Source organism: Caballeronia sp. LZ008, assembly GCF_031451435.1.
GTDB classification, from domain to species: domain Bacteria; phylum Pseudomonadota; class Gammaproteobacteria; order Burkholderiales; family Burkholderiaceae; genus Caballeronia; species Caballeronia zhejiangensis.
The window spans coordinates 2,688,648-2,746,318 of record NZ_JARUXK010000001.1 but is presented as its reverse complement, the minus strand read 5'-3'; the positions used below and the strand labels follow the sequence as shown (position 1 = coordinate 2,746,318).

The following is a 57,671-nucleotide window of genomic DNA, read 5'->3' as shown; positions in this document are numbered from 1 at the left end:
CACGACGCGGCCGTCGACAATGGGCGCACGCTTGAGATGGAAAAGGACTTCGTCCGCCTCTATAGGCAGGAACATCGCGTTCGCATTGCGGAGGTGAATCAGCTTCTCAAAGTAGTCGATATCCAACAATGCGCGTGCGTCTCTGAGAGCTCGTAGTATTTCGAAGATGCCCACCACAGGGGCGGTGCCAAAACGCGGATATCCCGTGACAAATCGGTCATCGCAGCAAAACACCGCGTTGCTATCAGGCTGACATCGAAGGAACTCAAGCAGCCCGCGAATCTGCATGGGATAGCTAGCGAACGTCGACCCGTCTTGCTCGACATGTCCCTCGCGTCCTCGTGGAGTCTCGTAGCTCCCGTGCAAAAGCTGGTCTGCTACGTGTGCTCGGAGGTCGTTCACCACTCTCAGCACATCTCGTCGCTCCTGCGCGAAACGCACGCTTTGGGCCAGAACGCTCGCAAACTCGTCGTCCACTAGCACCACAAAGGTCTTCAGAATTATCTTTAGCGAGCACTTGAGCGCGAGTATCCCAAGCGTGTCCGCTTGGAAATGCAGTCGGGCGCCTGGCGGCGGGACCGCTAGGCCTGTCCCAACGGGTCCTAGGTCAGAGACTGCGTTGTCGAATTCCGACTGGCTCATTTGGCCGCATCGCCGAAGTCCCTCCACGACGCCTAAGAGCGTGGCGCGGAGCTCGCCGTTCTGCACAGGTTCCGTGTCGGTCGCAGTTACTGTCCACGAGCCAGAAGTTGCATCGGGAGGCAGCAACGAGATGCCATTTTCCTCCGACTGGGTCCGAACGCTGATAGACCCGGTTCGCAGCGCGTCGGCAATGGCCGACTCCACCTCAAATCTTTTGGGCTGCGGGTGTTCTAGCGAGTCGGCAAAGGTCAAGAGCTGAGTCGGAAGACACTGCGGGACAATTACCGCGGCAACCACGGATTCAATGGTCTCCAAGATACCTAGCTGTTTGGCCAGCAACAGAGAGGAGACGTCGATGTACAGGCGCCAGTCTCTAAGTGCTATTCCCGTACCGAAATCTAGAGCCCGAGCGCCATGCCGAATCATCAACGGTGTTCGTTCTTCGGAGCGTTGCCAGTCCGGAGGGCTGATGTAGTAAAGCGCGCTGAAATCAATGCCGGCCTGCTGCGCCACCACATGCAACGGTGTGGCGCCGTCCAAATACGAGTTCCATAGATTGATGCGAGTCTGAGTCCGAGTTGCTTGTACTTGTTGAAACTCCTCGAAGGACATCATCCTAAACCGACCGTCATTCGGTTTTGCCATCAGCGTTGCAATTGCAGACTCGAAGACGACGGCCTGCCTGTCCAATCCAAGTCGAATCGCCTGGGCGTGAGCCTCGAAAGCGAACTCTTCGGGTAGGCCTTTCGTCCCCGCATGTTTTAAGAGCGTGCTGGCTAGCTCTCGGTCTTCAAGCGCTATAAGGCGGGCCCAACGGAGAGCATCACCGGGCGGCAGCTCGTTCTTTGAGATTTCGTTCCGAATTAGGGGAAGCGCGCCGCGGATGTCACCGAGTCTCAAACGGATATCGGCTGGCAACATCCGCTCGCGCAGCCCGTCGAATTCCATTGACAACTTTTCTGCCGCCTCCAGGGCCTGTCGGTGTTCACCTTGCTCGACGAGCGAATAAGCTTCGATGGCGGCCAGATTTCGCGGAAACTTTCCATGAGGGAAAGCTTTTTGATTCGACTTCAGTACCTTCAGCGCCAACGCGGCGTTTCCGGTGTTAAACGCAGCGTGTGCCGCAATTTCTATGGCTGATGCTGTCTCAAATTTGGTGAGCAGCTGGACGTAACGACCGAGAAATTCCCAGCGGCTGGCAGCAGCGAGGCGGGACGCCGCTGCAAGCAATGCGACCGAACGGGCATCTCGGCTCGCCAGACTAGCAAATAGAGATTCGAGCTCCTCCCACGCCAACCCGTCCGATACGTCGCTCACCATCGCAAAGATTTGGCGTTCCACGCTGACGCTGTCCCGGATAGATGAAACGCCTGAATCGACCGAAGACGGTTCGAGAAATCCTACGCGCGCTTCGTAAGCTGCCCGTTGCGCGTCATTCTTGAATAGCTTGCGGTTTGCCAGCAACACATCCTTCGCGTCAACGTCCTTCGAATCCAGTGTGAGGAGCCAACTGTAGGCCAGCACATGTGCAGCGTCTTTGTCAGGCCCCTCCGCCGCGACACGTAATGCCTCGCGACTCCGTCCTTCGTCGAATTTCAGGCCGCGCGTGAGAGCCCAGCTGATGATTTCAGGACTTGCTGGGTTAGCGCCGAGGAGGCGGTCGCAACGTTCTTGCGCCAAGGGTAAGCCATCAACGAGATTGCATTCACAGGCCAATGCCCACAACTCATCGTAGAAACCAGCAGGCGACTTCTCGCGCTCGGTTGCGAGACTGTCAAACGTCGCCAAAGACTCGCTGAGGAGCGCTTGGCTCGCATCGTCCTGGCGAACAAGTTCGGTCGCGATGGGTGAAGGGTTTGCGAAGTGCTCCTCCCCGACGACTTTAGACAACGCGTTCGCGTAGCGAATGACCGCACCGGCGCGTCTCACGACGAACCAGCGAGGCGCACGCGCTTCCGCTCGCCGTATTTCGGCCAGCGCCGCGATGCGTTTCCCACGGAAAAGCAATAGAAACGCACGAAGCCTCGACGCTTCAATTGTGGGCATTCCGTCGACAGGTGGGAGTCGGTCGAGAACTCGCTCTGCATCATCGAGGCGCCCGCTTTGGAGTAGCAACGCAGCTATAATCTCTTGAGCGTCAGGCTCAGACATGTGCTCGAGAAGCTGGAGCGCTTGGTCATGTTCCCCGCGGTGGGCCATCAAAAGCGCCTTGAAAGTCTCCGCGCCATCGGTGGAAATAGCGTCGGCCTCGCTCGCGAACGCCGTGGCGGCCTCGACATCTCCCTCTTGGAGCTTCGCAGATGCTAAATATCGGAGGCATTTGCTCCTCACGTTTCCCGCGACGTTCGACCAGTGGGTACTGGACATCACCCTCTGAAGCTCGAGAGCGATATTGCGGGGATGTTCTTCGCGAAGCCGGGCTTTGAGCGAGTCGAGTTTGCTGTCCACCTCCATGTTCAACGCTGTGACGAGCGGTGCCACCGTCGTAGTGAGAGCGTCGAGGACTGCGCTTTGGTCAGTTGCCACCCCGCTCGCGCCGACCGGAACGTCACCGCAAATGACGTTGGCCCAGTAGCCGCCGAGGAACTGCGTCACAACGCCGCGTTGGAATCGAAGCTTCTCTTGGAATTGTCGCGGCCCCCAAACCTCGTACTCCATTCCCATCGCGTGGAAGAGCTTCTTCTGCTGGAAAACCGTGTCCGAGGTGCTGCGCCCATGGACCGGTGACGCAACCGCAAGAATGAAACGACGGACATTGCGTTCTTTCCAAAACGAGTCAAGATGCTTGATGAAGTCATCTGACCATTCCGCAATCTGGCTCGCGTTGATTTTTCCGTAGCATTTCGATGACGCGACCGCTATCGCGAATTCACCTCGAAGGTCGCCGTACGAGTCGGCTCCAAACTGCTTCTCGCCGTCCGCGTGAAACAAATCTGCGCTCTTGACGTCTGGCTCATGGCCCAGTACGGCACACGTCAACTCTTCAAACTGCTTCGACTCCATCTTTGAGAAGTCTGGCGGGTCTCCGCAGTTCGTGCTCGGGGCAATGGCGGGTCGGGAGGATTGTTCGGTCATTCTGGCGGCAAGGGGCGTTTCATTTCTCGTCGGAGGAATAGTAAACGATGGACGCATCCTCTTGTGGCCGTGCGAGTGTCCGAGGCGGCTCCGTCGCACGCTCAACGCTTTCGATTAAATCCCCGGTCCCTCCTTGCCTTGAAACCCGGAGCGCCAACTGAGCGTGAACGCCAGGCGGTCTCTCTCGGCCTGAGTCCACGTTATCGACATCGCATCGTTTGCACCCGAGCCCGACACCGTGAGCGAATGCAACAGGTCGAGCGGCACGATGTAGCAGTCGCCGTTGGGCGTGTCGAAGTCGAAGACTGGTGAATCATCGACGAACGAGAACTCACCTCCACCTGCGCCGTCTCGAATCGTAACCGACTCAGGAGGTTCTGTTTGCCAAGCGGACGAACCCCAACGTTCCGCGCGCAAGTACGTCCCGGCGGCAGACCGTCCGACCAAGACAATTGGCTCTTCGCCTTCCCGGCGCATTTCCGCGCAGCGCTTTGCTACCGCGATGATTAACGCGCATCGTTGCTCAATAGATGCATCCCAATCGTCGCGCAACGCGGTGCTATTCAGGGGCTTCCACTTAAGGCGGTCGACTGCTTCCGCAAAGCTCCACGCTACTACGCATTGACGTACTTCCTTCCCTATCTGTCCGGCAAAGTCAGCATCAGCGCCGAGCCCAAAATCCTTTACGAAATACTTGGAATGGTAGTTGAACCGGTAGCTGAACCCTTTAAGGGAGAGGCCGGGTAGGAATGCGAGGCCATCGACGGGTGCATTCAGCGCTGCGCCATCGAACGCAACGGCGGCGACCTGCATGCCAAAAGCGTGGACCTTATCTGCATCGGTACCAAAGGAGTCCATCACGAGCCGTCGCTCCCGCTGCGCAACAGCGCTGAGTTGCTTGAGCGCCCGTGCAACGCCTAGACGCGCTGTGCGGGTTCGGAGTGGAAGCGCGAGGCGGCTCTTGAGAACTACCGTCGCAGGAGCCAGCTCATTGAACGATTTGGAAAGTACGACTCGCCGCAGGTCTCGCAGAAATCGGGCAACTTGCTCGAGCTTTTCAATGTCATTCCACCAGCGTTCAATCAGCCGTGTCGAACGCAGGACCTGAGGCTTTGCTGTTGTGGCAAGGGAGACCAGCATCACGGCCTGACTTTGCCCCATAAACTCCAAGCCATCGGGGGACCTCGACCAGCTGTACGACCAGCCCGTGACAACCGGAGCATCTTCGTCCCACCTCAGACGCTCGACAAAGTGGTCCAGTCGTCCAATTGAAGTACCAACGCTGAACAGCTCTCGGAGCAATGAATGAAGAAACTCGTCTATGGAGGCAAGCGGTTGGACTTCAACCCTTCCGCCTCGGTCTTGAGCGTCCCCATTTACCAAAGCGGCCGACAACCGCAACTCCCGGCTGTCGTGGGTCGGGGCCGTGCCTGCGTTCTCGACGAGAAGAAGAGCGACGAGCAGGCGCATACTTTCCCAATATCGACGAATCGATAAATTGAGCGCGTCTCTCCCGTCCTCCAACGAGGCAGGCGAACTTCCGTCCCAAAGCACCTCTTTCGCCTCCGCCCAGCTTTTAGATGCTAGACCGATGGTCACGTTCCGTGTTCGATAGTCGACCAATCCTTCTCGATGGCGAAGCTCGTATTGTCGATTTCCCCACCACTTCAGGAACGTTTCGAACAGCCAGGTCGACGCTGTTTCGTCACCCCTTGAGACTGATTTGAGAAGGAGTTCTGCCGTGTTCTCAATGTGAACCGCATAAACTAATGCGCCCGAGGCGTGCCGCAGCCACTCATCTGAGTCGCTGAGCCGAGGGTTGTTATCAACTCGAACGCGGACAGCGTCCCAGTGCCCGACGAAAGAAATAATCGCATTCTCATACACCTTCCGCGAAGGCAGGGGCAAGGTCCCGCTAAATGCACCACCACTTGCTGCCAAGGTTTCGTCGGCCTTGCGCAACCACCACGCGGCTAACAAATACGCGAGATGTTTTCCGACAATTTGTGCATCAATCAGAAGCTTCTCAGGTCGCGGTGGAATCCGGTTGCTTATATTTGCCGGGACATATGAAAGCAATCTGAACAATCGAGCGTCAGTATCAAAATGATTCACTGCGAGCCGACTGATGTCGCGATACGGTTGAAGCCACTCCATGTCGAAACTGCTGTCTCCCCACGAGTACGCCGAACTGCCAATCGTGGCGGCATTGCCCGCCACCTCTTCGGCATCAGCTACGCTAGCAAGGAGAAGGGTCTTGTGGAGATTCAATACCTCCCGAAGTCGGTCTTCTGCCACGCTGAAGCGCCCTTGCTCGACGGCAGACTCCGCCTCGCTCGCGAGCTCGTCGAGCATTTCTCGTGTGGAAAGCGACAGCGACGCGTTCTTCGAAGACCGGTACACAAAAGCTGACCTGACTAGCGCTCGCTCAAGGCGATTGAGAGGCGGGCCATGTTCAATCGTGCATAGAACAGCTTCCCCAGACGCCTCAGCGCCAATCCGGGGTGCGAAGGTGAGCGTCGGCGTTTCATTTTGGCGTGGGCTACCGGCTGCTGCCGCCCTTCGGTGCCAGCGTCGTGCCACAAAGGCGAGAAGATGAAGATGCACGTCGTGCAGGTACTTGCTGCCTTTCAGGTCGCGCGACACAGAGGGTATGCCGCGGCCCATGGCAACGTTCAGCACTTGGGGGGCCTGGGCATCGCGCGCTCCTCTATAGGCAGGAAAGTTCCAGTCAGTTTGAGGTGAGTTGACAAAGAGGTGTTGCTTCACCGAAGAGATGAGTTCGGAGCGCAGCGCGATATCTACGGCAACTCGTGTGAACACATGGCGTTGTTCGTCATCTTGGATAAAACCCACTGTTCGGGTCAGAAAGAAGCCTGTGAGCAGTAGATTGAAGAACAACCAGCACCCATTTGCCGTCAGGAACGCTCCCATATACTTCGCGAGGAATCCGTGCGAACTGTAGGGTGCCGCGAAGTATTCCGCGCCCATCGCCACAAGTAGTCCAACGGAACTGGCGCCGGCCGGGATGACGGCGCAGTCCAAGACGTAGGCTCTCATGGCCGCGGTTGAGTTCGCGCGACGCTGAAGCATCAGCGCAATGAAAGAGAGAACGATTGGATAGACCAGCGCGACGAGTGTCGCTTGGACACTCCACGGGACGCCCGTGTACGAGGCAACGTCAAAATCCGGCTTTAAAGCAGGAGGCGGCAACGCAACAAGCCTGCCCCATGTCCGGATTGCGGCGCAGTAAGATACGCATGACGCGACGGCACCTAGCAAAAGCGCAAATAAAAAAGGGCGGTCAGAGCCCCAGAACAAAATTCGACGAGCCCATCCGTAGCGCAGCGTGCGAAGCGTCGCATTGTTCTTCGTCCATATCCTTACCTGTCTGCGCGCGCGAGGTTCGATTCGGCCGGTAAAACGGGCGGGGAGCAATGCTAGTAGTTGGGCCAACAAGGGGAGCTTCTCCTTAGAACTTCAAAAACCAACTGCCAGCACTGCGAGAGCTGACCTCCGTTCAACCGGGACATCGGTGAGCGTCGCTGAGATTGCGCAATACGGTTGTTCGCAGCGCCGGACTCCTGCCCTCGGTCTAAACGCGAAGGCCATCGACGAGGGCCTGTACTCGGAATACGAGATGAAGTCTCCTACGGGCAGTAGGTTACAGCCTGACCGGTTCGGACGATAGCTGTGTGGAGTATGTCCGCAGGACGTTACGGCCATCGGGACAGCGAGCCGCCTAGGCGATTCATCTCCATGGCAACTCACTGGAGAACCCTTCTTGGTACGACAGCGTTCCGCATCCTACAATGAAGGTCATCGTGACAACGCCAGGCAATTTTGAGATGACACTATCCGCTCGGGCCGATTGGCGAGTGCAGGCCGAGTTGCTGACCTTCCTCGTCATTTCCCACCTTGCGACCAGATTCGCGACTGGTAGATGGATGTCAACAGAGAATACCGTCGAGTCTTCCGCCTACTGGTCGAAGGCAATGCAGCGCGACGAAGATGTCGTAGCTCGGGTTATGTTGGCAAGTCGCGCGCTGTCGATTGCGAAGGTCATCGAAGCTGAGACTGGCCTCACGCTGAGCGGCAGCGCGTTAGCTTCGATTTTTGACAGCAATTTGCGGCTGGATTTCTCGTCTACCACGACGCGCGATATCTACGACCGATGCCAGAGATATCTCCTGACTATCAAGTAGATTCGAGACGATTCCACAGCCTGCCTGGCGCTCGGACTAAGCGCTGGTATTCGGAGAAGCTTCCGCAGGACATGCGCGCTTCGATGACATCGCTCAAAGAAGAGCGCAACGGGCTGCGGGGCTGCATTGATGACAGCGAAACTGCCAGGTAGTGACCGACTTACATGACCTTCCTCATGCAAGCGGCGCTTGCGGGGCACAGATTACTGAACTGTGCGCTTCCCTGGACGTCTCGTGGCGCCGTGCTTCGGTCAGCATCCGTATATCCGTAGCGCTGGAATAGCCCAGCTGCTGTCGTTGTAAGCAGCCACAATTCGCGAATGCCCGACGCTTGCGCCGTTAATTCGGCGCGAGCCAGAAGCGTCGAACTAAGTCGCCGGTTGCGAGCTGACGGCGCGACAACTAGCGACCTTACTAGCGCGGAGTGACCAAATCGCTCGAGTCCAATGCTTCCAACAATCTTTCCAACCTCGTTTTCCGCGACCAGGAAGTCTTCAAGCAACGTCGTGTCGACGTCCGAGGCCGGAAGCCCACTTTCCGTAAGCAATGTCTTGATTGCATCTAAGTCGCTCCCTTGCGCCGCTCGGATTTTCATGGTCGATTGCTGTCGTTGGGTTACCAAATCGCATTAGGTTAAGGTCACCGCTGCGTGCCGGCTCGCGCGAACAGCGACTAAGAATGCTATGGCCGACAATATCGAAACCAGAAACACCGTCCATTCGACAGCTGCGTAACCGTGAGTGAAATCCCAGATACCTGCTGCGGCAATCGGCGCTATCCCCTTGGCAATATTGGACGGAAACGAAAGCATCCCGCTGACTGCTCCGTAGCCCTCGGTCCACATAAGGTCTTGCACGATGGTGCCGCGCAGAATCGTCATCATCCCGTTGGCGGCACCATAGCAAAGCGCGAAGAACCAGAGAAGTGTGGCGGAGTGGCCTGCCGTTATCAGAATAATCGTCGACAACGGGAAAAGAGTCACGACGATAATGCCAATAGTGCTCACGTGAATTGTTCGACCGAACGTAAACCACACCGCTCGCGCGGCGACCTGTGCTGGACCAATCAGCGCCATCGTTGTGACCAATACGGCGTTCGATACACCGCGTTCGACCATGAGTGGGACGAGATGGAATGTAAGCGCCGCGAACGTCGCGTAGTAAGCCGTGAAACAGACAGCGAGTGCCCAGAAAATTGGTGTCCGCAGGGCTCGGCGTGTTGCCGCATCGTTAGCCAGCTTCACGCTCCGACTTTCCGGCAGTGAATCCGCATCGCGACGCGATGAGCGAATGGCCAAGACATGGATGGGAAGGCAGACAACAAGGTTCAAGGCCGCGAGCACGACAAGCGATGTACGCCATCCGACTGAGCCGACGAGAATCTGCGTCAGCGGGATGAAGACGGTGCTGGCGAATCCCGCGACAAGCGTAATCAAGGTGATTTTGGTCCGGAAGCTTCGCGGATACCGGTGTGTGATGACGGCGAACACAGGGTCGTAGAACGTGGCAGCCATCGAAATTCCGAGGCCTATCCACGCCACGAAGAGTAATGTCAGCGACTGAGCGCCGGCCCAAAGCAGTAGCATCGCCGCTGCGATGATAGAGCCGACAGCCATGACACGCCGTCCAAGCCCGTGGTCAATCCAGCGACCAATGGGATACGCTGCAAAGCCTGAGACAAGCAATCCGACAGACAACGCTGCATTCGTCGATGTCCTGCTCCAGCCCATGGTCTGTTCCATCGGCACCACGAGCAGTGAGAACGAGTAGTACACCGAGCCCCACGAAACCAGCTGCGCCAGAGCCAGCGCCCACGTGATTAGCTTGTCTTCGCTGTCCGCAGGCGCTGTGTTGCCGCTGGCGCTCTCACGTCGATTCGACATCGTGCTCAACTTAGTGTCCCTTGGTATTGGCTCGAGCCATGAGGACCGCCGCCTCCAATCCGAAATGCGTCGCAGCAAAAGAATGTTGCTGAAGCCAGCCGGTGGGCAATGACGGCTGCGATTCGCTCGTGGAACAGACTCGTGCGAGGCGCGATGGCCCGACGCGGCAGAATGTCGACCATACCGAGGAAGCCGATTCCGTCACGATTGCAGAGTCGCTCAACTCGTTGTGCAACCAAGCGTGCGCGCAGTCGATGTAGTGCCGCAAGAATTCCTTTTCCCTTCGGCGATGTAGTCAGCGCGACGAAGAATTTCGAACCCTCGTCGGCGAAATGGTTGCGAACTCGCAGGAGCGGAGTCATCCAGTCGCACGGGGAAAGCAAACGCCCTAGCACTTCCTCGTCCATCAGAAGGACCGCTGCGGAGGAGCCGCCCTGTGCGAGCAAACGTGCGAGCGCGAGGCTGTCGTCAGGGGCCGCCTTCAGGGCGACGGCTGAACTCGCATATCCGGTCTCAAGCTGAAACTGGCGTGCAATGTTGGCTGCCAGCGCTGAAGAGCCTGTTTTCATAGCCATACGCTCTTCAGTAGGGGTTCCCCGTGAACCGCTAACCGGCGAACGCGCCGTCAGGGCAAAGAGCGCCTGCGCCGCGCTGCAACGCCATCCGCCCGGTACTGATAGCGGCTCGTCGTTCAAAGCTTGGTCATCGAGACTCATGGCAACCTCGTATCGATTTCACATTTCCAGAATACCGGAAATATAGTAGAATGCAAGCAATGGGTGATGCAGCCAGTTTTCAGGTGGCGATTCGACCGGGAAGGCAGCAAATATCTCTATAGAATTGGAAATATGAAATCGCAGGAACACACGATGACAGTGCACGAAATCAACGACGACGACCGCTTCCCGGCGGCCAAACCAAAGTTCTTCGATACAGACATCGCTGTTCGGTTGGGCATGGAAGGACAACCACCGGCCAGGATTCTCTTGCTTTACGGCTCTCTTCGCGAGCGGTCGTATTCGCGCCTGCTTGTCGAGGAAGCTGCGCGACTGCTGGAGCTGTTTGGAGCGGAGGCTCGCATCTTCGACCCGCGAGGTCTTCCACATGCCGACGACGTCGACTCCAAGAACCACCCGAAAGTGAAGGAGCTACTGCAACTGTCCATGTGGTCGGAAGGACACGTATGGTGCAGTCCGGAACGCCACGGCACGATTACCGGCCTGATAAAAACTCAGATTGACCACCTGCCGCTTGTCAGCGGTGGTATCCGGCCGACGCAGGGACGCACCCTTGCGGTGATGCAGGTGAGCGGGGGTTCGCAGTCGTTCAACTCTGTCAATCAGTTGCGCCAGTTGGGGCGGTGGATGCGCATGTTCACCATCCCGAATCAGAGTTCGGTCGCGAAGGCCTTCGAGGAGTTTGACGAAGCCGGCCGGATGAAGCCTTCGTCCTACTACGACCGGGTCGTCGATGTGATGGAAGAGCTGGTCAAGTTCACCCTGCTGCTTCGTGGCCGCGCCGAGTATCTCGTCGACAGGTATAGCGAACGCGTCGAGGAAGGTCGCCCGCTCGACCCCGCAACCGACCTTGCTTCCCAGGCAATCGCGGAACACCCTGTCGAGAAAGCGAAGGCGAGTAACCAGTAAAGGACTGTGATGGCAACCTTGGACTCAAAGCTAGCAGTTAAGGCCCTGGCAGCCTTGGCACATGAAACGCGACTCGCGGTTTTTCGCCTGCTGGTTACAGCGGGGCACTCGGGAATGAGTCCGGGGTCTATCGCCGAGAAGCTGTCGTTGCCCGCGCCAACACTGTCCTTTCACCTCAAAGAGCTCGCGAACGCTGGACTCATCGAAGGCAAGAATCAGGGTCGGTTTATCTTCTATTGCGCCAGCTACGACCACATGCAGACGCTCATGGATTTCCTGATGGAAAACTGCTGCGCAGCAGAGCAAGCCGAACAATGCGGCTGTGCAACCAACGAAACGGAGGCGTAAATGAAGCGGTTCCACGTTCACATTGTTGTCCCGAAACTCGACGAAAGTGTGCGGTTCTACAGCAGCATGCTTGGCGCCGAGCCATCGGTGTTGAAAGACGATTACGCGAAGTGGATGCTCGAGGACCCACGCGTGAACTTTGCCATTTCAGCCCGCGGCGGGGAAACAGGGGTTAATCACCTGGGATTTCAGGTCGACAGCGACGCGGAATTGACAGCTCTCCGCGGGCAGGTCGTCGCCGGCCAGGTCGCGGTTCAGGACCAACCTGGTGCCCAGTGTTGTTACGCGAGTTCGAACAAGTATTGGACTCAAGACCCGGCGGGCGTGCCCTGGGAAACGTATCACACGCTAGGCGGAATCCCCATCTTCGGAGCAGACAGCCGAGCATCGGCCGCTCCCGAGGCGGGCGGAGCCTGCTGTGCCCCGGCCACCTCGATTCCAGCTGTGATTGAGAAAAAGGTCGGCTGCTGCTAATTCACGGCGACAGAAACAATCGGCCGCAAAGGTTCGAGGCGGCCGTTACGATGCAAGTGGTCCTAGGCGACCCTACCGCACGAAGCGCCCGCTCACGCGGTCACAGGCTTGCACTTCACTTTCCTGGCTGGCTTGCATGCGGCCGAGTCCACGCCCTGGCAGCAGTTCTCAGTCAGAAAGCCAACCAGGTCATTCATATGTTCGATTTCGGGCCCATAGTACACAAACCGTCCTTCCTGGCGGGACGTCACCAAGCCAGCGTGCGTCAGCTCCTTAAGATGGAAGGAGAGTGTCGCGCTAGCTAGGTCCAAGTGTTCTTGGATGACACCGACGTTCAGACCCTCAGGTCCGGCCGTGACGAGCAGACGAAAAATAGCCAGGCGCGTCGGCTGTGCGAGCGCGGCCAAAGCTTTGATGGCGTCTTTTTCCTTCATAAGGCTTTGTCTTAAAAATTATTTGCCGATTCTAACGCGACGCCGCGGACGCCGGGCGGAACTGCAGCCCACGGGCGTCAAGGCTGCTTGTCCCGAACGCAGGTCGCGCCCGAGCTTGCTGCGTCACTTCATTTCCATTATATTGGAGATATAGATTTAATTGTGAGCTGCGACCAATCGTCGTTAGGAGAAGTCTGTGACAGACCACCGGAAGTACAACGTCTTATTCCTCTGCACCCACAACTCGGCGCGTTCCATCCTTGCGGAGGCGGCGCTGAACCAACTCGCCGGCGACCGTTTCACCGGCTACAGTGCAGGAAGCCATCCCGGAACGACTCCGAACCCTCACGCAATCGCCTTGCTTCGCTCGCAGGGAATCGAGACGGAAGGGCTGCGAAGCAAAAGCTGGGATGAATTCGCAGTGGACGGCGCGCCACAGATGGACTTCATCTTCACGGTCTGCGACGATGCAGCGGGCGAGGTTTGCCCCATTTGGCCGGGTCACCCTGCGAAGGCGCATTGGGGCGTCGCTGACCCATCGAAGGTTGAAGGTTCCGATGAAGAGAAGCGCCGAGCGTTTCTTCAAACTTTCGTGCAGATGAAGAAGCGTATTGAACTGTTCACGAACCTTCCGTTGCAAAAGCTCGACCGCATGGCCGTCCAGCAGGAAATGCAAACTATCGGGACATCGCTGCGCGAGAAAGGAGAGTGATGATGGCTGGCAGTGAGACGGTTGCCAAAGCGGCTCGGCGCACGCCAAGCAGCATCGGTTTTTTCGAGCGGTATCTCTCCGTATGGGTCGCGTTGTGCATCGTGGTCGGGATTGTGCTGGGAAAGTTACTGCCCGGCGCGGTGCACGCGGTGTCCACGCTCGAAGTGGCTCACGTCAACATCCCGGTGGGAGTTCTGATTTGGGTCATGATTATCCCGATGCTGTTGCGCATCGATTTCGCATCGCTGGGAAAGGTCCGCTCTCAGATTAGAGGCATTGGTGTGACGCTGGTCATCAACTGGGCCGTGAAGCCGTTCACCATGGCCTTCCTGGCATGGGTGTTTGTGCGTCACGCGTTCGCGTCTCTCCTGCCGGCCGACCAACTAGACAGCTATGTCGCGGGGCTCATTCTCCTAGCGGCGGCGCCATGCACAGCGATGGTGTTTGTCTGGAGTCAGTTGACCAAAGGTGACCCGTATTTCACCCTTTCTCAGGTGGCCTTAAACGACTTGATTATGGTGTTCGCGTTCGCTCCAGTCGTGGGGCTGCTGCTTGGCATCTCGAACATCGCGGTACCCTGGGATACGCTGCTGACGTCGGTGGTACTCTACATCGTCATCCCGGTCATCATTGCCCAAATCATCCGCAAAGCGCTTCTGCGTCGTGGGGAACAGAGGTTCCAGCGCGCGCTGTCGACGATTGGCCCGTTTTCCATCGCTGCCCTGTTGCTAACGCTCGTGCTTCTGTTCGCGTTCCAAGGCGAGCAAATCATCGAGCAGCCTGTCATTATCGTGCTTCTCGCTGTGCCAATTCTGATTCAGGTAGTTGTCAACGCGTCACTCGCCTATCTAGCGAATCGGCAGCTCGGCGTCTCCCATGATGTTGCTGCGCCATCATGTCTGATTGGCGCTTCGAACTTCTTCGAGCTGGCAGTCGCGACCGCAATAAGCCTGTTCGGCCTCAAATCGGGGGCGGCGCTGGCAACGGTTGTAGGCGTGCTTATCGAAGTGCCGGTAATGCTAGCCGTGGTGAAAGTGGTCAACTCATCTCGGCGCTGGTACCAAGGAGAAAACTGACAGTTTCTCAAATGGCCCGCGCCGGGGAACCATCGATTTGCCGATGTCACAATGCGCCTTCGGCATCAGTCGGCTGCGTTGCAATTTTGTGCAGCAACCTGCACGAATCTTCACCTTAGACGCGGCGGCCTTCATTCGTTTGATGGGCGCCGCGCGGGGTGCGTCACGTAACGACTGCTCGTTTCCCCGTGTGACCGACTGGGCCGCGGTCGATAGACATTCGCTCACCCCAGCTTATCCTGTCTTCTCCGGGAGCTTATTCAATCTACTTTCGCAGCAGCCGCAAGCCGTTTCCAACGACGAGCAGGCTCGCGCCAACGTCAGCGACTACGGCCATCCACATCGTTCCGAGTCCGCCGATTGTCAGCGCGAGGAATATCGCTTTGATGCCAAGGGCTAACGTGATGTTCTGGACTAAAACCGTGTGGGTCGCCTTCGAAAGACGGATGAACGCGGGAATCTTGCGCAAGTCGTCATCCATCAGGGCGACATCGGCCGTTTCGATGGCGGTATCCGTGCCCATCGCACCCATGGCGAAACCGATGTCGGCACGTGCGAGTGCTGTCGCATCATTGATGCCGTCACCGACCATGCCGACCATCGCGTGGTCTCGCGACAGACTCTCGACGACGCGCAGTTTATCTTCGGGAAGCCGGTCACCCTCGGCGCGGTCAATGCCAACTTCCTTGGCAATCGCGGCCGCAGTGTGCGCGTTATCGCCCGTGAGCATCGCGGTGCGTACGCCGAGCGCGTGAAGCTCGGAGATTGCCTCGCGGCTCGATTCCTTTACCGTGTCCGCAACAACGAACAAACCAAGCACTCGTTTGCTATCAGCAAGCATGACCACAGTCTTGCCCCCTCGCTCGTAACTTTGCAGTCGGGCCTCGAGTTCCGCCGAACAGTGGCCAAGCTCTTCGACGAGCCTGTGGTTACCGAGCCAGTAATGGCGACCATCCACGCGTCCGGCGATACCTCGTCCGGAAATTGCCTCAAACTCCTCGACGGAAAGTCGCGCCACGCCATCGGCACCAGCAGCGCGCGTGATGGCGTTCGAGACTGGATGGTCGGAGCGACTTGACAGGCTGGCCGCAATAGAGCGCACGAACATGCTTTCAATGTCGGTCGCGTAAAGTTCGAACGTGCCTTGCACCGGCTTACCGTGGGTGATAGTGCCCGTCTTGTCCAGCGCAAGCCAACGAAGCTTCCGACCTTGCTCGAGGAACGTGCCGCCTTTTACCAGAATGCCTTTGCGGGCAGCGGTGGCAAGACCGCTAACTATCGAAACCGGCGTAGAAATCACAAGTGCGCAAGGGCATGCAATGACGAGTAGCACAAGCGCCTTGTAGACCCAGCTAAACCACGCGCCGGCAAAAAGTAGCGGAGGGATGATGGCAATGCCAAGCGCAATCAGGAAGACAATCGGAGTGTAGACCTTGGCGAACTGGTCGACGAACCGCTGCGTCGGAGCTCTGGTGCCTTGAGTTTCCTCGACCGCGTGGATGATGCGCGCAAGCGTCGAGTTGTTCGCCGCAGCGGTAACTTGAAACTCGAACGAACCCGATTCGTTGATGGTGCCTGCGAAGACGTTGTCGCCGGGACCTTTGTCAACCGGCATGCTCTCGCCGGTAATCGGTGCCTGATTGACCGTGGAACGCCCCTCAATGACAGCCCCGTCAAGGGCGATGCGCTCTCCAGGACGTACCCGGACAATTGCGCCCAACTCGACGCGTGCCGCCTCAACCTCGAGCCAGGAACCATCGGCCTGCTTGGCCGTCGCGGTTTCGGGTGCGAGCCTCATCAGGCCTTCGATTGCATTGCGAGCTCGGTCGAGCGATTTCGCCTCGATGAGCTCCGAAACTGTGAACAGCACCATCACCATCGCAGCCTCGGGCCATTGCCCTAAGGCCAACGCGCCTGTAACTGCGATGCTCATCAGCGCGTTGATGTTCAGATTGAGGTTCTTGATGGCGACCCAGCCCTTCTTGTAGGTCCCAACTCCGGAACACGCAACGGCCACCAAGGCAAGCCCTGCGACGACCCAGACGGACGCGCCGAGCAAATCGGCTGCCTCGGCACCCAGGGCGGCGCAACCGGCAATGGCCAGCGGCCACCAGGAGTTCTTGACTTGCGCCGGAGCGCGGCTGATTGCGACCGCCTCTTCGTCCAGTTGGGGCGTGAATCCGATGGTCGAGAGCGCCTTGATTACCGCCTGAAGTCCGTCGGGACGATGAACTACCGTAAGGACTCGCTGCATGAGATTGAATTGCATCTCGGAGACTTCCGTCATTCCGCCGAGCTTCTTGCGAATGAGCGCTTCCTCCGTCGGGCAGTCCATCTGCAATATCCGCATTTGAGTGCGGACCAAGCCTCCGACCGCAACAGACTGGTTCAGCGGGGCAAGAGCGGGCTGCGCTTCGATAGTCCCACCTTGCGATGTACGGTCGGGCCCGTGGAAGTCGCAGCACTTCGCGTCCTGGCGATGTTCAGGCTGCTGTTGATGGACCGGTCCACAGGTCGACTGCCCAGCGTCGTCGTCCAACCGTCCTGTCGCATCTGCACCGGGTATATCTGTGCACGCGCTTCCAACGCAACACCCGTCCTGCGTCTCGAGCTTTCCTTTTGCCGGTTTCGACGCGATGTCCGACGTTTTCTTGCCGCAACAATCTTCCATGTCTGCTTTCCGCTTGATATATGCTGACAGTAAACACCTTGGAGGAACTCCAAGGTCAAGCGTATTTTGAGGGGCAGAGCATGAGAATTGGCGAATTGGCAAAGGCTGCCAACTGCACAACAGACACGGTTCGTTTTTATGAAAAGGAAGGCCTACTCCCGCCGGCCGAGCGGACAGCCGCAAACTATCGTAGCTACACCCACGCCCATGTCGAACGTCTACGCTTTGTACGGAACTGTCGCGCGCTCGACATGACGCATGATGAAGTTCGAGCCCTGCTGTCCGCGTCGGACAAGCCGGGCGTCGGGTGCGGCACCATTAACTCGTTGTTGGATGAGCACATAGCGCATGTCGACGAACGAATCGCGGAACTTGTGCACTTGCGGGAACAACTGGGTCGCCTGCGAGCCAGCTGCTCGGGCGGGGCAGCAGTCAACGAATGCCGAATCATGCAAGGTTTGACCGCGATGGAAACTGCGCTTGAGAATCATCGAGGAACCCATCTGGGCTAGGTGCAGCGTTTTAGCGCGGGCACAGTGATGAAGATGTTGGATTCTCGTCGCGAACCCGGACGCATTTCAAATGTCCGCCGACGTTGGAACGGACGCAGGAACGGACTGAATTTCTCCGCGTTGCTGCCCTCCTTCGGAGCAATCAAGGCGCAGCTTGACCGTTCGCGGTCAGGCTGCGCCTGACGAGTCGTCAACTCTTCAAGACTGCTTTTCCATTTTCACGATGGTCATCGCACCATTGACGTTTTCGACGCGGACCTTGACCCGGTCGCCTTCGTGCACTCGTTTAAGCATGTCAGCGTCCTTCGCTTTGAACGCCATGGTCATGGGCGGCATGCCGACGTTCTCCAGCGCACCGTGCTTCAAGGTGACCATGCCGGTCGCGGCGTCCACCTTTTTGACCTCCGCATCCGTTAGCGCGTTGTTCGACGTCGCCTTCGTGGCCGACGGCTTGGCGGACATGTTCATGCCCGCCATATCGTCTCCAGCAAACGCCGGGACAGCGACAACACTCGCAAGGGCAGTGACAGCAACAATCAGGTTCTTCATTGGGTTTCTCCGGTTTGAACAGAAGGCACTTTAGTGCCGGAAGGGACTACATAAGGAAATCGCGCGTGCTTCCTGAGGTGGCGACGCTGTAACAGGAACCATGCGGCGGGAATGACAAACATCGAGAGAATCGGCGCGGTGACCATGCCGCCAACCATCGGGGCGGCGATGCGCTGCATGACTTCCGAGCCGGCACCATGGCCAACCATGCTGGGAATTAGCCCGGCAAGGACGACGGCAACCGTCATCGCCTTGGGGCGTACGCGCAGCACGGCACCTTCGCGGATGGCCTCGATTAGCGTGCCTTCGGTCAACGGTTCTCCCAGCTCTAGCCGTCGGTTGAGTGCCCCCTTCAGGTACAACAGCATCACTACGCCGAACTCGGCCGCGACGCCTGCCAGCGCGATGAAGCCGACCGAGGTCGCGACGGACACCGCATGACCCAGTATCCAGATGAGCCAGAAGCCGCCGACCAGCGCGAAAGGCACCGTCGACATGAGCAGCAGCGCGTCAGCCGCCGAATTGAATGTGAGAAACAGCAGCACGAAGATGACGACCAGCGTCACGGGAATGACGGTGCGCAACTTCTCCGCTGCGCGTTCCAGATATTCGAACTGTCCTGACCACGCGATTGAATAGCCGGGCGGCAACTGGACCTTCTCGGCAACCGCGTGCTGCATCGCCTGGACTGCCGATTGCAAGTCCACGTTCCGAATATCAACGTAGACATAACCAGACAGCCGAGCGTTTTCGCTGCGAATCATGGGCGGACCGTCAGCGACGCGGATGTCAGAAACATCACCCAACCGGATTTGAGCACCACGGTCAGTCAGTACCGGCAGGTCGCGCAGGTTTTCAAGCGAGTCGCGCACTTCGCGTGGATAGCGGATGTTGATAGGAAAGCGCTCGCGGCCCGCAATCACTTCGCCAACGTTATCCCCGCCGACGGCGGTAGAGACGACCGACTGAATGTCGCCAACGGACAGCCCATATCGTGCTGCCGCCTGCCGGTTGATGTCGACGTCAATGTACCGGCCGCCGTTGAGCCGCTCGGCCAGTGCTGACGTCACGCCGGGAACATCTTTCACCGCCGCTTCGACCTGTGTGGCAATGCGGTCAATCTGCGAGAGGTCGGCTCCAGAAATCTTTACCCCCACTGGAGTCTTGATGCCGGTAGACAGCATGTCCAGACGGTTGCGGATAGGTGGCACCCAGACGTTCGACAGGCCGGGCACCTTCACGGTCCGGTCCAGTTCGTCAATCAGCTTTTCGGGCGTCATACCGGGTCGCCACTGACTTTTTGGCTTGAACTGAATAGTCGTCTCGAACATCTCCAGCGGTGCCGGGTCTGTGGCTGTGTCGGCACGACCTGACTTGCCAAAGACCGACGCAACCTCGGGTACCGTCTTGATGAGCCGGTCGGTCTGCTGCAGCAACTCGGACGCCTTCTCTGCCGAGATTCCGGGAAGAGCTGTCGGCATGTAAAGCAGGTCGCCTTCGTCGAGCGGCGGCAGGAATTCTCCACCGAGCCGTGACACGGGAATCGCGGTCAGCGCCAACGCAAGCACGGCAATGGCGATGATGAACCACGGACGCCGCAATGTCGCTTCGAGCAACGGCCTGTAAAGCCGCACTAGCACACGGTTGATGGGGTTCGAGGCTTCGTGGGGAATGCGCCCGCGAATCAAGTAGCCCATCAGAACCGGCACCAACGTCACGGACAGGCCGGCTGCAGCGGCAATCGTGTATGTCTTCGTGAAGGCCAGCGGCGAGAACAGCTTGCCTTCTTGCCCTTCGAGCGAAAAGACCGGAATGAACGACAGCGTGATGATGAGCAGCGAGAAGAAGAGCGCTGGCCCCACCTCGGCTGCTGACGTTGCAATCAGCTCCCATCGCTGCGTGGTCGTGATGGGCCTGTCTCGATGCGCGAGTTCATACGCCTCCAGATGTTTGTGGGCGTTTTCAATCATCACGATGGCTGCGTCTATCATTGCGCCGATGGCAATCGCGATGCCGCCGAGCGACATAAGGTTTGCGTTGACGCCCTGATAGCGCATCACGATGAACGCGGCGAGCACACCGAGCGGCAGCGACAGGACCGCAACCAAGGCGCTACGCAGATGGAACAGGAAGACGGCGCACACGAGCGCGACGACGATGAACTCCTCGATAAGCTTGTCCTTGAGGTTATCCACCGCGCGTTCGATAAGCTGCGAGCGGTCGTAGGTTGTCACCGCTTCGACGCCCTGCGGCAGCGAACGCTTAAGGTCGGCCAGCTTCGCTTTGACCGCGTCAATGGTTGTCAGCGCGTTCTTGCCGGAACGCATGACAATAACGCCGCCAGCGACTTCCCCTTCGCCGTTCAACTCAGCAATGCCGCGACGCATTTCCGGGCCAATCTGAATTCGCGCGACGTCGCCGAGCAACACGGGCGTGCCCGCATCGTTCGTGCGCAGGACGACGTTGCGAAAATCGTCGAGCGAACGCAGATAACCTGACGAGCGGACCATGTATTCGGATTCCGCGAGTTCAATTACTGAGCCGCCAGATTCCTGATTCGCCTTTCCCAGAGCGTCCGCCACCATCGCCTGCGTTATGCCATACGCGCGCAGCTTGTCCGGGTCGAGCACGACCTGGTACTGACGCACCATGCCGCCGATGCTCGCCACTTCCGACACGTCCGGCACGGATTTGAGCTCGAACTTTAGGAACCAGTCATTGAGCGCGCGCAATTGACCGAGGTCGTGCTTGCCTGTGCGGTCGACGAGCGCGTACTCGTACACCCAGCCCACGCCCGTTGCATCAGGTCCAAGGGAAACCGTCGCGCCCGGTGGTAGCCGGCTTTGGACCTGGTCGAGATACTCGAGGACGCGGGAGCGGGCCCAGTACTGGTCAGTCTTGTCATCGAAGAGGACATAGACAAACGCATCGCCGAACGACGAATATGCACGGATGGTTTTCGCGCCCGGTACGCCGAGGAGCGTCGTCGTTAGCGGGTAGGTGACTTGGTCCTCGATGACCTGAGGCGCCTTGCCCGGATACGACGCCTTGATGATGACCTGGGTATCCGACAGGTCCGGTAGCGCGTCGAGTGGCGTCTCCTTAAGTGAATAGAGGCCCCAGGCCGTGACCAGGGCGGTCGCGAGCAAAACCAAGAAGCGGTTATGAATGGACCAGCGAATGAGGCGTGCAATCATTTGGCGCCTCCCGCCGGCTCAACCTTCGTTAGTTGGTAACCGTCATCGGACTGCTTGAAGACAAAGTGCACCGTCTGGCCCGGCTTGACGCCCGGGAAGGCGTCGGGCGCCGGCTTATTGAACGACATCGTCATCGGACCCCAGCCGAGGGCCGGCACCGGTTGATGCGAGAACGTGATGTCGTTCGGTGTCACCTTCTCGACTTTGCCGGTGGTCTCGTAAGACTGAGCAGCAGAGGACGACGACGCTTCAGGAGCACTCGCGCTCACGGCGCTACCCTCGAGTCTCGGCAGCACAGATTTCAGACTGGCCTCGGAGTCAATCAGAAACTGGCCCGACGCGACGACGGCTTGACCATCGTTCAGTCCGCTACGGATTTCGGTGAGATTGCCGACGTCATTCCCGACTGTGACATTCACCGGCTGCAGACGGCCGTCAGCGTTTTTGGCAATGACGACCGACCGCTTGCCTGTCGTGATGACAGCTTCGGATGGCACCAGTAGTCGGGAGACGGGCTTTTGCGCCGCAACGCGAACACGCATCAACATCCCGGGGGTCAGCTTGAGCGCCGCGTTATCGATTTCCAGGCGGGCCTGGACGGTGCGGCTGGTGGTAGTGACGCCGGGTAGGATTTCGCGAATCTGCCCCTTGAAGTGCTGCGTTGGGTCGCCGCTGAACGTCGCATCAACGGTCATGCCCGGTTGCACGGTCAACGCCAGGCTCTCAGAAATTTCGACGATGAGCCACAGCTTTGACAGCCCCACGACTTTCGCCAGCGTCTGTCCAGGCGTCACCATCGCGCCGTCACGCACATTCAGTTCGCTCACGACACCCGCCTCGGGCGACGACAGGACGATATGGGTTTGGGCCTTTCCGGTGCGGTCGAGCGCCGCAATAACGTTTTCTGGGATAGACAGCGCCCGCATACGTGCGCGCGAGGCGTCCAGCAATCCCGCATCCATCGCACCGCGCTTGAGCGACAGATATTCTTCCTGCGGCGCCAGCCAGTCCGGCACATAGAGCAACGCAATCGGCGCCCCTTTGGCGATGCGTTGCATCGGGGCGCTTGCGTACAGGCGGTCGATGTAGCCTGTGACCCGTGTCTGCACGACGTCAACCTTTGACTCGTCAAATTGGGTGGTCCCAACGGCGTCGAATTCTTCCGTTGTTTCTTCGCGCTTCACGGTCGCGTAGCGGATGCCGAGATTCTGCTGGAGGCCTGGGTCAATCTTGATGCCGTTCGAACCGGCGCCTTCGTTCGCATAGACGGGTTCGAGTTGCATATCCATGAAAGGCGATTTGCCCGGCTTGTCGAAGTGCTGGTTCGGCACCATGGGGTCGTGCCAGTACAACACCTTCCTGCCGGTTTTCGGGTCAACCTTGTCGCCCGGCGCAGCCGTGACAGCCGGACTCATGGATGCATCGGCTTTGGTCGAAGCGTTGCGTGTGCCGGCAAAGTAGCCTGCGCCGGCCAGGACGGCGCCCGCGAATACCAATAAGACGGCACGGACCAGTGGTTTATTCATCATCGTTATTTCCTTCACTGCGCAGCGGCCATCGTCGGTGGCACGACCTGGTATTCCAGCTGGGCCCACGTCTGCGAAACCTCGCGTCGAAGGTCAAGTACCTGAAGCTGCGCGTCGAGTTGCGCGCGTCGCGCCGCGAACGTGTCGGCAAGAGACCCCGTGCCGCCCTTGTAGGCAGCAGTCGCAAGTCCGACGCGCTGGTCGGCGGCTGGCAGCAGAGCCTGCGTGAGATTCGCGATACGTTCGCGACCGCTCGCAAGCGTGGCGGACTCGGTGCGGATGTCCGCCTGTACCTGCCGCAGCGCGTCTTCATAAAGCAGGCGCGCTTTCGTGCCGAGTTCAGCCTTCTCGGCTGCGTCGCGGTCCTGACGGTTCTTTCGGTTGAGGGGCAGCGGAATACTTACGCCCACCGACACCATGTTCGAATACGCGCCACCACGTTGCTGGTAGCCAATCTCCCACGTCCAATTCGGGTTGCGCTCGCTGTTCGCCACGGCCGTGTCGGCATCGGCGACCGAAATGTCACCGGACGCCGCCACGAGCGCTGGCTGGACTCGTTGAAGTTCCTCGGGCGGCAGTGAGGGAACGTAAGACTCGGGCGCCGGCGGTTCGCCCGTCACATCCGAAACGGCAACTGCCGTCCAGCGCGATAAGCCGATGAGCGCGGTCTGGTAGGTCGCCTGTGCCTTGAGCAACTGGTCCTGCGTCTGAGCCAGCATGGCCTGGCCTTGAACGACGTCGGAGGCTGTCGCCTTTGCACCCCGGTAGGAGGCTTTAGTCGCGGCGAGCTCGTGGCTCATATGGTCGAGCAACGCCTGCTGCAGCGAGAGCGCCTTTTTCGCATAGATGGCGTTGAGCCAGGCTGAAGCTGTTTGCTGGCGGACGTTGGTCACCTGAGCGAGATAGCCGGCCCTTTCGCGGCTGACCGTCTCGTCGGCCAGGGACGAGCGCAGGTGCCGCTTCTCACTTGACACCCATTCCTGTTCAATGCCGATGCGTCGCATCGTCATGAAGTCCTGGCCGATGGTGAATTTCTGCGGCCCCGTCACCGGCAGGTTATCGACGCCCGCCTTGAGCATCGGGTCTGGCAACTGGCCGGCTTTCACGGCAGCCTCGGAACTGGCCCGCACGGAGGCCTGCGCGGCCTGCATGCCGGCAGAGCGGTCGGTTGCAAACTGCAACGCACCGTCAAGCGTGACGGCCACTTCCTGGGCGTGAGCAACAGGGCTGGCCAACGCAAATACAAGGGCAGCGCAAATCGAAGGCGCGCGCAGAGATGCAAGCCGGCATTGCGGCTTGCCAATCGGTGAATTCATGTTCTAACCCCAGCAGCGGAATGCCATAGACATTCCACGTCCTGAATGCAGGACGACCTCGCCGCAAAGGCGGCGAACCAGTCAGGCGAAGATTAGATTGCTCGAGGAGGTCGCCAGAGCCCGCCCGGTTCGCGACCGGTGAACGACTCGGCGTAATGGAAGACGACCTGATTGCTGACAGGCATCGGGCGGCTGAAAGTCGCCTGTTCGGGAGGGTAGTAAATACTTGCGAACTGGCACTGAGCCGTGGTCTTACAGAACCCGCCCTTAGCCTTGTTTGTCGTGGAAGACTTCGTCATGTCGCAGCCAGGCATTTCGACGGACATAGAACTGTCATCGTCGTGCATTGACATTGATTGCTGCATCGGACAATCGCCCGCCAAGCCGGTGGCCGCCAGCCCGCTCAGGGGCAGCATCGCGCACAGCAGCAGGACGAGGAGGGTCCGGAAAATCTTCATGGTCACAATTCTAGCGCGAGCATTTTATCCTGTTTCTCATACTGGAATGCGTCGCGTTGGCAGCAGCAAAAAATCATGGGTCCGCCGAGGGCGCCGGTGATGTCCGCAACGCGATGCCCGCTCCTCTACTCCCAAGATTGACCAATTAGTGTGTCGCCAAAAGGCACACGTCCCCACCGACCGGCGTCCGACTCTCAAATGGGACCGAGGGTTACGCTCTGCCGGCATCGCCCGCGTCAGTTGGGGCGCGTCTCAGAGTCATCCGACGCTCAAAATAATGAGTCGACAGGCAAGGCTTTCCAAGATGACAGGATTCTGAACGGATTGTCACGCGAAGGAACGGTGCGTCAATGGACCGTGACATGCCCCGGTTATGTTCTGCCTGGGTGGTGGGTCCGCGACGCGGGCCAACCTCATCAAAGACGAAGGCATTTCACAATTTCTTGCGCTAAGTCAAGCGCTCGGCGGAGCACATCGATACAGTCAGTTGCATGCCATCTTAAGTGTCTGACCGCTACGACCGCAATCGTGGCGTCGACTTGCCAAGGAGCACCGCGATGAGGTCAATATCCCACGACGCGCCGTTCTGGAAATCGCGCGGCGCGATTGCGCTTGTTGTCTTCGGGGCTATAGCCGCTTTCTTCATGTTTTCGGAGCACCGTGCGCATTTTCTCGGCTTCTTACCGTACATGCTTATCCTCGCCTGCCCGCTTATGCATGTCTTCATGCATCACGGGCACGCCAGTCATACCCACGGCGACGCACGCGCCGCAGAGAAAAAGGGAGGTCAAGATGAACGAGCAAACTAGCGGATACGGGTTGTGGGGGTTGGTTGCCATCAACTCCCTTATATTCATCATCTTCGCCTTCAGTTTCTTCAAACCAAACACGGCTCGCGACTGGCGAACGTTTGGTGCCTTTAGCGCGTTCGTCGTAGCGCTGTTTGCGGAGATGTACGGCTTCCCGCTCACCATATATTTACTTGCCGGCTGGCTGCAGACGAAGTTTCCGCAAACAAACCTCTTCTCGCACGACGCCGGTCACCTATGGTGGATGTTGACAGGACGACACGGAAACCCTCATCTAGGGGTTCCTCACCTAGCGAGCATTGCCCTTATCTTCGGCGGCTTCTACCTCCTCTCGAAGGCTTGGCACGCGCTCTACACGGCGCAGCGCAGCGGTCAGCTGGCTACAACGGGACCGTATGCCCTCATCCGCCACCCGCAGTACGTTGCGTTCGTCATCATCATGGCAGGCTTCCTCCTGCAATGGCCAACATTAGTCACGTTGGTCATGTTTCCGATACTCGTCGTCATGTACGTGCAGCTCGCACGTCATGAGGAACGGGATTCCGAGAAAGAGTTCGGAAAGGCGTGGCTCGATTACGCTGCTCGCACGCCGCGCTTCGTGCCTCGACTCTCTGGGGCGGATGCCGCACCTGTTCACTAGCGACCGTCGGCGCGGTCCTGGCAGGGCGATGTCGCCTACAGGGTGACATCGCCCTTTAACCATGAGATGACGTTACTAAACCTTCGCGTTGCGCAACCGCAGGGCATTGGTTATGACAGAGGCCGAACTGAGGCTCATGGCGAGCGCCGCAATCATCGGCGATAGTAGTAGGCCCGTGAATGGGTAAAGCACGCCTGCCGCCAGTGGAATCCCCAATGCGTTGTAGACGAAAGCGAAGCCAAGGTTTTGCTTCATGTTCCTGACCGTGCTCTCAGACAGCTCTCGGGCTCGGGCGATGCCGCGCAAATCACCCTTGACCAAGGTAACCTGGGCGCTGCTCATTGCGACGTCGGTTCCCGTGCCCATCGCGACTCCGACGTCCGCCTTGGCGAGCGCTGGCGCGTCGTTGATACCATCGCCGGCCATCGCGACCACTTTGCCCGCTTCTTGGAACCGAGTGACGAGCGCAAGCTTGTCGGCGGGCTTAACCTCACCGTAAAACTCGTCAATGCCCAGCTCGCCAGCTACGGCCTTGGCAGTCACGACACCGTCGCCAGTTGCCATCACCACGTGAATGCCGTCATCAGCAAGACGAGCCAATGCCTCTGGCGTCGTCGCCTTTATTGGGTCCGACACGGCCAGAAGGCCTGCCAGCTTCGCGTCAACGGCCAAATACATGACGCTTGCGCCTTGAGCCCTTAGCGAGTCGGCGTCATTTGCTATCAGTCCAACGTCAATGCCCTCCGCTTGCATCAGCGCAGTGTTGCCTAAGGCGAGCCTGCGACCACCCACGATTCCTCGGACACCGATTCCTGTGCTGGACTCGAATTCTTCGCCTCTATCGAGCGGCAGTCGTTGTTCGCGAGCAGCACTTACGATGGTCGCGGCGAGCGGGTGTTCACTACCTTGGTCAAGGCTTGCTGCGAGACGAAGAACCTCTTGCTCCGAGAAGCCGTTGACGCCGACACAGCGTTGAAACGCTGGATGTCCCTCCGTGAGCGTGCCTGTCTTATCAACGATAAGCGCGTTGACTTTGCGCAGGTTCTCAATAGCCGCAGCATCCCGAAAGAGCACACCGTTCGTAGCAGCCTTACCGCTTGCGACCATGATAGACATCGGTGTTGCGAGTCCGAGCGCGCATGGGCATGCAATGATGAGCACGGCAACTGCATTGATGAGACCGAATACCCAGCTTGGTTGAGGTCCGAGCAAGCCCCATACAACGAACGTCAGGACAGCGATGCCAACGACGGCTACGACGAATACACCCGCGACCTGGTCTGCCATCCGTTGCATAGGCGCGCGAGAGCGCTGAGCTTGCGCGACCATCTGGACGATTTGCGCCAATACTGTTTGCGAACCGACCTTTTCTGACCTGATAACCAAGGTACCCGCGGCGTTCATAGTGGCGCCAATCACACGGTCTCCGAGTCGCTTGGTAACAGGAATAGGTTCCCCTGTAATCATCGACTCATCAAGCGAGCTCGTTCCCTCCGTGACGACACCATCCACCGGCACCTTTTCACCCGGCCGCACGCGCAAAAGGTCTCCAACATGAACGTGTGTCAGCGGGACATCCTCTTCGGTTCCGTCTGCATTGATTCTTCTGGCTGTCTTTGGCGCCAAGCCCAAAAGCGCCTTGATGGCAGCTGATGTTTGCGAACGCGCCCTTAACTCCAGCAGTTGCCCCAGCAGCGTGAGCGATATGATGACAGCCGCGGCCTCAAAGTAGACCTCGACACGACCGTGTGCGACGAAGGTCGCGGGAAACACGCCTGGTGCCACGACAGCAATCACACTGTAGATATAGGCCGCCCCAGTTCCTAAGCCTATGAGCGTCCACATGTTCGGGCTGCGATTGATGAATGACTGAACACAGCGCTCGAAGAATGGAAACCCCGCCCACAAAACGACGGGCGTTGAGAGCACGAACTCAAACCAACTCAGCGTCGAAGCCCCTATCCAATGGAAGCGGTGGCCGAACATTGCGAGGACAAACACAACGGCGGTGAGCGGCAGCGTCCACCAGAACCTGCGACGAAAGTCCGCGAGCTCGGGATTCTCATCGTCTTCGAGGCTTGGCAGCAAAGGCTCTAGGGCCATGCCGCATATCGGGCAGTTTCCGGGATGGTCTTGTCGAATTTGGGGGTGCATCGGGCAGGTGTAGATAGTGCCCTCTGGCGCCGCCTGCGCTTCCGGTTCCGCACTCCCGCTAATGTACTTCGTTGGATTCGCGACGAACTTGTCCTTGCAGGATTGGCTGCAGAAGAAGCACCGGTCTCCGTCGTGGTCAACGTGATAGTGAGAGTCCGCAGTGACTGCCATCCCACAGACCGGGTCAGTCAGCGGAACGGCGGCGGACTCTCGGGCGTCGGCCGAGCGATGCCCCTGGCCTTGATGGCGATGTTCGACGCCGATACCGGAGCCCGCGTTGTGGTCGTGATGATGTTCGCGCTTTGCTTTCGCTCCGCTCGACGATTCGCCGCGCTTCTTACCGCCGTTAGGTTGCACGCTCATGTTAAGTGCTCCTTTTTCGGTCGTGCCATGCACGTGGTTCTTGCCGACGCGCCGTCAAATGCTCTTTTGCGCCGAGCTGGGACACCAGACAGCGAAGCGTCAAGCGCCCGAAATTCATTGTCAACCTTACGACGGTGGGAAGGTCAACGCAGCCTTCCCGGTGTCCGTTGCATAGGTGATAGACTCGCTAACAATAAAACGTACGACAATAATGAACACCCTGCACACGCTTATCGAGCATTGGAAGGAAGACCCGGCAGGCGCCTTTCAGACGTGGTTCCTTTGGCCTGAGCGGCTCAAGAACTTTCGTTCCATCCGGCAAGGCATCCGCCAAGTCGTCAATGAAATCAATGCAGGGACGTTCGGGAACGCCTACCGAGGCTCTTCTTTGGAGACTGTCGTAAGCTCCATCGCTGAGCAGCGGCAGATTTTTCGGGGCGCAGACCACGCATTCCTCTGGAAACCCAAGCTCAGAATTCCGGACATCTACGAAAACCCGGCGAATCAGCGGGCCTTCGCCAAACTACTCGATACCTGCGACTGCTGTGACGAGGCGGAGGCCGTCCTCGCGGCGATACGAACGCTCGACTCCCATGCTGTCAAGGGCCTTGGGCCCGCAGCAGCCAATCTGCTTTACTTCATTCACCCAACCCTCGTTTGTCCGTTCAACACGGCCATTGTCAAAGGCTTCAACGCGATAACCAAGGCTAACGTGAAGCTCGGGCGTTGGGACCACTATCTCGCAATGCGAAAGGGAATCCTTGAGCTAAATCATGACCACCGCGCCCTCCTGTCGAACGACCTAGGCGCGGTCGCGGGGTTCCTCTTCGATGTCGGCATGGACCGCTACCCATTGCCTCCGTCAAACGACGATGCGGCGTCCAACGATGCCTGGCTGCAGGACCTAGATGCTGTTCGCCAGCAATCCGTAACGCTCGCACAACAGCTCGAAGCGAGCCGACAGCAGGACGCGACACATACCGAGGTGCAGGGATGGTTGCGCGACCTCGGGAAATCGCTTGGCTATCAAGTCTGGATTGCGACCAATGACCGTTCGCGCCCTTACGGCAATGGAAAGCTGGCCGACGGGTGCGTGAGCGAGTTGCCGACGTCACTGAACATCAGCGGCGCGGACACCGTCCCATTGATTGACGTCATCTGGCTGAACGCCGACAAGTCCGTCGCGGCAGCGTTCGAAGTCGAGCATACGACATCTATCTATTCGGGCATTGTTCGTCTCCTTGACCTGGCTCTTGGCTCCGTCACGGCCGCACAGAAGCATCTATACCTGGTCGCTCCCGATAGTCGACAAGAGGACGTGCGCAGCCAGTTGGCGAGGCCTGCCTTCTCCCGTGTAACCGAACTCGGCATCAGATACCTCCCGTACGGTGCGCTCAGGGAGCACCGCGAAACCATTGCCCGTTTTGGCAGCGGTATGAAGCCAATCGAGGCCATCGCAACGGCACTATAGATTCAAGATTTCGTACGTCTTTGCAACGAACATGCAGCGTCGACGTCACGTCGAGTTGGCGGCCGGCAAGTATCGGCGTCCTTCCGGTGTGCCGCTGGGCTTGCTTTCGCCTTCAGCTCACTTCGCGCGGACTTCACTTCGAAGGGTTCGTCGCACTTGCAGCTAAGGGTACGTCGAGGGCGCGCTTCGCGGCATACCGCTTCTTGTTGCGCTCGAGCGTCGCTTGAGCGGGCGGATACTCGGAGCGCCGAAAAGGAAGCCATCCATCTTTCCAGGCGGTTTCAAGCTCGACGTCCGCTTGTTGTTTGGTCTTTGCTGGTTGCGAAAGTGGCGGCTGTGCCGCGACACACGCGGAAACCCAAACCGCTAACGCGAAGAGCATTGCTAAGCGCCGCATAGGTTCCCTCCTAACGCATTGACAGCTTTCCTCACGCGTAGATTCTGCCGGGGCGCTGGTGCGGGAGAGTGACGGACAGATGAAACTTTTGTCATCTACGAGTCATGATGCCGACGGCTCCATTCTCAATTTTATAAATAGACTCAGCGTGCATGGGATACGTGGACTCGGCGGTGCCGCCGGCAATGCGCCCTGTTACCGACGTGGCAAAACGCGCCCGCAATATAAACGCACTTCACTGCAGATGTCTTTAACTCCTTCTTCGATACAGAAGCAACTTCAGACATTAAGCCATCTGATGGGGGCAGTGTTTTTGGCAAGGGCGACGGTCCTTCGGACCGTCTACACAAGAGATTTTCCAGTAACCGGACGACCAGTCGGGGCCTTAAATTACCTAGGCTGTTCGGTACGGGCGTAAGGCCGATTTGAAGGGGCCGCAGCAAGAGCGCCCCGGGATGCGTTAGAGCCACGCTAACTCTGAGCGTGATGGAGGCGACTCACCACGCAGCGTCGAATGATGCACGCGTGGCCGTCGGCATATGTCGTTATTCATCTACCGTTTCGGACCGTCGGACTCAAAGCGCGCGCGATTTCGTTCAATGGTCGCTTCGCTAGGAGGATAGTCCGAGCGGCTGGTCGGAACGAGGCCGGCTCTTTGGGCTTCAATCAATTCCTGCATGACTTGGGCGCGTGTTTTGCCCCGAGCTGCCACCGGCATATCAGTCGCTTGGGCACTGCCGTCTGCGACGGAATTGTCACGTGACGCCGCATGAGTCGTTGCGGGAGGGAAGTCATGCCCGGCGTCGGCAAACGAGCTACTCGCTACTGCGGCCAGCGTCACAAACAGCGAAACATATCGAAATTTCATTGGGACTCCATAGGTACATTACGCGTCATCAGTGTTGACGAACAGCGCCATTCTGGATGGGCGCCCCTGAACGTCCCGTGACGACCGCGTGAAATATTCGTCATCTATTGCGCACGGGCGCACGGGATGCTGACCGTCACTCGCTGTACTGGGATGCAGACACACATAGTCATGGCCTTATGACGGAGGACGCCGTGGAGAATCGTAAAAGGAAGGAAGCAAGAGGGGCTGAAGCCTGCCAAGGATTCGCGGGCCGAGTGTTGCGTGCCGCTATCACGGCCGGTTCGGCCTTGGCAGTGTTCACTGCCATACCCGCATATGCGGACGAACCGGGTCGCGGGCTGACGGCGAACTTCGAAGTAGCGCTGATGGAGACAATCATTGACCACCATTTCTCCGCGCTGCGGATGACTGAACTCGCCGCCGGCACGGATGCGCGAAGGAACGGTAACTTATCTCCCAATGAAGGAACGTCGCCTTCCCCGGGCTTTCCGCCGACGCAAGCTAAGGCCACTATCGATGAAATCAAGTCGAATGCGCGGATGGAAAACCGTACACAACGCGAGCAGATTATCCAGTTGCAATCGCTTTTGCGCGACTGGTATGGAATCAACTATCAGCCCCAATTGCGGCCGCAGCAAGAGGCAGCCATCGGGATACTTGAGCATGCGCAGCCGGGAAAGGCGTTCGACAGGGCCTATCTCGAGGTCTTCTCCCATCACCATTATCAGCTCTTCAAGCCATTGAACGGATGCATGACTGGAGTAGACCGGCGCCACGGCCAGCTCATTCGCCTCTGCAATCAAATGTGGCACGCCCAGACGAGTGCGGTCGATGAGATGAGGCAACTGCTAGAGAGGAACTTCGGTATAGGCGACTATCAACCGTTCTCCGATACAAGCCCGTTGCAACCTGAGGGTGGAAGTCTGCGTGGTCAGCACAGCGGCGGTTAGCGGAGCGACCGACCCAGCACCTTGAGGTTTCCAAGGGTCCCGCCATTCATCGTCTGCGGGAGCTTCGGTCCGCTCAGCGAAAGCCGAGCGGACATGAGATGCTTAGGCCATCGCCCGACACTCTTTAGCGCACGCGCGGCATGCTTCAGCGCATTGCTTGCAGTGCTCGTGTTCGTGTTTCCCACACTCCGCAGCGCAAGCTTCACATAGCGATGCGCAAAGCCCGCATATGTCCTTGGCGTGCCGACTGCCCCGCGCCATCGCTGCGGAAGCGAGCCGACAGACATCCGCGCAATCCATGTCCTGCCTAATGCATTCGGCCATTTCAGAGACGTTGCTTTCTGAAAGGCAGGCAGTTGCACAATTGTCACATGCTGCGGCGCAAGCATCGCAAGCGTCGATACATGACTGATGCTGTTGATGAGCCATATTGTCCTCCTTGAACAATGACTGCTGGATGAGCCAGCCAAGGAGTTGCGCATGCAACGTGCCCAAGAAAAAAAGCCCGCGGATTGCGCGGGCCAAAAAGACAGTCCTACTGTGACGCGGCTAAACGCTACGGATTCACCAGCAGGACCATCCGCGTGGACGAACAATGTGAAGGCGTTGATTACGCTGTGCCTGGCAACGGACTTGAAACAAGAACCGCCGCAGCGATGAGAACCGCCACCAGAACGATTGACTCGACATGCAACACCCGCGAAAAGCGCTTCAACGCGGGTTCAGCTGCACGCATGCTGTCTTGCTGGAGGGCGGCCAGCAGCCGAGGCATTTCGAAGAATCGATTGTGGCCACCCAGAGCGGCCGCGACCAGGACAAGGCCTAGCTTCAGCATGAGAATCTGCCCATAACCCGATGCGACAAAGCCTGCCGGGGTGTCCACACTGCGCAAGCCGTTATATGCGCCGGTCGCGAAGAGGACGAGCAGCGCAACCGTCGCGGTGTCAGACAGCGACTGAATGAACGACGCGCCGTTCTCGCGGTCCGTGTCGCCAGAGAGGAGGCGCGGAGCGACAACATAGCTGGTTGCGACGACAAGTCCAACCCAGACGCTAATGCTAAGAAGGTGAATCCAATCGGCCCAGACGGGCAGCGAGAAGAAGCCTGTCTCGACGGAGTGCCCTGTATTGCTTCTCCCGAGCGCGACCCCGGCAATACACAGCCAGGTGACCGGCATCAGTCGGCCGCGCGTCGATGTTGGCAAGGACAACAGAACCAAGGCACCGAGCGTGAGCAACGCACCAGCAAGCCACGCATGGCCATACCCGGTTTCCCTCAGCATCGAGTAGACCGCCGGTCCGGCTTCGGCAACTGTCGACTCGCTCATCAGTGCGCAGTGAGTCCAGAAAGCCGCAATACTGGACAGTAGCGATGCGAAGCTTGCTAGCCGAGCGGTCAGCATCAGCCGTTTGCTCACGCTTGCCTGCCAGTGCGACGTCCTCCGGACAAGCCACCTGTCACATATGAGTGCACCGACCAGCGCCGCGAAGCTTATGTTCTGTAGGGCGACCAGCGTCAGTCGTAGCACGCCGAGGAAACCGTCGTTCATCACTTCACCGTGAAAGTGTAGGTGCCCTTGGTCTTGTGGGAGTCGCTCGTCATTACGCCCCACTGCACGGTGTACAAGCCCGAATCAAGTTTCGGCAAGGAGATTTTGAGCACCCGCGGGTTCGTCGAGTCGACCGTCGCCTTCTCTTTCGTCGCCGGTGCACCAGCCGCGTTCAAGACCTTGATGGTGCTGAATGAGGACTCGATGTTTTCGTTAAACGTCAGGCGCAACGCGTCGGGCGTGGCATCGACCGTGCTGCCTGCGGCTGGCGTTGCGCTTTCGAGCTTGCCATGGGCCGACGCAGCAACGGGTAAGAGGCCCAGTGCAACCGTCGCCAATAGAGGCGCGAGGCCCTTGTTAATCCTGTTTTTCATGCTTGCCTTCCAGAGCGATGTCGGTTATTGCGTAGTGGTTCATTGTTACTGCTTCTGCAGCTTCGTGACCGTAAGAGCGCCATTTACCTCTTCGGCAACAAAATCAATCTTGTCACCCACGTTCACCTGCGACAGCATCGCCGGGTCTTTCACCTTGAAGGCCATGGTCATGCCTTCCATGCCGAGGTTCTCGAGCGGGCCATGCTTGATAGTCAGCTTGGCGGCGGCGTTGTCTATCTTCTTCACCTCGCCATGCGACATGCTGTTCTTCGCGTCACCGCTTTGCTGGGCGCCGCTCGTCATGTTCATGTTGCTCATATCGCCCGCCGCATACGCGCTCGCGGACAGCGCTGCCGCGCAACCAAAGACCATCGAAGCAATTGCGTTTTTCATCAATTTCTCTCCATCAGTTAAACGAACATCCAGCCGTGCGCCTGCACGGCATTTCCTAAATCAGCCTTCCGGCAGGTCGCCGGTGTACTCGTATGCGACGGTGCCCTTGGGGTGCTTGAACCAGCCCGGGTCCCGGTAATCGTTTCTGCCAAGGCCTTGCCGCACCTTGACGACAGTGAACATCCCGCCCATTTCTAACGGACCGAACGGACCACTGCCAGTCATCATCGGCAGCGTGTTGTCGGGAAGGGGCATTTCCATTTCCCCCATCGCCCCGCCCGTGCTGCCCATGGCCATGTAGTCGGGAACGAGCTTGTTGATGCGCTTGGCCAGGTCTTTCTGAGGCACGCCAATCATGTTCGGCACCTGATGCCCCATTGCATTCATCGTGTGATGGGACTTGTGGCAATGAAATGCCCAATCACCTGGACGGTTCGCCGTGAACTCGATTGCGCGCATCTGTCCCACAGCGACATCAGCGGTAACTTCTGGCCAACGCGCGGCTTGCGGTATCCAGCCGCCATCCGTGCCGGCGACCTCGAAGCTGTAGCCATGCAAGTGAATCGGGTGGTTTGTCATCGTCAGGTTGCCGAAGCGGATGCGCACTCGGTCACCCGCACGAACAGGCATGGGGTCGATTCCCGGAAAGACCCTGGAATTGAAGGTCCACATATTGAAGTCCGTCATCTCGTTGACGCGCGGTGTGAAGCTGCCGGGGTCAATGTCGTAGGCGGCGAGCAGAAAGACGAAGTCGCGGTCCACAGGCATGACATTGCGGTCCTTCGGATGCACGATGAAAGTGCCCATCATGCCCATGGCCATTTGAACCATTTCATCGGCATGGGGGTGATACATGAAGGTGCCGTGCTTCTCGAGTTGGAACTCGTAGACGAACGTCTTGCCTGGCGGAATATGGGGCTGTGTCAGTCCGCCAACCCCGTCCATCCCAGAAGGCAGCAGCATCCCGTGCCAATGAACGGTCGTGTGTTCGGGCAGCTTGTTGGTCACAAAGATGCGTACCTTGTCTCCCTCGACTGCTTCGATAGTCGGGCCGGGCGTCTGACCGTTGTAGCCCCAAAGGTTCGCGTTCATGCCAGGCGCCATCTCGCGTACCACCGGCTCTGCAATGAGGTGGAACTCCTTCCATCCGTTCTTCATGCGCCATGGCAGCGACCATCCATTCAGCGTCGCGACTGGCGTGTATGGACGCCCGTTGGGTGGTGCGAGAGGCGGCTGCGTGACGGCGTTACCCATCGTTGGCGCTTCGGGCAGCGACGCCGCGCCGGCCTTGCTCACGAGGGCTGCACCTAGCAAGGCAGCGCCGGAACCGCCGAGAAAAGTTCGACGAGAGACCATCTTCATTTACCTTCAGTATGTGTTTGCGGCACCGACTGCGCCGCGGACGCCGGCGACGGCGCGCCTTCGGCTGGTCCGTGTGATGCGGCATCCGTATCGTGCGTAGCTGGCGCTCGCACCGCTGGGTTCGGGGTTGGCGGAAGTCGTCCGCCCAGCGACTGCTGTAGGTCGGTTTCAGCAAGCCAATAGTCTTTCAGTGCGTCGATGTAGCCGTTGACCGCACTGACCTGGTCGCGCGAGTCGGAGAGCAATTCGAAAACGCTTGCAAGCATGCCGTTGTAGCGAAGCAGCATCTCATCAGAGATGGTCTTGCGCACAGGGACGACCTCGTCACGGTAGTGCTTGGCGACGTCGTAGCTGGTCACGTAGGCGGAGTACGATTCGCGGACTTCCGACCTAGCGTCAATGGCTGTCTGTGCGAGGCGGTCGGCCGACTGCATGTAGATGGCTTCCGCGCGTGCCACCTTTGCGCTACCCCAGTCGAAGATGGGAATCTCAACGCTTATTTCGTATCCACGCTCTTTGCCCTTGTCGGTTTCGAAGTTGTTCTGGTATCCGACCTCCAACGCATTGACGAACCGAGTCGCCTTGCCCAGACCCAGCGATGTCGCGAGCCCTTGCACTTGGAGCTTCCTCGCCTGAATGTCTAGGCGGTTCTGCATCGCGAAGGTCTCGAGCTCATTCAACTGAGGCCTGTCTTTCGGCAGTTCCGGCAAGCGGTCGGGGAGCTGATACTGCGCGCCGGAACCCCAAAGGCCCATCGCGCGGGTGAGCTTTTCGCGCGCGGAAATTTTCTGCTGTCGAGCCTTGCCCAACTGTGCAGCGGATTCGGCATAGAAGGCTTGCTCTCGCGCGTAGTCGAGCTTGCTGAAGTTGCCCGCCTGGCGCATGCGCGAGGCGAGCTCAGCGCCAGCCTCGGCAGAATCCTTGACTTGCTCGGCGTACGTTGCGGCCTGTTCTGCAGCGACAGCGTTGACGTATGCCTTACGCGCGTCAGCCGCCACACTCAGCATGGTGTTCGCGGTCTCGAGCTTTGTCTGCTCGAACCGACGGCTTTCGATACGCGAAGCGACAGGGAGTGTCAGCACACCGAGAACCGCCATTGAGAACGTTCGGCCGATGCCAATTCCATCGCTCCAATGTGTCCTGCTGAAGGTAAAGCTTGGATTGGGTAGGCGGCCCGCTTGGACTAGGTCGGCTTCGGAAATGCCAAGCTCGCCATACGCGGCTTGGAGCCCACGATTGTTGAGCAGCGCAACCTGCACGGCGTCGTCCATTCCAAGCGGTTTGGCGAGAAGCTCCTGCGTACGCTTATACGCAGCGTCCCGGTCTTCATCGGTCTTGATGTAGACAGCATCCTTGCCAAGACGGTCGGACGCGACCGAGGAGACGCTGCTGAAGCCGCCATCTTTCGAAAAAGTGGTGCACCCAGCGAGAAATACCGCAGCGATTGCAACGCAAGTTGCACGGGTATGTGCAAGATGTCGCGTCATTTCGTGTGGCTCCCGTGCCGGTGTGTATTTGCCTCGGCGGGAGCGGCTGTGGTAGGCGCGGAGTGTTGCATCGCGCCGTTGCGCTTAGGGGCAACGTCACGGTTCAGTTGTTGCCAGCTCGGGCTTTCGCCGTCTTTGAAAGATGCGTACTTATCGAACGCCGACGGTACTTCGATTGCCGGTGCCGACGCGCTAGCATCGGTAGGGTCGGGGATTGTCGACGTGGCTGCCTGAGCAAGCGACGGCAACGTGCAAGCGGCTACGAACGCCGCAAGGAGTTTTCGCATGAATTGTTCTCGTCATGAATCGTCAAAGTCGGTGGTCGACTCGGACTAATGCCTGCCGCAGCTGGATGCTGCGAGTTTGCGGACTAGACGAGACGCGGCCTGGGCGGTCGCTCGATGCCGCCAGTCAGAAACGAAACGACCGGAAGCGGCATTGACGGAAGAACGATGGTATGGGCAATCTCAGTGAAGTTGGACGGCGCCGAGACCCCGACAGCGGCCGCGCCGAAACAGCAAGACGCGCAGCTCGAGCAGGCGTGATGATGGCCGTGCGAGCCGGTTGATTGACCGGTCGCGTGCGTCCCCTGAGCCTCTACAATCTTGTCATCGCCCGTGATGCTTGCCGAATGATGGTGGTGGGTGTGAGATGACGCATTGCTTCCATGAGCTACCCCGAGGCCGCAAATCATCGACGCGGCCGCGAACGACTGAGCTGGAAGGCTCAGCGCCAAGACGACAACGAGGATGAATTTGCGCCAATAGGGCATGGCTCTGGAACCTAGCATACGGTTGAGAATTGTAAGCCGCAGTCGCCTAACTGACTAGCTGAAACGGCGAAGCAAGGTTACCGCTCTGCGCCTGACAGTAAGATGCGCGCGACATGACAGTTTTTTCATCTTCAACATGAAAATTTTTTCATCTTCCCGTCATCCGCCGCGCATGAACAACCCGGTAAGCTGCAAGACGAAGCCAATGGCTCCAGTCGTCAATCACCGTAGACCATGCGCATTCTGCTAATAGAAGACGAGCCGAAGATGACGTCCTATCTTCGGAAGGGGCTTACTGAGGCCAGCTATACCGTCTACATTGCTGACAATGGAGAAGACGGTCTCTTTCTCGCGCTCAACGAGGACTTCGACCTTATCGTCCTGGACATCATGCTGCCCGGTATCGATGGCCTGAAGGTCCTGAAGGGACTGCGCAAGCAGAAAGAAACGCCTGTGTTGCTGCTGACAGCGCGCGACACGGTCGATGACAAAGTCGAGGGACTAGAAGCCGGCGCCGACGACTATCTACCCAAGCCCTTCGCGTACGCCGAGCTACTGGCGCGCATACGTTCCCTGCTTCGCCGCGCACCTCGCGCAGTGAAGGACATTCTCCGCATCGGAGACCTCGAAGTCGACCTTATCAAGCGGCGCGTGCGACGCGGGGATGCCCGGCTGGAATTGACTGCGCAGGAGTTCGCGTTGCTCCAACTTCTCGCCGAGCGGCAGGGGGAAGTCCTGACGCGACAGTTCATCACCTCCCAAATCTGGGATATGAACTTCGACAGCGATACGAACGTCGTCGATGCTGCAGTTAAGCGCTTGCGCGCCAAAATCGATAACACATATAGCAACAAGCTCCTGCACACCGTACGGGGCATGGGTTACGTACTCGAGGACCGGTCGTGAACAACCCTGCGCCCGACAAGTCGCCATATCTGCTGCTTCTGCGATTGGCGGGCGCGTTTGCAGTAGCCGCACTCCTCGTATTTTCCTTGATGGGGGCGTACCTCTACCGCTCGCTCGCCCATGAACTCGAACGGCGCGACGATGTGGAAATAGCTGGAAAGCTGGCCCAGTTCCGGCAGTTAATTACAGAGGCTGGCGCATTCGACGCTGTGCGTCGCGACCAGTCCGTGTTTCATGAAGTTCTCCTGTCACACCCCGGCGTGTACCTAGCCGTCCTCGGGGAACGCGGGGAAGTGTTAGCGCAGCACGGACTGACCACAGGGGTGGATTTTCAGACCCTTCTGCGCCAGGACCACTCGCCGAGCGTCCCATACAGCTGCGACTCTGCCGCAATAGGACAGGCGCGCTGCGTGGCGGCAGCACAGAAGCTTCGCTCAGGCGAGGTCGCGCAGATTTTGCTTTCGCGCAGCGCGGCAGACAGGCAATCGCTTCTCAAGAGCTACCGAATTGACATCTTGCTAGCCGTAGCAATCGGTTCCTTGCTTGTCGGCGCTCTCGGCTACCTAATCACAAGGCGCGGGCTTGTACCGGTAAAAGACATCGGTCGGCAAGCGTCCCGAATTGAAGCTCACAACCTGAGCGAAAGGCTCGACATCGAGGGCGGACCTGTCGAACTCCAGGAGATAGCAACTTCCGTAAATCGAATGCTTGACCGACTCGAGCGGGCGTTCGTTCGTCTGTCGCAGTTCTCCTCGGACCTCGCGCATGACATGCGCACACCGCTTGCAACGTTGCTGAGTGCATCGCAGATAACGCTTTCGCGAACGAGAACCATCGAAGAGTACGAAGCGCTCATCGAGTCGAACATAGAAGAGTACGAACGCCTGCAGCGCATGATTGAGAACATGCTCTTTCTCGCTCGAACCGACAACGCACACCCGTTGCTCAATGCGTCGACAATCGACGCGAAGAGCGAACTTGGGCGGCTGGCATCCTACTTCCAAGGACTCGCGGAAGAATCGGACATTGTTATCAACGTCGAAGGTAACGCCGCAGTGGAAGCGGACACCAACCTCTTTCGTCGCGCCGTCAGCAATCTCATTTCGAATGCTCTGCAACACGCAGTTCCGGGCTCGACCGTAGAGCTGCGTGCTATCGAGACCTCACAACACGCGTCCATTGAGGTCGTGAACGCCGGGAAAGACATTGCGCCCGAACATCTGCCGAAAATTTTCGAGCGGTTCTACAGAGCCGACGCGTCGAGGCACGGGTCGGCTAAAAACACCGGGCTGGGACTCGCGATAGTGAAGTCGATTATGCAGCTGCATCGCGGCACCGTCGACGTCCAGAGCGCGGCGGGCCGAACTTCATTCTTGCTGCACTTTCCCCGAGCCCAAACGAAATCGGAAAGAACGCAGCCGACTTAACGTTCCCACGATGGGACGGTTGAAACTCCGGTGACTACATTTCTCTTCTTGGAGACGACGATGAAGTTCTATGTCAAGGAAATAGCATGCGGCGGCTGCGCCCAGACTGTCCGCAGGGCCATCGCACAGGTGGACGACGTCGCGCAAGTGAATGTCGACGTCGCCTCGAAGACGGTCGAGGTCGAATCGACCGTGTCGGAGCAAATGATAAAAGATGCACTCGAATCAGCCGGCTACAGTGCGACCGAGGTTCGGGCATGAGCAGAACTGGACTACGGCGACCTACCGTTGCGCAACTTATCGGTGTTGCAGTGCTTTGGTTCGCACAGGCAACCGCGCATGCTGACGATGTCATCGTTCTGAATTCGGCCGATGCCAGCATCAGCGTCATTGACCAAGGCAGTCAAAAAGTCATCGATACGTACCCGGTCGGCAAGGAGCCGCACCACCTGATGGCGACGCCCGACAACCGGTCCTTGATTGTCGCCAATTCTGTGGCGAACAACCTAGTTCTGCTGGACCCAAAGAGCGGGAAAGTTCAGAGGTGGATTCCAAACATCGAAGACCCGTATCAACTCGGTTTCTCGAGCGACCGACAGTGGTTTGTCACGAACGGATTGCGGCTCGACCGCGTCGACATCTACCGGTACGACGGCAAGGATTTTTCGTTGGCGAAGAGAGTTCCTCTCGCGAAGATGCCGAGCCATATGATTTTTACGGCCGACAGCAAAATCGCTTTTGTTACTCTCCAGGAGTCCGGCGAAGTGGCGGCCATTGACCTCGCTACGCAGACGGTGCTTTGGAAAATGCCCGTCGGCAAGGCACCTGCTGGCCTTTGGCTCACGCCCGGCGACAAGTATCTGCTCATCGGCATGACCGGTGCGGACTATGTGGCAGTGGTCGACTGGCGCGAGCGCAAAATCGTCAAGACCATCCACACCGACAAAGGCGCGCACAATTTTCGGTCCCTTGCCGACGGTCACCACGTCCTTGTGAGCAATCGCGTGGGCAGCACCATCAGCATCCTCGACCAGGACAACCTGACGACTGTCGGAACCATTACCGGATTGTTGCCAGGGCCCGACGACATGGAGCTGAGCCAGGACAAGCGGTATCTGTGGGTCACGTTCCGTTTCACACGCTATGTAGGGGTCGTCGATATGAAAACGTTGAAACTCTTGAACACTATAAAGGTAGGCAAGTCGCCGCACGGCATTTACTTCTACAACCGCGCACCGCTAATGTGAAGAGGCGCTATGGCGGTCAGACGAGTTGTCTTCTTTGACGGCCGCAGTGAGAACCACTGACGTCTGACGCTCGTTGGTCCGCAAGATACAGATGAAATCCAGTAATTCCATTGACAAACGTCGCGGTAGCTAAAGGGCCGGACGCTGGAAATATTCACAAGCAGCATACCTAGCCGATTGACAGCAGTTGCCGCGGAGCTGAGCGATGTCGGCGACTTTTCAACGTACGCAGTTTGCCGCAAGAAGGGAGATGATATGAAAACGCGCGTATTGGCTGCACATTTCGTCGTCAGTGCCGTGACGGCAATCAGTTTTGTTGGGACGACATACGCCCAGGAGGGTGCGTCGATGCCAGGTATGAACATGGGCGATTCGGGGAGCTCCAGCGCAGGAGGTTCCACGCAGGCGTTCCAGTCAGCCGACAAGAAAATGATGCAGCAAATGCAGTCTCAAGCCTACACCGGTGATGCTGACAAAGACTTCGTCGAACGCATGATTCCGCACCACCAGGGTGCCATTGACATGGCTGAGGTCGAGTTGAATTATGGAAAGGACCCTCAACTTAGAAAGCTCGCGCGCGACATTGTGGGAGCACAGCGCCAAGAAATTTCGACCATGGAACGTTGGCAGTCCGAGCATGGCAGCAAGTAATGCCAGTACGGTCCAAAGCAAAATTGTTGAAGGCGACGGCCATTGAGACGCTCTGCGGCGAACCGGGCCCTTTCGGCCCGGCCACTGCGTGTCCCTATCCGTAAGGACCGTTACGTCCTGTGTCTTGACGCGGCGCTCCCAGAGTCCCTCGGCGATTTATCGAGGAATTGCGCACGCAGCAGCGTGCGGAACGGAACGAGGAGACGTTCCTGAAAGTACACCGCCGCGATAACCGTGACCAAAAGGTACAGCGGATACGTGGCCATACTGGGCACGACTTGCTTCGACGCTGAGACGCACGCCGAGAAATTAGACATACACCATAGAGGCGACTCCCCTAGGGAGAAGAGCTTCAGTGCCTTCATCATTATGAAGAAGACTGGCACGTGAATAGCGAAGATTGAAAGCGCTGCATTCCCCAGCCGCACGCAACTTCCCTCGAAACGTTTGGGCACCGCGAGGTCGGTGCAAACGATGACGAGCAACATCTCAGCCGGCATCAGGCCGCCATTGTGGATGATGTAGCGCAGACTAAGGGGGCCATGGGACTCCAGCCATGCACAGGTCACGAACGAGCCGGCAATGAAAAGCATCGCAAGAGCGACCTTGCGCCGACGGTCGAGGACTTGAGCGAACTGCGCTTCCCGGTAAATGCCGAAGAGCAAGATTCCGGCGAGGAATTCGGGCAACCGCATAATGGGATTTCGCGTGATGACGCCAACGGCAACCGGGCCGTACCACTGCATCGTGGCGGCAATTACCGGAGGGACGAGATAAAGCACCCATAGGACAGGGAGCAGCCGCTCTTTATGGCCGGCCTTGAGAAGCCGTGGACCGAGGACTGGGAATGCAATGTAGAAGAACAACAGAGTCGAGAGAGACCAGGAGGGAGGATTGATTGACGCATACAACGGATTCCAGACCTGAAGCAAGAACAGATTCAGCAAAAAATTGAATGTCGCCGCGACATGTCCGAGCGTTACGACAGGGTCCCCGTCGTCCAGCGACATAAGCGAGAAAGTGTCCAGTGTTCTAGTTCCGGCCGCTGAGACTACAAGAAGTAGAGCCAGCGAAACAAGGTGAACCGGGTATAAGTTCGACAGACGCTTCACAAGAAAGTCACGCGTCCCTCCTCTTAGCTCCGCAGTGCGGCCAAAGTACACATGCGAGAGAATGAATCCGGAAAGGATAAAAAAGGTACTTGTGGCGAACCCGCCAAGGTTTGTCAGCTCCATCAGAGGAAGGTCTACGTTCTGCGGATACTCGCGTATCGTATGAAAGACCATCAGATAGACGGCTAGGCCAAATCGGAGGAGGTCCAGGCCAACAAACTTCTTCATCACGTCTCCTGCTGTAGCGGTAAGCGGCGTCACGCATTGGTGACCTGCTACGAACAGCCATTGAACGTCTGCGCGCTCGGCGTAGCCGACGTTCGTGCTTTCGTAAGCCGCGTTCAATTGGTGCATCGGGTCAGGGAATGAAAAGGCACGTCGCACGCCGTCTTTGCGGTCACACTGTTCGACGCCCACTTACTTCTGACACACGAATGTTGCCGCGAGCGCCGTCCAGCCAATGGCGCCTCGAAGACGCCTTTGGTACGCTGAGGTGGAAGCCGCCGACGTGCGTGTGCACGCATGGCTTGCCGCCCCGATGAAGCGGTACAACTCGCGGAAGACCAGCAGCTCGGAATTACTAGCGTGGTGGCCGCTCTATGCCGCCCGTAATGAACGAGACGGTCTGGTTCGTAGGGCTTGCAGACGCGGCTGGGCGAAGAAAGCCGCGAGTGCCGATGGACGTCTCGTTGCCCGGCAGAACTGCACTGAGGCACGACAGCTCGCAGGGGCAGGACTTAGCGCGGCACGTACCGCAATGACTGTTCGAACTGAGAGCTGCCCGAAACCTTTGAACTGAAGGATGCGCAGGCTTGCCGTTTTCCGCTGGGAAGTTGCTGCCCATTTCAATTGAGGTCGACGCGCCGCATCCAACATATCCCCACGTCAAAACTGCGGCCGACGATGACTGAGCCACCAAGTGCTACTAAGAAGAACGCAGCTAGTCGGCGCCACTTTGACATGATTGAGAAGCCCAATGCTCAGCTTATTGGATACGAGGTTCGGGGGAGACGCACTTGTGCCTCTTATCCCACATCTAGCGATGCCAACCTTCTCGGAACTACACACGGACAGGATAAACGAGAATGTAACGCTTAATGCGTACGCATCGCGAGATTCTAGGTATTGGCGCTTCTGTCGGCACCGGGAGTTTGTTGGGTAAGGCGAATGAATCGCCCATTCAATAGGTCCAGCCTAGGGCCCGACTCACCATTGCATAAACGCTACTCATTCTTGGGTGGCCACCTCTCGCATCCGAAATAACCACGCGCGACGGAATGGGACTTCGCCGAGAGGGAGTTAGCTCTTTTGGGACATATCGGTACCGGCGATGGCCGAGGTGATATGGCCGCTTATTGAGTTGACTAAGGTCAACCAGTTGTGCGCATGCGTCGGTACGATGGGACGAACTAGAGCGCGCACCGGAGCGGCGCGACCTATCTGCTAAGTCGTCGACGGAAAGGTGCCCTATGCCAGACAACCTGCGATTTCTAAGCGCGACGCGACGAGTTGCTCGGATGGGATGGAACACTGCGCTCTTCGCGCTGATTTTAGGGCTGGCCGGATGCGGCTACAACTCGATTCAAGCCGAAGATGAACAGGTGAAAGCGAGCTGGGCGGAAGTTCTAAACCAGTATCAACGGCGCGCTGATTTGGTGCCCAATCTGGTCAGCACGGTTAAGGGATACGCCAATCAAGAAAGAGAAGTCCTGACGAGGGTCACGGAAGCCCGCTCAAGGGTTGGCTCGACTCAGGCGACCCCAGAGGTGCTCTCGGACCCACAAGCGTTTGCACGATTCGAGTCGGCGCAGGGTCAACTCACCTCGTCGCTGTCTCGCCTGCTGGTGGTGTCGGAGAACTACCCGCAACTGAAGTCGGACGCGAACTTCCGCGACTTGCAGGCGCAGCTCGAAGGAACTGAGAATCGCATCGCCGTGGCACGCAACCGATACATCAAGTCGGTTCAGCAGTACAACTCGACTGTACGGTCGTTTCCCAACAACCTGACAGCCAAAGCCTTTGGTTATCAGCAGAAGCCGAATTTTTCTGTCGCGAACGACGCGGAAATCACGAAGCCGCCTCGCGTCGATTTTGGTGCAACGCCTGCGTCTGCCAGCGGAGTCAACAATTGAAGGTCTTTGGTGCGCTTCTTGTACTCGTCGTTGCAGCACTGACTTTTTCCGGGGCGGACGCGTATGCCGACGTTCCCGTGCCGCCGCTGACTGCGCGGGTTATCGATGAAACGGGGACGCTTACGGGTGAGCAGCGGTCGTCGCTCGAACAGACCTTGAAAGACTTCGAAGCCCGCAAAGGACCTCAAATTTCGGTGCTTATCGTCCCCACCACGCAGCCTGAGACAATCGAGCAGTATTCGATGCGGGTGGTCGAAAAGTGGAAGCTGGGCCGTGCAAAGGTTGACGACGGCGCAACGCTGATTGTGGCGAAAGAGGACCGCGCGCTCCGCATCGAAGTGGGATACGGCCTGGAAGGCATACTGACCGATGCGACCAGCAATCGAATTATCCACGACACGATTGTCCCTAGGTTCAAACAAGGCGACTTCTATGGGGGCATCGCCGCTGGAGTGGCTGGAATCATCCGTGTCGTAAGCGGAGAGCCGCTCCCCGCACCAGCGCAACGTCGAGGGAAAGCAAACGGCATAGGACAGCTCTTGCCGCTATTGTTCGTAATGGCCGTTGTCGCAGGCGGTGTGCTGCGTGCCATGCTTGGTCGGCTACCCGGTGCCGTTGTAACTGGCGGCATCGTGGGCGTACTGGCTTGGTTCCTTTCGGGCGCGGTCATCTTGGCCATCATCGCCGGGGGAATCGCGCTGGTATTCACCCTCGTTGGCAGCGGCATAGGCGCATACGGAGGCGGCCGATATATCGGCGGGCGGTCGGGCGGCGTAGGAGGTCGCTCTAGTCGCGACATCTTCAGAGGCGGCGGCGGCGGGTTCGGCGGCGGTGGCGCGTCCGGGAGGTGGTGATTTTGGACCTGAAGCGCATTGTCCGGCATCTCTTGATGACCCAGCGGCAGCTCAATGCGGCGTTTCCCGTTCAAGCGCTCGCGGTCATCGAAGATGCCATTCAAGAAAGTCACAAAGCCCATGTTGGTCAGGTGAGGTTTGTGGTGGAAGGTGCGCTACATAGTTCGGCCCTGTTCGAAGGACAGACGGCGCGCGAACGTGCTATCGATGTGTTCTCCCAACTCCGTGTCTGGGATACGGAGCACAATAACGGAGTTCTGATTTACCTTCTGCTAGCGGACCGCGACGTTGAAATCGTCGCGGACCGAGGAATGCATCTGAGAGTCTCAGGTGGAGAATGGGAAGCAATCTGTCAAAAGATGGAATCGGAGTTTCGGCTCAACAAATTCCAATCCGGTGCCGTGCAAGGGGTCGAGCAAGTTACCGCGCTCCTTAGGACGCACTTTCCGGCGCTTCCGCCGCCGCTGGAAGACTTGCCCTCTGCGCCGGTCATCCTCTGACTTTCGGGCGCGTCGCTCGGCTTGATACCTTCACGGCACGCGAAATTCGGCAAACGCATAGACACGATGCGCACCGCTCCTTCGAGCAATAACCAAACTGCGAATGTCACGACAGACGCCGCAACGTCTGCGGGCGCTGTGCCTCGGTAATGGTTTTCGTCCGCCAATTCAATATTGATGCACTGCCTTTTGGAATGCCGTCCTAATCACTACGCCGCTTTAACAAGCGAATCAGCACTGTCTTCTTTAGGGCAGTTGGTGCCGTAGCTCGCGGCTAGCGATGTCGTCGATATGTCGAAAAGCGCTGGCCACCTTCTGAATCTCTTGAGGGTCGATGCCGAAACCGTCGAACGCGTCGCGCCATTGACTGACCACCTCCCAAACGTCGGCGATAAGCTCGCACGCGAATTTCTTCGAGAGCGGAAAAGCATCATGGTCGGTCAACGCATTGTCCAGCGTCGCCAGTCGTCCGCTTTTTCCAACGGAGAGATGTTGAAATCGCTCCGTAGCGATGCTGGGTTGCGGAGTCAGGTCGTAAGCTGGGCTCAACCGCCAGCTAGCGACGTCGGCGTCCCATAAGAATCCAAAATTCCTGAGGTGGTCGTCGCTATTGCTGACAAGGATGTTGAAGACCATGCGTTTGAACAGTTCAGCGGCGCCATCGTACGCAAAAGGCGCCCGGCAGTGCCTCTGCATGCAGGCTACGAGATTTGCGTACGACATGTATCGTGATTCCCACTCGTCACATGCCATCAAAGTGAGCGCGCTCACGAATGGGACGCGTTGCTCCATCGCTCCAGCGGCGGCATCGCCTCGCACGAACCTGCTGTCACCCTTAGGTGTCTTATCGCCGGGAACCCGCCAGTAACGGTCGAATCGACGGATGAGCAGGACACTGCGGTCGTTGACGCGAACGAGCCGGACTGCTGGCACCCGCAACCCGGCTTTTTCAGCGAGCCGCAGGGTCGCGTATTCAATCCCGGGGACGTCGAAACGGTCGCTTGCGCTCGAGAGCTTCGCGAGTTGCAATGTCCCACGCTCATCGCGGACCGATGCTTTCGGGCGAGCACCACCAAGGCAAGCTCCTTGAACGAAGATGCCAGTGAGGTGAGCAGGTAGAGCAATGCCGCGGTCTATCCGGTCAGCCGCTTCGACGATGTCGGACAAGGTTTCCCAACTGTCCGGAGCGGTCATCGGCGCGGCTGACGCTTTCGCCCGTATGTCGAGCGCACCGACTCGGTTGCTTCCTGCGGGCAGCAGATATTGTGACTCCTTCAAGCCATTAAGGGGCGCTCCAAGCTTCGCCTCGATTACTCTCCGGCCCCACGCATCGGGCGTTGCGTCTCGGACGGCACCGAAAAATGGCAGGCCGTTGACTGGAATCAGGGGGCTCGCGCTAGGCCTCCAACTCTTCACTGGAAGGCTAACCGGGTCGACGCTGAACGCGTTGCTGCGTTGGAGGTACGCTCGGGCGTATTCAAAACTGGATGAGACTGAATCCGAACCGTTCTCGACGAGCGATAGGTGGCCGCACGGAAACCACGACCCGTCCACGTTTGCCAACACGGAGAAATGAGAGATTGCGGCTGTCATGGGAGGATGGTGGTGAAGTCAGTTGCCGGCGAACGCGCGGGCATAGCGCATCGCTGCGCGAAACCCGACTGCGCGGCGCATCACCTGCAGGAGCGTCCGACTTCCCAGACTCTCGAACCGGTACACCAGTTCGAAATAGGCACCCCACGCGTCGTCCGTCGGCTTCATCGCGCCACAAACTCGCGCCAGCCGCGTCCCGAGCCTGTCGTTTCGCGCGAAGAACGCTGGATAATAGCGGGCGCGACCGATGACGATTGCAAACATGGTTCCGTGTTTCACTCGCCGACGGAGGGTCGTTCTCGAGATGCCAGCGCGCCGACAAAGGTCCGCTACGGTCAAAACCTGCCTCTTGCGAACAAGTCGGCGACGCGTCCGCCGTATTACCCTCATTTCGTCAGGGTCGGGAGAGTCCGAGAGGTCGTACATAGCTTCGTCTGCAAATCGTGTGAGCGCGACATCCCTGCGAGCGACTGGAATTTCCACAGTCACATACTCTGCGACTGCGCTCGGATTCGTGACTATGACGCGCTCGGTACGGTTGTCGCGTTGTTCAGCGCAGCGCTCGGCGAGGGACTCGACCATGTCCACCACGTCGTCGATTCTGAGAAACGGGCTGAACTTGGTTTTCGACTCCGCCCACATTGCAAGAACGAGCAGCGGCTCGTGCTGAAACAGATGGAGGCCGAGCGCCGCACATGCTTCGCTAACGACGATAACGGCTCGTTGTATCGAACTGAGATGGTTGCGCGGCGACTCCCGAATTTCCACGATTTCATCGCACAAGAGGCGCAACGCCTTGTATGTCGACAGCGCACGCTCGCCATCAGAACATTGTGGGTCACCCGCCCGGGTCATCAATGAAAGATAGCGCTCGTTCATAGGTGCTTCGCTGCTCCTTGCGCTACCGTTTCGCGAGCGCGGTGAACACGGCATCCGCCGCCTCAACCACGGTCGGATGGCCGCCCGGCGTGTCGACTTTGATGGCGAGCGGAGGTTCGCTCTGCACCGTTACCGAGATTCGTATGTCTGCTTCATCGATGCTGCAGACGATTCTGGCCTCAAGCACTGCGCCGGTTTGCCCAGCCGTGTGTCGTTCAACGAGGAGAACCATCGTCTTTCGCGCGCGAGGAATTGTATCTGGGTACTGGTAGCCCGGACTCTGAATCGCGCGCAGTGCGCGTGCCCATAACGGGCGTCGCGGGTCGATTTCAACTGCGCATTCGTACAGCGGCTCGGCGGTTGATGGGCGTTCAGGCGGACGGCCGTCGTAGACCTTGACCATGGTTCGGCTGAACTCAGTCGCCCACGCTCGAGCAAATCGCCGCAGCCTCTTGTAATCAACGTCGTCGTCGAGCATGTCGACTGGGATGTTGTCCCCAAGCGCGCCGCACTCTCGGGTAAGGAAGTCAAACCGCGACGCGGGCGGCGCCGGCATGATTATCTTCGCGACTTGCCAGAGACGTTTCAAATTAAGATGTGCGTCGCAGAAAAGCGCCGGGTAGACCGATTCACCGTCGACGTCGAGCGTGAACAAGCGCCCATCGTTGAGCATGGCCGCCAGCCGCTTCTTGCTCACACCTAGCGTCGTTCGGAAATCTTTTTCTGGAAGGAGTTCTCCTTTCAACAGCATCTGCCGACGAAACTCGGCAGCTTCCTCTCGAACCCTCGACATCGAGAGCAGGCCTTTCGGAGCAGGCTCTTCATTCAGGTCGAGGTTGTTACCGGCAATCAGCAAGACCACCCGTTCGACAAACGCTTCATCAGTGGCTTCGTCGAAGTTCGTTGACGGCCCCGCACCTGAGTGGAAGAAGTCGTCGACCGCGCCGTGCTCTCGATGTTGGCGCTCGTGTATCCATGGCAGTCTGGGCACAATGACGGTGCGAAGAATCTCGGCGCCCGTTGCATCACGATGCGCCGGCAACAGCAAGACCGTCGCCCTCGGTGCGGCGCGGCTGAGCTGTTCGAGCAGTTGTCTGACGTTCATGCTTGTTGCTCACGCACTGGCAGACAAGAATCAGCGGCGGGCTGTGCTGCTGCAGGCAGCAGCACAGCCGCGCGAAATGACATATAGGTTCTCATTGCCCCTCCTGGCCTTCACGCCATGGATGGACCGGCCGCGGGGGAAGCTCTTCACGGCCAACCATGGCGACGGTGAGTCCGCGTGCAACGAGGTCCCACACACTGCCGGCAAATCTTGGATAGTCGCTGAGCTGCCCGAGCCATTTTGGCTCGCTAGAGCCTTCCTTCACTTCGACAAGATAGTTCCCGTACGCGGCGTCGCCGCCGACGTTAATGATTCGCGTCTCACCTAGTGTCCGACGCTCTTTCTCGCTTCCCTGAGGGAGCAACTCGACGGTAATCAGAAGCACGGTGCCCGCCGGTCGCTTTTGGATTGGCGAGTACTCGTGATGCCCCCTCGATAGTGCGTCTCAGACTGTGACCACTAGCCCAGGGTCGAACGCTTTGTTCTCGAACTCGAGATTTCCATCGCGCCGCGGCTTCGGGTATCCGCGCGGATTGCAGACTACACGGCAGTGACCGACAACGTAGTCCGACGACGAGTGCAGATGACCGTGGACCCAAAGGTCGACGCCCCGCATGAGCTCTGACAGGTCGCTGACGAATGCTGCATTTAGCGGGTCGCCTGCGTATTGCGGGTCGGTGGAGCGGGGATGCGGTGCGTGATGAGTTACTACCACTGTGCGTCCGGCGAAGGGCCTCGCTATCTCTGCTTCCAACCATGCCCGCGACTTCCGGTGTATCGCCAGTGAGTAAGCGGGCGAGAATGCACCTCGATGACCGAGCCTGTATAAGCTGTACTCCGGCATTTGTGCCTCGGCTGCTTTCATAGCAGCAGTAGGCGCCCCGTACAAATCAAAATCGGTCCAAAGGCAGCAGCCCAAAATTCGGAGGTCTCCACACTCATAGGTCGTCTGCTCTAGAAAGATGACGCTCGTTCCAGATGCTTGCATCATCATTGAGCGGTTAAGGTCCAGGAGGTGCCCGCCTCGAGCTTCGTGGTTGCCGTGAACAAGCAGAACAGGCTTTGGCCAACTTGCAAAGCGCCGAACAGCATCTGCCGACCGGGAGATGTCGCCCGCCAAGATGAGCATGTCGGCGGATGCAACTGGCGACAGCATGGCGGCATTCCGTGCTTCGGGGGATAGCCCTTCAAAATGCAGGTCGCTCGCAATCTGAAACTTCACGATGCCCTCGTTACCAGGCTAGAAGGGTTCGCAACCGTTGAACCAGCCACGTGGTTTCCGACGGTGTAGTCCAATCGTTCTCTTGCACCGCGACCCTCACACGCCTGAGCACTTCTTCATGTGAGTGCTGTGCGGCGTCCCTTAGAGCGACATCGCGGAGCTGATGTGCGAGGTCCTCGCACAATTCGTAGCGCTCTTGTCGTACCTCGTCGGACGAGCTCTCGCGGTACAAGCCATCCGAGCAAAGGATTAGGCAGCGTTTGGGCTGCGCCCCGGACACGACGCCACCAGCGGTGCGGGGAAAATCTGCAGGAACATCAGGCATCAGGAGCTCCTCAGGTGGTATGCGGCGAACAACCGGAGGCGGTCGACGAGGGCGAGCGCGGCAGCTACCGAGAGAGGGGGAGTTTCAGGCGTCTCATCTTGCATTAACCACTGAGCAAGGCCAATGAGCGCGTCGACATCTCTGGGCGTTGCTCGGAGCACGCGAAGCATGTCGCCAATCAGATTTACGTCGATGTCTTGAGGAACCAGTCGGGAGTCATCCTTGCCCGCAATGACAAGGAGCAGCAGATATATGGACTCAAACGCGGCGCGCAGCCGGGTGCGTGTTGACAGCTCCTGATTCCGAGCATGACAACGGTACGCATCCGCCATGACGCCTCGCGCTTGCGCCATGAAGTCATCGTGGTGGCTAGCCATTTCATGCTCCCAAGAAAGATGCGGTGGACGGAATGGTCAGTTTTTGTGTTAAAGGCATGCCCAAAAGGCCTCTAAACTCGGGTCATGGGTTGGCATGGTTTGGGTGCCCATTACCAGCCGAGCAGGCGCCGCATCCGGCTGATGACCCAGTCGAGCTCGGCCGCGGTGACCCAAGAGCGGCGACGTAACGCTGCCCGGATTCGAGTAAGTGCTTCATCGTGCGAGCGACGATATGCATCTCGAATCGCAAGGTGGCAGAGCGCCCGCGCTAGGTCTTCGCAAAGCTCCCAGCGCTCGGCCTGGTCGTCGTCGCTGAATGGGACTGTGTAGATTTCGCACGGCGGTGGGCAGCACGGCAACGCATCTGCTCTCAGGAGAACACGTTGGACGAAGTTGCAACGCGGGAAATCGTTCGGAATTTGACGCATGGTAGGCGACCTCCAGACAGGCACGACGATTCAAGCAGGCTTGAGTCACTGGTTCCTTGGATACAGGCGGCGGGAAGCAACTTTCTCGCTACCGCTAAGCGCGACGGCGAGTGCGCGAATCGTGAGGCCCCATACGGTCGAGGAGGCGAATTGCGGATGGTCCGTCAGTTCTCCGCGAGCGATGATGTTTCCGGCGTAATCGAGGACATCCACTGAGTAAGCGCCGAACCCAGCGTCCCCGCCGATGTTGATGATTCGTGCCTCCCCCAGTACGCGTCTGTCGTCTGTTGCGCCGTGAGGTAACTTCTCGATAGTGACGATGAGCATCGCGACCTCCTCAGGTGAGCTCGCATTGACGGGCTGCCTCGGCGGCTGCCGACAGGATTTCCTCCCCGCCCAGCAGGACACTGGATAGGCTGTGAGCGACGACGGCCCAAACGCTCGCGTCGTCACGACCATCGGTGTTAAGAAAAGCCGTCGTTTCCAGTTCGCCTCTTCCATCGAAGACGCGCACTTCGCTTGAGCGGCATCGCCGCCAGCCGTGCACTCGGCGGATGTCGGCGTAGGCCAACACATCGACGACTTCGTGGTCCATCGAAGCGCGCATGATGGTGACTCTGAGCATGGCAACCCCCGTATCTTTGGAGATGCGCGGAACTGCACGACCCGCGCGGGTTGATGCATCGGAAGACGCTTACTGAAGCGACGCGCCTGACGCTTTCTCAAGTCGTGCTCGCAAGACCGCAGTTGCGCGATAGGAACGAACGGATTCGAGTGTGACCGTGAGCCTGCCCTGAGCGCTTCCGATTGCGCGCGCGAGGCGCCGGTCGAGCAAGAGGCGATAGACAGAATCAATACTACAGGCAAGGACTTCAGCCGCTTCCTTGACCGAAAGGCCCACCTCCTCTCCGCCGCGCTCCATCTGCCTCAGGACCCTTCTCACGATTTTTCCTGCATCGTGGATGTCGAAGTTGGACGCGAGCGGCAGCAGGAAGCTGTGCCCATCAGCGGTCACGGCAATCGTGGTACCTCTGTCAGCTACGGTCAGCAAAACGCGCTTCTCAACCGTCTTCCGTCCGCGCGGCTCTGTCTTGCAGACAAAGAGCGTCGCGCGGCCAATCACCACGCCCCTTTGAAAAGATTCGTTACGACCAACAGCGCGACTCGCGCGCGACCAGGTCGGGTAGCGAGGGTCGATTTCACCGAACGCTTGGAACAACGGCGCCTCGCGCCAGTGTTCAGCTTCGCGGTGACCGTCGAGCAGGAGCACCGTGGTGCGAGACCACTCCGCCGCCCACGCGCGAGCGGCTGAGAGAAGGCGACGATATGCCTCTTCGTCTGAAAGGAGGTCGAGGGCGCTCCCGTTCCAAAGGGACTCGCGGATACCCATCAGAAACGCCAAACGACTCTCGGCATGGGCAGGCTGGATGAGCTCGCAGATGCTCCACAAGCGAGCGCGAAATTTTGATTGGACATCAAGGATGGCCGGAATATACGGCGTGTCATCGACATCTATTGAGAACAGGCGGCCCTTATTGAGTAACCGTTCGATGTCTTGCCGGGGACGACGCAGGCGAACACCCATCTCTTCCACGGAAATCAACTCCCCGCAGCGAACGGCTGCGCGCCTTGCTTCCTCCAAAGCAACAGCTTGAGCAGATTCGGTAACGCGCATATCGCCTCCTGTAGACAAGTGGATGTTATGAGCGCGGCTGGCGTGCTCGAACGTTGCAACAAGTGGGTTAGCCTTGGTTTCGACCTGGTCCGGAGTCTGATTATGGTTACTGCAGATTCAGAAAATTTCGGGTGCCGAGAAGCGTGCGCTCCGCAAGTTCAACAACGTAAGCCAACGAGCAGGGCATAGGAGCAGTAGGGGCGAGGGCGTCTGCCATTGCTGAGTCTGCAATTTCATGAGCTGGTCCTCGTTTGACGCGTTTATGGCATCAAACGCATTCGTGACTAACCGTACGTCCGGAACGAACTCATTAGCAATCGCCTCAATCTCGAGGCCGACCTTGAGAAAGCTGAGGTAGCTCGCGTTGAATGTGCAGCGAAGTTGCGTTTCTTCTGAGACGTTGGTAACCGCGGCGTCCTCGATAAACGAGTCCTCAGCATTCAGAACTGAGCGTTGTCTATCTCGCTTGCTCATCTGAGCCTCCTCGCATGGGAGACTTCGAAGGTGCGGAGGCCATGACCGTTGATGTCCGGCGAGTCGATGCGTGCGCGTTGCGCGACGGTCGTTCCGACTGTAACGTTCCCCGCGACATAAGCGGTACGACAGCGCCGTCAGATAAATTCACTCCGTTCAGCAGGTGCAACGCGGCGGTTCTGACCAAGTCCCAGTGAATGGGGACCTCGGCCTCGACCAGAGTGGTCAAGAAACGCTTGCTCTCCGCCGACATCGACTTCTCGGGCATCGCGGAGGACTGGCCATACTCACATACCCGGTCGATGTCTTCCAGAAGAATGGGAGTAACGTCCAAGTAAGGCAGCAAGTCGTGGTGTGCAACCCATGTTCGCCATTGAGGGTCCAATCCTTCGACAGAAGACGTCTCGCAACAGTCGGAATTGGGCGAAAACGGGGCGAGCAATAAGGCTCGCTCGTCGCAGGTGTGAATGACCCGGCAGGCGAGGTCAATACACTCAAGAGCAGAGGTAACGCGCTGCTCTCCGGTCGAAACATCCATACCGACGACGCGCAGACGAGCGTCACCGCATTTCATCAAGCGCCATTCGCTCAAGCCCAAAGTGGCCCACTCTGAGTGGCCCTTACTGCGGGACGAAACTCTATATGGCACAGTCACGGTCGCCTCCTTCAAAGTTTCAGGGACGTTAGCTTGTGACTTTTAGGATTACTTGACGCCAAGCAGACTACGCTGGCGGTGAGGTGCGACAGGGTCGCAAGGAGCGGAAATGGGAGATGCTGAAACCGAGCTAAATTGCTCGCTTTCAGCATAGGACGCCTTCACTCGAAATCCAAGAAATTTATTGGTCAGATGTTTTCGGCGATTGGCTTCGTTGAGCCAGGCTCTCACGCGCAGCTGCGTCAAGCTCCTCCATGTCGATGTAGCGTTCGAGACTTGGAGAACGCACAGCGCACAAGCATTCCAGTAGTAGCGCCAATTGCAAGTCGCCTGATTCGAACACTCGTCGTAAGGTCCTCGCGGTGATACGCCTTCCGGACGACTGTCGAAGTTTCCTCGCGAGTTGAACAAAGTCGTCGTTCACGCGGCTCATCTCGCGTAGCGCTATGTCTGCCGCACTGACTCTGTAGAAGAACTCGCTAGCATAGGCCAGCTTCAACCCTCCTTCCAATCTATCTGATGGCGGCAAGTCCTGAATCTGCTTCAATAGGTGGAGCGCGGTCGGGTCGGATAAAAGACTGTCGTCTAGAGAGTCGAGTGTTGCCGGCACACTCGCGAATGCAATCACGGACGACATCCTGTCCACGGCATACTTCCCCGCCCGTTCCCAACCTGGCGGCATCTTGGCCCCCGTATATTTCAGAGCATGAAGGAACATCGTGAGCGTGACCGTACCTCGACGAAGTAGATTGCGAAACGAGTCCTTCCCATCTGTACCTTCCTTTCCCCCTACAACGGCCTGAAGGTACTTCGCGAAATCCTCTTGCTTCACCCTCTTGTGCGACAGCACGTCTTTCACTATCTGCCCTGCATGCTGATGCCATTTGTCGACCACGGTGAGTTGTCCTTGACCGGTTCGCCGGATGTTCTAAGATTCAGAAGAGAGCTTTTCGGCTCGCGCGAAATCTAAAACCGCTCTCGAGACCGTCCTCCTCATCGCGATACAAATCTACGTCTACACGTCACTCAACGAGTGAGTATTTGATATTTGTCCGCGTGAAGAAGAAATCTCTAAGACGTGATTTTGCACCAACTTCACAAGTTATCGCTTTAAATTTTCTTCTATTTCAGAGGTGCTCGGTCGCAGGTTTTGATTGCAAGTTTCCGCCTCACATACCTTTGAATGCATCAGCTCGACAGCTCTAGATAGCAACACCGTTGAAGCCGAGTCGTCGTTACCTTATTTGCGCATTCATCGCAACAAGCAGGTACTGGTACCCACTTTTAGAAGTTGAGATGTGAATGAGAGTGCGGCGACACCGCGCCATTCTTAATGCGGTTGTGGCCTTCGAAGGTGGGACTGAAGGCGGATACGTCGTATCCCTTAAGTGCTACGCAACTGGACCAACCAAAACACCTACGGTCGCATAACGGCATAGCGCCGTTATGCGACCGTGGGCGCCGTCTGCGAAAGCAAAGGCCCTATCTAGCTTACATCTCTAATAACTAAGGAATACGTATTTCATGTTAGACACTTGTTAATCGGTTAGCATAGCTAAAGTTTGTAAAGCGAGCGGAATGTATCGAAGAATAACGCCTGGGTCAATTTTTAGAGCCACGGAGAGATAAGAATTTCTCTTTATCGTGCATTTTTGCTTTAGAGATAGATGGTTAGCCGCGGTTGAGTCGTCTAAAAGTAAGCGATCCACGAACGACGCCCCTCAGAGTAAGATGGTAGAGCGCGTGATGTGTGATAGCGAAGTGGGTCAGCGGAGATCTGCGGGCATCTTCCAG

50 protein-coding genes (1 of these 50 only partly in view) are annotated in these 57,671 nt (G+C 58.2%); 19 read left to right on the top strand and 31 right to left on the bottom strand.

Annotation, left to right across the window (positions count from 1 at the left end; all coding sequences use genetic code 11):
* A protein-coding gene (locus tag QCE49_RS12780) for a tetratricopeptide repeat protein (protein ID WP_250457136.1) crosses the window boundary here: on the bottom strand, nt 1-3,717 show its 5' portion. It extends 2,484 nt beyond the left edge of the window; the window shows 3,717 of its 6,201 coding nt (coding positions 1-3,717); its start codon is at nt 3,715-3,717; the stop codon falls past the left edge of the window.
* 114 nt (nt 3,718-3,831) lie between these two features.
* Nucleotides 3,832-7,176: a hypothetical protein gene (locus QCE49_RS12775; protein WP_250457137.1), complete on the bottom strand. Its 3,345-nt coding sequence runs from the start codon at nt 7,174-7,176 to the stop codon at nt 3,832-3,834.
* A gap of 353 nt (nt 7,177-7,529) precedes the next feature.
* Here QCE49_RS12775 and QCE49_RS12770 point away from each other — a divergent pair, with 353 nt between their 5' ends.
* A complete protein-coding gene (locus QCE49_RS12770; protein WP_250457138.1) occupies nt 7,530-7,922 on the top strand; it encodes a hypothetical protein in 393 nt (130 codons plus the stop codon).
* A gap of 160 nt (nt 7,923-8,082) precedes the next feature.
* Here QCE49_RS12770 and arsN2 read toward each other — a convergent pair whose 3' ends face one another.
* From arsN2 to QCE49_RS12755, 3 genes are read right to left on the bottom strand one after another with little or no spacing between them, the layout of a single operon-like run.
* Entirely contained in the window at nt 8,083-8,517 is a 435-nt protein-coding gene (gene arsN2 / locus QCE49_RS12765) for an arsenic resistance N-acetyltransferase ArsN2 (RefSeq protein ID WP_250457139.1), read from the bottom strand.
* 33 nt (nt 8,518-8,550) lie between these two features.
* The gene (locus tag QCE49_RS12760; protein ID WP_250457165.1) at nt 8,551-9,804 is read right to left on the bottom strand and encodes an MFS transporter; all 1,254 of its coding nucleotides are present in this window, start codon (nt 9,802-9,804) and stop codon (nt 8,551-8,553) included.
* Between the two features lie 5 nt (nt 9,805-9,809).
* On the bottom strand, nt 9,810-10,520 hold the full coding sequence (locus QCE49_RS12755; protein WP_148276070.1) for a hypothetical protein: 711 nt from the start codon (nt 10,518-10,520) through the stop codon (nt 9,810-9,812).
* Between the two features lie 153 nt (nt 10,521-10,673).
* On the opposite strand from QCE49_RS12755, the gene arsH reads away from it, so the two are divergent.
* From arsH to QCE49_RS12740, 3 genes are read left to right on the top strand one after another with little or no spacing between them, the layout of a single operon-like run.
* A complete protein-coding gene (gene arsH, locus QCE49_RS12750) occupies nt 10,674-11,450 on the top strand; it encodes an arsenical resistance protein ArsH (protein ID WP_014192570.1) in 777 nt (258 codons plus the stop codon).
* Between the two features lie 9 nt (nt 11,451-11,459).
* Entirely contained in the window at nt 11,460-11,798 is a 339-nt protein-coding gene (locus QCE49_RS12745) for a helix-turn-helix transcriptional regulator (RefSeq protein WP_081478164.1), read from the top strand.
* Complete coding sequence (locus QCE49_RS12740; RefSeq protein ID WP_250457140.1) at nt 11,799-12,272, top strand: VOC family protein; 474 nt, start codon at nt 11,799-11,801, stop codon at nt 12,270-12,272.
* A 92-nt stretch (nt 12,273-12,364) separates the two neighbouring features.
* On the opposite strand, the gene QCE49_RS12735 is transcribed toward QCE49_RS12740, so the two are convergent.
* Nucleotides 12,365-12,706, bottom strand: coding sequence for a helix-turn-helix transcriptional regulator (locus tag QCE49_RS12735; protein ID WP_041730777.1), 342 nt, complete (start codon nt 12,704-12,706; stop codon nt 12,365-12,367).
* A gap of 196 nt (nt 12,707-12,902) precedes the next feature.
* Here QCE49_RS12735 and QCE49_RS12730 point away from each other — a divergent pair, with 196 nt between their 5' ends.
* Nucleotides 12,903-13,418: an arsenate reductase ArsC gene (locus tag QCE49_RS12730; protein WP_014192568.1), complete on the top strand. Its 516-nt coding sequence runs from the start codon at nt 12,903-12,905 to the stop codon at nt 13,416-13,418.
* Nucleotides 13,419-13,420: 2 nt separating this feature from the next.
* Entirely contained in the window at nt 13,421-14,494 is a 1,074-nt protein-coding gene (gene arsB / locus QCE49_RS12725) for an ACR3 family arsenite efflux transporter (protein ID WP_014192567.1), read from the top strand.
* Nucleotides 14,495-14,759: 265 nt separating this feature from the next.
* Here the strand turns inward: arsB and QCE49_RS12720 are convergent, their stop codons facing one another.
* Nucleotides 14,760-17,165 carry a heavy metal translocating P-type ATPase gene (locus tag QCE49_RS12720; RefSeq protein WP_081478163.1) on the bottom strand — a complete coding sequence of 802 codons (2,406 nt, stop codon included), beginning with the start codon at nt 17,163-17,165 and terminating at the stop codon, nt 14,760-14,762.
* A gap of 80 nt (nt 17,166-17,245) precedes the next feature.
* Between QCE49_RS12720 and cadR the strand changes: the two genes are divergently transcribed.
* Nucleotides 17,246-17,677 (top strand): Cd(II)/Pb(II)-responsive transcriptional regulator, encoded by a 432-nt coding sequence (gene cadR / locus QCE49_RS12715; protein WP_041731191.1) that lies wholly within the window; start codon nt 17,246-17,248, stop codon nt 17,675-17,677.
* Nucleotides 17,678-17,875: 198 nt separating this feature from the next.
* Here cadR and QCE49_RS12710 read toward each other — a convergent pair whose 3' ends face one another.
* The 5 genes from QCE49_RS12710 to QCE49_RS12690 all read right to left on the bottom strand — a co-directional run bounded on the left by QCE49_RS12710 (nt 17,876) and on the right by QCE49_RS12690 (nt 24,723).
* Entirely contained in the window at nt 17,876-18,226 is a 351-nt protein-coding gene (locus QCE49_RS12710) for a copper-binding protein (RefSeq protein ID WP_014192565.1), read from the bottom strand.
* A complete protein-coding gene (locus QCE49_RS12705) occupies nt 18,223-21,423 on the bottom strand; it encodes an efflux RND transporter permease subunit (protein ID WP_250457141.1) in 3,201 nt (1,066 codons plus the stop codon). Before QCE49_RS12705 ends, QCE49_RS12710 begins: the two co-directional genes overlap by 4 nt.
* Nucleotides 21,420-22,952 (bottom strand): efflux RND transporter periplasmic adaptor subunit, encoded by a 1,533-nt coding sequence (locus tag QCE49_RS12700; RefSeq protein WP_014192563.1) that lies wholly within the window; start codon nt 22,950-22,952, stop codon nt 21,420-21,422. The genes QCE49_RS12705 and QCE49_RS12700 overlap by 4 nt, the downstream gene beginning before the upstream one ends.
* A gap of 11 nt (nt 22,953-22,963) precedes the next feature.
* Nucleotides 22,964-24,265 (bottom strand): TolC family protein, encoded by a 1,302-nt coding sequence (locus tag QCE49_RS12695; protein WP_014192562.1) that lies wholly within the window; start codon nt 24,263-24,265, stop codon nt 22,964-22,966.
* 92 nt (nt 24,266-24,357) lie between these two features.
* On the bottom strand, nt 24,358-24,723 hold the full coding sequence (locus QCE49_RS12690; RefSeq protein WP_041730775.1) for a hypothetical protein: 366 nt from the start codon (nt 24,721-24,723) through the stop codon (nt 24,358-24,360).
* Between the two features lie 557 nt (nt 24,724-25,280).
* On the opposite strand from QCE49_RS12690, the gene QCE49_RS12685 reads away from it, so the two are divergent.
* Both QCE49_RS12685 and QCE49_RS12680 read left to right on the top strand, forming a co-directional pair.
* Entirely contained in the window at nt 25,281-25,532 is a 252-nt protein-coding gene (locus QCE49_RS12685; RefSeq protein WP_081478162.1) for a DUF2933 domain-containing protein, read from the top strand.
* A complete protein-coding gene (locus QCE49_RS12680; protein ID WP_014192561.1) occupies nt 25,516-26,172 on the top strand; it encodes an isoprenylcysteine carboxylmethyltransferase family protein in 657 nt (218 codons plus the stop codon). Before QCE49_RS12685 ends, QCE49_RS12680 begins: the two co-directional genes overlap by 17 nt.
* Before the next feature lie 75 nt (nt 26,173-26,247).
* Here the strand turns inward: QCE49_RS12680 and QCE49_RS12675 are convergent, their stop codons facing one another.
* Nucleotides 26,248-28,689 carry a heavy metal translocating P-type ATPase gene (locus tag QCE49_RS12675; RefSeq protein ID WP_014192560.1) on the bottom strand — a complete coding sequence of 814 codons (2,442 nt, stop codon included), beginning with the start codon at nt 28,687-28,689 and terminating at the stop codon, nt 26,248-26,250.
* Between the two features lie 208 nt (nt 28,690-28,897).
* Here QCE49_RS12675 and QCE49_RS12670 point away from each other — a divergent pair, with 208 nt between their 5' ends.
* Nucleotides 28,898-30,160: a type II restriction endonuclease gene (locus QCE49_RS12670; protein WP_409017218.1), complete on the top strand. Its 1,263-nt coding sequence runs from the start codon at nt 28,898-28,900 to the stop codon at nt 30,158-30,160.
* 950 nt (nt 30,161-31,110) lie between these two features.
* On the opposite strand, the gene QCE49_RS12665 is transcribed toward QCE49_RS12670, so the two are convergent.
* Nucleotides 31,111-31,425: a DUF4148 domain-containing protein gene (locus QCE49_RS12665; RefSeq protein ID WP_175940542.1), complete on the bottom strand. Its 315-nt coding sequence runs from the start codon at nt 31,423-31,425 to the stop codon at nt 31,111-31,113.
* A 194-nt stretch (nt 31,426-31,619) separates the two neighbouring features.
* Here QCE49_RS12665 and QCE49_RS12660 point away from each other — a divergent pair, with 194 nt between their 5' ends.
* Nucleotides 31,620-32,378, top strand: a complete 759-nt coding sequence (locus QCE49_RS12660) for a DUF305 domain-containing protein (protein WP_238551406.1) — start codon at nt 31,620-31,622, stop codon at nt 32,376-32,378.
* Nucleotides 32,379-32,480: 102 nt separating this feature from the next.
* Here QCE49_RS12660 and QCE49_RS34535 read toward each other — a convergent pair whose 3' ends face one another.
* The 6 genes from QCE49_RS34535 to QCE49_RS12630 all read right to left on the bottom strand — a co-directional run bounded on the left by QCE49_RS34535 (nt 32,481) and on the right by QCE49_RS12630 (nt 37,543).
* The gene (locus tag QCE49_RS34535) at nt 32,481-32,639 is read right to left on the bottom strand and encodes a four-helix bundle copper-binding protein (protein WP_409017217.1); all 159 of its coding nucleotides are present in this window, start codon (nt 32,637-32,639) and stop codon (nt 32,481-32,483) included.
* Nucleotides 32,640-32,988: 349 nt separating this feature from the next.
* Nucleotides 32,989-33,927, bottom strand: a complete 939-nt coding sequence (locus QCE49_RS12650; RefSeq protein ID WP_041730774.1) for a copper resistance D family protein — start codon at nt 33,925-33,927, stop codon at nt 32,989-32,991.
* Nucleotides 33,927-34,301 carry a copper homeostasis periplasmic binding protein CopC gene (gene copC, locus QCE49_RS12645; protein ID WP_014192557.1) on the bottom strand — a complete coding sequence of 125 codons (375 nt, stop codon included), beginning with the start codon at nt 34,299-34,301 and terminating at the stop codon, nt 33,927-33,929. The genes QCE49_RS12650 and copC overlap by 1 nt, the downstream gene beginning before the upstream one ends.
* Nucleotides 34,302-34,346: 45 nt before the next feature.
* Nucleotides 34,347-34,694 carry a copper-binding protein gene (locus tag QCE49_RS12640; RefSeq protein ID WP_250457143.1) on the bottom strand — a complete coding sequence of 116 codons (348 nt, stop codon included), beginning with the start codon at nt 34,692-34,694 and terminating at the stop codon, nt 34,347-34,349.
* A 60-nt stretch (nt 34,695-34,754) separates the two neighbouring features.
* Nucleotides 34,755-36,056 carry a copper oxidase gene (locus tag QCE49_RS12635; protein ID WP_250457144.1) on the bottom strand — a complete coding sequence of 434 codons (1,302 nt, stop codon included), beginning with the start codon at nt 36,054-36,056 and terminating at the stop codon, nt 34,755-34,757.
* Nucleotides 36,053-37,543, bottom strand: coding sequence for a TolC family protein (locus tag QCE49_RS12630; protein WP_250457145.1), 1,491 nt, complete (start codon nt 37,541-37,543; stop codon nt 36,053-36,055). The genes QCE49_RS12635 and QCE49_RS12630 overlap by 4 nt, the downstream gene beginning before the upstream one ends.
* 1,006 nt (nt 37,544-38,549) lie before the next feature.
* On the opposite strand from QCE49_RS12630, the gene QCE49_RS12625 reads away from it, so the two are divergent.
* The 5 genes from QCE49_RS12625 to QCE49_RS12605 all read left to right on the top strand — a co-directional run bounded on the left by QCE49_RS12625 (nt 38,550) and on the right by QCE49_RS12605 (nt 42,546).
* On the top strand, nt 38,550-39,221 hold the full coding sequence (locus tag QCE49_RS12625) for a heavy metal response regulator transcription factor (protein WP_250457146.1): 672 nt from the start codon (nt 38,550-38,552) through the stop codon (nt 39,219-39,221).
* Nucleotides 39,218-40,648: a heavy metal sensor histidine kinase gene (locus QCE49_RS12620; protein ID WP_250457147.1), complete on the top strand. Its 1,431-nt coding sequence runs from the start codon at nt 39,218-39,220 to the stop codon at nt 40,646-40,648. Before QCE49_RS12625 ends, QCE49_RS12620 begins: the two co-directional genes overlap by 4 nt.
* 60 nt (nt 40,649-40,708) lie before the next feature.
* Nucleotides 40,709-40,909 (top strand): heavy-metal-associated domain-containing protein, encoded by a 201-nt coding sequence (locus QCE49_RS12615; RefSeq protein ID WP_041730772.1) that lies wholly within the window; start codon nt 40,709-40,711, stop codon nt 40,907-40,909.
* On the top strand, nt 40,906-41,895 hold the full coding sequence (locus QCE49_RS12610; protein ID WP_250457148.1) for a beta-propeller fold lactonase family protein: 990 nt from the start codon (nt 40,906-40,908) through the stop codon (nt 41,893-41,895). Before QCE49_RS12615 ends, QCE49_RS12610 begins: the two co-directional genes overlap by 4 nt.
* Nucleotides 41,896-42,150: 255 nt before the next feature.
* Nucleotides 42,151-42,546, top strand: a complete 396-nt coding sequence (locus QCE49_RS12605; protein WP_250457149.1) for a DUF305 domain-containing protein — start codon at nt 42,151-42,153, stop codon at nt 42,544-42,546.
* A 110-nt stretch (nt 42,547-42,656) separates the two neighbouring features.
* On the opposite strand, the gene QCE49_RS12600 is transcribed toward QCE49_RS12605, so the two are convergent.
* Entirely contained in the window at nt 42,657-43,886 is a 1,230-nt protein-coding gene (locus QCE49_RS12600) for an acyltransferase (protein ID WP_250457166.1), read from the bottom strand.
* Between the two features lie 1,253 nt (nt 43,887-45,139).
* Here QCE49_RS12600 and QCE49_RS12595 point away from each other — a divergent pair.
* From QCE49_RS12595 to QCE49_RS12585, 3 genes are read left to right on the top strand one after another with little or no spacing between them, the layout of a single operon-like run.
* The gene (locus QCE49_RS12595; protein ID WP_409017216.1) at nt 45,140-45,790 is read left to right on the top strand and encodes a LemA family protein; all 651 of its coding nucleotides are present in this window, start codon (nt 45,140-45,142) and stop codon (nt 45,788-45,790) included.
* 38 nt (nt 45,791-45,828) lie between these two features.
* Nucleotides 45,829-46,644, top strand: a complete 816-nt coding sequence (locus tag QCE49_RS12590; RefSeq protein WP_250457168.1) for a YgcG family protein — start codon at nt 45,829-45,831, stop codon at nt 46,642-46,644.
* On the top strand, nt 46,641-47,144 hold the full coding sequence (locus QCE49_RS12585; RefSeq protein WP_250457169.1) for a TPM domain-containing protein: 504 nt from the start codon (nt 46,641-46,643) through the stop codon (nt 47,142-47,144). Before QCE49_RS12590 ends, QCE49_RS12585 begins: the two co-directional genes overlap by 4 nt.
* Nucleotides 47,145-47,390: 246 nt before the next feature.
* On the opposite strand, the gene QCE49_RS12580 is transcribed toward QCE49_RS12585, so the two are convergent.
* From QCE49_RS12580 to QCE49_RS12535, 10 genes are all read right to left on the bottom strand, one after another.
* Nucleotides 47,391-48,422: a type II toxin-antitoxin system HipA family toxin gene (locus QCE49_RS12580; protein ID WP_250457150.1), complete on the bottom strand. Its 1,032-nt coding sequence runs from the start codon at nt 48,420-48,422 to the stop codon at nt 47,391-47,393.
* A gap of 333 nt (nt 48,423-48,755) precedes the next feature.
* Nucleotides 48,756-49,616 carry a helix-turn-helix domain-containing protein gene (locus tag QCE49_RS12575; RefSeq protein WP_250457151.1) on the bottom strand — a complete coding sequence of 287 codons (861 nt, stop codon included), beginning with the start codon at nt 49,614-49,616 and terminating at the stop codon, nt 48,756-48,758.
* A gap of 22 nt (nt 49,617-49,638) precedes the next feature.
* Nucleotides 49,639-50,721, bottom strand: a complete 1,083-nt coding sequence (locus QCE49_RS12570) for a hypothetical protein (RefSeq protein WP_250457152.1) — start codon at nt 50,719-50,721, stop codon at nt 49,639-49,641.
* A 445-nt stretch (nt 50,722-51,166) separates the two neighbouring features.
* Nucleotides 51,167-51,943, bottom strand: a complete 777-nt coding sequence (locus QCE49_RS12565) for a metallophosphoesterase (RefSeq protein ID WP_250457153.1) — start codon at nt 51,941-51,943, stop codon at nt 51,167-51,169.
* Nucleotides 51,944-52,267: 324 nt separating this feature from the next.
* Nucleotides 52,268-52,645, bottom strand: a complete 378-nt coding sequence (locus QCE49_RS12560; protein ID WP_250457154.1) for a hypothetical protein — start codon at nt 52,643-52,645, stop codon at nt 52,268-52,270.
* Between the two features lie 473 nt (nt 52,646-53,118).
* Entirely contained in the window at nt 53,119-53,400 is a 282-nt protein-coding gene (locus QCE49_RS12555; protein ID WP_250457155.1) for a hypothetical protein, read from the bottom strand.
* A gap of 10 nt (nt 53,401-53,410) precedes the next feature.
* Nucleotides 53,411-53,698 (bottom strand): hypothetical protein, encoded by a 288-nt coding sequence (locus QCE49_RS12550; protein WP_250457156.1) that lies wholly within the window; start codon nt 53,696-53,698, stop codon nt 53,411-53,413.
* Nucleotides 53,699-53,767: 69 nt separating this feature from the next.
* Nucleotides 53,768-54,748 carry a hypothetical protein gene (locus QCE49_RS12545; RefSeq protein ID WP_250457157.1) on the bottom strand — a complete coding sequence of 327 codons (981 nt, stop codon included), beginning with the start codon at nt 54,746-54,748 and terminating at the stop codon, nt 53,768-53,770.
* Nucleotides 54,749-54,865: 117 nt separating this feature from the next.
* A complete protein-coding gene (locus QCE49_RS12540; RefSeq protein ID WP_250457158.1) occupies nt 54,866-55,222 on the bottom strand; it encodes a hypothetical protein in 357 nt (118 codons plus the stop codon).
* 836 nt (nt 55,223-56,058) lie between these two features.
* The gene (locus QCE49_RS12535; protein ID WP_250457159.1) at nt 56,059-56,772 is read right to left on the bottom strand and encodes a hypothetical protein; all 714 of its coding nucleotides are present in this window, start codon (nt 56,770-56,772) and stop codon (nt 56,059-56,061) included.
* Nucleotides 56,773-57,671: the final 899 nt, after the last annotated feature.

Bases quoted from the DNA above. Each gene is read 5' to 3' on its own strand.
- QCE49_RS12770 (WP_250457138.1), top strand. From the start codon at position 7,530: ATGAAGGTCATCGTGACAACGCCAGGCAATTTTGAGATGACACTATCC.
- arsN2 (WP_250457139.1), bottom strand. From the start codon at position 8,517: ATGAAAATCCGAGCGGCGCAAGGGAGCGACTTAGATGCAATCAAGACA.
- QCE49_RS12760 (WP_250457165.1), bottom strand. From the start codon at position 9,804: ATGTCGAATCGACGTGAGAGCGCCAGCGGCAACACAGCGCCTGCGGAC.
- QCE49_RS12755 (WP_148276070.1), bottom strand. From the start codon at position 10,520: ATGAGTCTCGATGACCAAGCTTTGAACGACGAGCCGCTATCAGTACCG.
- arsH (WP_014192570.1), top strand. From the start codon at position 10,674: ATGACAGTGCACGAAATCAACGACGACGACCGCTTCCCGGCGGCCAAA.
- QCE49_RS12745 (WP_081478164.1), top strand. From the start codon at position 11,460: ATGGCAACCTTGGACTCAAAGCTAGCAGTTAAGGCCCTGGCAGCCTTG.
- QCE49_RS12740 (WP_250457140.1), top strand. From the start codon at position 11,799: ATGAAGCGGTTCCACGTTCACATTGTTGTCCCGAAACTCGACGAAAGT.
- QCE49_RS12735 (WP_041730777.1), bottom strand. From the start codon at position 12,706: ATGAAGGAAAAAGACGCCATCAAAGCTTTGGCCGCGCTCGCACAGCCG.
- arsB (WP_014192567.1), top strand. From the start codon at position 13,421: ATGGCTGGCAGTGAGACGGTTGCCAAAGCGGCTCGGCGCACGCCAAGC.
- QCE49_RS12720 (WP_081478163.1), bottom strand. From the start codon at position 17,165: ATGGAAGATTGTTGCGGCAAGAAAACGTCGGACATCGCGTCGAAACCG.
- cadR (WP_041731191.1), top strand. From the start codon at position 17,246: ATGAGAATTGGCGAATTGGCAAAGGCTGCCAACTGCACAACAGACACG.
- QCE49_RS12710 (WP_014192565.1), bottom strand. From the start codon at position 18,226: ATGAAGAACCTGATTGTTGCTGTCACTGCCCTTGCGAGTGTTGTCGCT.
- QCE49_RS12705 (WP_250457141.1), bottom strand. From the start codon at position 21,423: ATGATTGCACGCCTCATTCGCTGGTCCATTCATAACCGCTTCTTGGTT.
- QCE49_RS12700 (WP_014192563.1), bottom strand. From the start codon at position 22,952: ATGATGAATAAACCACTGGTCCGTGCCGTCTTATTGGTATTCGCGGGC.
- QCE49_RS12695 (WP_014192562.1), bottom strand. From the start codon at position 24,265: ATGAATTCACCGATTGGCAAGCCGCAATGCCGGCTTGCATCTCTGCGC.
- QCE49_RS12690 (WP_041730775.1), bottom strand. From the start codon at position 24,723: ATGAAGATTTTCCGGACCCTCCTCGTCCTGCTGCTGTGCGCGATGCTG.
- QCE49_RS12685 (WP_081478162.1), top strand. From the start codon at position 25,281: ATGAGGTCAATATCCCACGACGCGCCGTTCTGGAAATCGCGCGGCGCG.
- QCE49_RS12680 (WP_014192561.1), top strand. From the start codon at position 25,516: ATGAACGAGCAAACTAGCGGATACGGGTTGTGGGGGTTGGTTGCCATC.
- QCE49_RS12675 (WP_014192560.1), bottom strand. From the start codon at position 28,689: ATGAGCGTGCAACCTAACGGCGGTAAGAAGCGCGGCGAATCGTCGAGC.
- QCE49_RS12665 (WP_175940542.1), bottom strand. From the start codon at position 31,425: ATGAAATTTCGATATGTTTCGCTGTTTGTGACGCTGGCCGCAGTAGCG.
- QCE49_RS34535 (WP_409017217.1), bottom strand. From the start codon at position 32,639: ATGGCGCGGGGCAGTCGGCACGCCAAGGACATATGCGGGCTTTGCGCA.
- QCE49_RS12650 (WP_041730774.1), bottom strand. From the start codon at position 33,927: ATGAACGACGGTTTCCTCGGCGTGCTACGACTGACGCTGGTCGCCCTA.
- copC (WP_014192557.1), bottom strand. From the start codon at position 34,301: ATGAAAAACAGGATTAACAAGGGCCTCGCGCCTCTATTGGCGACGGTT.
- QCE49_RS12640 (WP_250457143.1), bottom strand. From the start codon at position 34,694: ATGAAAAACGCAATTGCTTCGATGGTCTTTGGTTGCGCGGCAGCGCTG.
- QCE49_RS12635 (WP_250457144.1), bottom strand. From the start codon at position 36,056: ATGAAGATGGTCTCTCGTCGAACTTTTCTCGGCGGTTCCGGCGCTGCC.
- QCE49_RS12630 (WP_250457145.1), bottom strand. From the start codon at position 37,543: ATGACGCGACATCTTGCACATACCCGTGCAACTTGCGTTGCAATCGCT.
- QCE49_RS12625 (WP_250457146.1), top strand. From the start codon at position 38,550: ATGCGCATTCTGCTAATAGAAGACGAGCCGAAGATGACGTCCTATCTT.
- QCE49_RS12615 (WP_041730772.1), top strand. From the start codon at position 40,709: ATGAAGTTCTATGTCAAGGAAATAGCATGCGGCGGCTGCGCCCAGACT.
- QCE49_RS12610 (WP_250457148.1), top strand. From the start codon at position 40,906: ATGAGCAGAACTGGACTACGGCGACCTACCGTTGCGCAACTTATCGGT.
- QCE49_RS12605 (WP_250457149.1), top strand. From the start codon at position 42,151: ATGAAAACGCGCGTATTGGCTGCACATTTCGTCGTCAGTGCCGTGACG.
- QCE49_RS12600 (WP_250457166.1), bottom strand. From the start codon at position 43,886: ATGAAGAAGTTTGTTGGCCTGGACCTCCTCCGATTTGGCCTAGCCGTC.
- QCE49_RS12575 (WP_250457151.1), bottom strand. From the start codon at position 49,616: ATGAACGAGCGCTATCTTTCATTGATGACCCGGGCGGGTGACCCACAA.
- QCE49_RS12570 (WP_250457152.1), bottom strand. From the start codon at position 50,721: ATGAACGTCAGACAACTGCTCGAACAGCTCAGCCGCGCCGCACCGAGG.
- QCE49_RS12560 (WP_250457154.1), bottom strand. From the start codon at position 52,645: ATGGCTAGCCACCACGATGACTTCATGGCGCAAGCGCGAGGCGTCATG.
- QCE49_RS12555 (WP_250457155.1), bottom strand. From the start codon at position 53,400: ATGCTCATCGTCACTATCGAGAAGTTACCTCACGGCGCAACAGACGAC.
- QCE49_RS12550 (WP_250457156.1), bottom strand. From the start codon at position 53,698: ATGCTCAGAGTCACCATCATGCGCGCTTCGATGGACCACGAAGTCGTC.
- QCE49_RS12545 (WP_250457157.1), bottom strand. From the start codon at position 54,748: ATGCGCGTTACCGAATCTGCTCAAGCTGTTGCTTTGGAGGAAGCAAGG.
- QCE49_RS12540 (WP_250457158.1), bottom strand. From the start codon at position 55,222: ATGAGCAAGCGAGATAGACAACGCTCAGTTCTGAATGCTGAGGACTCG.